The 55736-nt window shown below is 63.8% G+C and carries 60 protein-coding genes and 1 pseudogene (1 of these 61 only partly in view); 7 read left to right on the plus strand and 54 right to left on the minus strand.

The window, feature by feature from the left end; translation table 11 throughout:
* Nucleotides 1-320: 320 nt before the first annotated feature.
* A pseudogene (locus U5760_RS26685) lies at nt 321-1022 on the minus strand (transposase); the annotation flags it as partial.
* A 189-nt stretch (nt 1023-1211) separates the two neighbouring features.
* Between U5760_RS26685 and U5760_RS26690 the strand changes: the two are divergent.
* Entirely contained in the window at nt 1212-1937 is a 726-nt protein-coding gene (locus tag U5760_RS26690) for an OmpW/AlkL family protein (RefSeq protein WP_322015328.1), read from the plus strand.
* A 373-nt stretch (nt 1938-2310) separates the two neighbouring features.
* Entirely contained in the window at nt 2311-2691 is a 381-nt protein-coding gene (locus U5760_RS26695; RefSeq protein ID WP_322015329.1) for a glycine zipper domain-containing protein, read from the plus strand.
* Nucleotides 2692-2733: 42 nt separating this feature from the next.
* Here U5760_RS26695 and ugpQ read toward each other — a convergent pair whose 3' ends face one another.
* The 8 genes from ugpQ to pilM all read right to left on the minus strand — a co-directional run bounded on the left by ugpQ (nt 2734) and on the right by pilM (nt 10750).
* Entirely contained in the window at nt 2734-3480 is a 747-nt protein-coding gene (ugpQ, locus tag U5760_RS26700; protein WP_322015330.1) for a glycerophosphodiester phosphodiesterase, read from the minus strand.
* Between the two features lie 33 nt (nt 3481-3513).
* Nucleotides 3514-4692: a deoxyguanosinetriphosphate triphosphohydrolase gene (locus U5760_RS26705; protein ID WP_322015365.1), complete on the minus strand. Its 1179-nt coding sequence runs from the start codon at nt 4690-4692 to the stop codon at nt 3514-3516.
* 75 nt (nt 4693-4767) lie between these two features.
* Complete coding sequence (aroB, locus tag U5760_RS26710) at nt 4768-5850, minus strand: 3-dehydroquinate synthase (protein ID WP_322015366.1); 1083 nt, start codon at nt 5848-5850, stop codon at nt 4768-4770.
* Between the two features lie 25 nt (nt 5851-5875).
* Nucleotides 5876-6427, minus strand: coding sequence for a shikimate kinase AroK (gene aroK / locus U5760_RS26715; protein WP_322015367.1), 552 nt, complete (start codon nt 6425-6427; stop codon nt 5876-5878).
* 162 nt (nt 6428-6589) lie between these two features.
* The gene (gene pilQ / locus U5760_RS26720) at nt 6590-8236 is read right to left on the minus strand and encodes a type IV pilus secretin PilQ (protein WP_322015331.1); all 1647 of its coding nucleotides are present in this window, start codon (nt 8234-8236) and stop codon (nt 6590-6592) included.
* Nucleotides 8233-9105, minus strand: coding sequence for a hypothetical protein (locus U5760_RS26725; protein WP_322015332.1), 873 nt, complete (start codon nt 9103-9105; stop codon nt 8233-8235). Before U5760_RS26725 ends, pilQ begins: the two co-directional genes overlap by 4 nt.
* Entirely contained in the window at nt 9102-9641 is a 540-nt protein-coding gene (locus U5760_RS26730) for a PilN domain-containing protein (RefSeq protein ID WP_322015333.1), read from the minus strand. The genes U5760_RS26725 and U5760_RS26730 overlap by 4 nt, the downstream gene beginning before the upstream one ends.
* 122 nt (nt 9642-9763) lie before the next feature.
* Nucleotides 9764-10750 (minus strand): type IV pilus biogenesis protein PilM, encoded by a 987-nt coding sequence (gene pilM / locus U5760_RS26735; protein WP_322015334.1) that lies wholly within the window; start codon nt 10748-10750, stop codon nt 9764-9766.
* 250 nt (nt 10751-11000) lie between these two features.
* On the opposite strand from pilM, the gene U5760_RS26740 reads away from it, so the two are divergent.
* Entirely contained in the window at nt 11001-13445 is a 2445-nt protein-coding gene (locus U5760_RS26740) for a penicillin-binding protein 1A (protein WP_322015335.1), read from the plus strand.
* Nucleotides 13446-13562: 117 nt separating this feature from the next.
* Here the strand turns inward: U5760_RS26740 and cyaY are convergent, their stop codons facing one another.
* Nucleotides 13563-13880 carry an iron donor protein CyaY gene (cyaY, locus tag U5760_RS26745; RefSeq protein ID WP_322015336.1) on the minus strand — a complete coding sequence of 106 codons (318 nt, stop codon included), beginning with the start codon at nt 13878-13880 and terminating at the stop codon, nt 13563-13565.
* Nucleotides 13881-13969: 89 nt separating this feature from the next.
* Between cyaY and lptM the strand changes: the two genes are divergently transcribed.
* A complete protein-coding gene (lptM, locus tag U5760_RS26750) occupies nt 13970-14311 on the plus strand; it encodes an LPS translocon maturation chaperone LptM (protein ID WP_322015337.1) in 342 nt (113 codons plus the stop codon).
* A gap of 9 nt (nt 14312-14320) precedes the next feature.
* Nucleotides 14321-15592, plus strand: a complete 1272-nt coding sequence (lysA, locus tag U5760_RS26755; RefSeq protein WP_322015338.1) for a diaminopimelate decarboxylase — start codon at nt 14321-14323, stop codon at nt 15590-15592.
* 113 nt (nt 15593-15705) lie between these two features.
* On the opposite strand, the gene msrQ is transcribed toward lysA, so the two are convergent.
* The 5 genes from msrQ to U5760_RS26780 form a co-directional block, all read right to left on the minus strand.
* The gene (gene msrQ / locus U5760_RS26760) at nt 15706-16446 is read right to left on the minus strand and encodes a protein-methionine-sulfoxide reductase heme-binding subunit MsrQ (RefSeq protein ID WP_322015339.1); all 741 of its coding nucleotides are present in this window, start codon (nt 16444-16446) and stop codon (nt 15706-15708) included.
* Nucleotides 16447-16466: 20 nt separating this feature from the next.
* Nucleotides 16467-17468 (minus strand): protein-methionine-sulfoxide reductase catalytic subunit MsrP, encoded by a 1002-nt coding sequence (gene msrP / locus U5760_RS26765; RefSeq protein WP_322015340.1) that lies wholly within the window; start codon nt 17466-17468, stop codon nt 16467-16469.
* A gap of 138 nt (nt 17469-17606) precedes the next feature.
* Nucleotides 17607-18827 carry a c-type cytochrome biogenesis protein CcsB gene (gene ccsB, locus U5760_RS26770; protein ID WP_322015341.1) on the minus strand — a complete coding sequence of 407 codons (1221 nt, stop codon included), beginning with the start codon at nt 18825-18827 and terminating at the stop codon, nt 17607-17609.
* 4 nt (nt 18828-18831) lie between these two features.
* A complete protein-coding gene (locus U5760_RS26775; RefSeq protein ID WP_322015342.1) occupies nt 18832-21090 on the minus strand; it encodes a cytochrome c biogenesis protein ResB in 2259 nt (752 codons plus the stop codon).
* A 128-nt stretch (nt 21091-21218) separates the two neighbouring features.
* A complete protein-coding gene (locus U5760_RS26780) occupies nt 21219-21881 on the minus strand; it encodes a c-type cytochrome (protein WP_322015343.1) in 663 nt (220 codons plus the stop codon).
* A 235-nt stretch (nt 21882-22116) separates the two neighbouring features.
* Here U5760_RS26780 and yihA point away from each other — a divergent pair, with 235 nt between their 5' ends.
* Both yihA and hemB read left to right on the plus strand, forming a co-directional pair.
* Nucleotides 22117-22788, plus strand: a complete 672-nt coding sequence (gene yihA, locus U5760_RS26785; RefSeq protein WP_322015344.1) for a ribosome biogenesis GTP-binding protein YihA/YsxC — start codon at nt 22117-22119, stop codon at nt 22786-22788.
* Between the two features lie 320 nt (nt 22789-23108).
* On the plus strand, nt 23109-24107 hold the full coding sequence (hemB, locus tag U5760_RS26790) for a porphobilinogen synthase (protein WP_322015345.1): 999 nt from the start codon (nt 23109-23111) through the stop codon (nt 24105-24107).
* Between the two features lie 100 nt (nt 24108-24207).
* Here hemB and dsbD read toward each other — a convergent pair whose 3' ends face one another.
* From dsbD to rpoB, 39 genes are all read right to left on the minus strand, one after another.
* A complete protein-coding gene (dsbD, locus tag U5760_RS26795) occupies nt 24208-26139 on the minus strand; it encodes a protein-disulfide reductase DsbD (protein WP_322015346.1) in 1932 nt (643 codons plus the stop codon).
* The gene (gene cutA / locus U5760_RS26800; RefSeq protein ID WP_322015368.1) at nt 26132-26443 is read right to left on the minus strand and encodes a divalent-cation tolerance protein CutA; all 312 of its coding nucleotides are present in this window, start codon (nt 26441-26443) and stop codon (nt 26132-26134) included. Before cutA ends, dsbD begins: the two co-directional genes overlap by 8 nt.
* A 210-nt stretch (nt 26444-26653) precedes the next feature.
* A complete protein-coding gene (gene rplQ, locus U5760_RS26805; protein ID WP_027797304.1) occupies nt 26654-27046 on the minus strand; it encodes a 50S ribosomal protein L17 in 393 nt (130 codons plus the stop codon).
* Nucleotides 27047-27198: 152 nt separating this feature from the next.
* Nucleotides 27199-28176: a DNA-directed RNA polymerase subunit alpha gene (locus tag U5760_RS26810; RefSeq protein WP_028228142.1), complete on the minus strand. Its 978-nt coding sequence runs from the start codon at nt 28174-28176 to the stop codon at nt 27199-27201.
* Between the two features lie 124 nt (nt 28177-28300).
* A complete protein-coding gene (gene rpsD, locus U5760_RS26815) occupies nt 28301-28924 on the minus strand; it encodes a 30S ribosomal protein S4 (protein ID WP_322015347.1) in 624 nt (207 codons plus the stop codon).
* A gap of 162 nt (nt 28925-29086) precedes the next feature.
* Nucleotides 29087-29491 (minus strand): 30S ribosomal protein S11, encoded by a 405-nt coding sequence (gene rpsK / locus U5760_RS26820; protein ID WP_017777173.1) that lies wholly within the window; start codon nt 29489-29491, stop codon nt 29087-29089.
* A 28-nt stretch (nt 29492-29519) separates the two neighbouring features.
* Nucleotides 29520-29885 carry a 30S ribosomal protein S13 gene (gene rpsM / locus U5760_RS26825; RefSeq protein ID WP_028228144.1) on the minus strand — a complete coding sequence of 122 codons (366 nt, stop codon included), beginning with the start codon at nt 29883-29885 and terminating at the stop codon, nt 29520-29522.
* A 35-nt stretch (nt 29886-29920) separates the two neighbouring features.
* The gene (gene rpmJ, locus U5760_RS26830) at nt 29921-30037 is read right to left on the minus strand and encodes a 50S ribosomal protein L36 (RefSeq protein WP_027819338.1); all 117 of its coding nucleotides are present in this window, start codon (nt 30035-30037) and stop codon (nt 29921-29923) included.
* A 20-nt stretch (nt 30038-30057) separates the two neighbouring features.
* On the minus strand, nt 30058-30276 hold the full coding sequence (gene infA / locus U5760_RS26835) for a translation initiation factor IF-1 (RefSeq protein WP_004521905.1): 219 nt from the start codon (nt 30274-30276) through the stop codon (nt 30058-30060).
* Nucleotides 30277-30284: 8 nt separating this feature from the next.
* Nucleotides 30285-31631, minus strand: a complete 1347-nt coding sequence (secY, locus tag U5760_RS26840; RefSeq protein WP_322015348.1) for a preprotein translocase subunit SecY — start codon at nt 31629-31631, stop codon at nt 30285-30287.
* A 59-nt stretch (nt 31632-31690) separates the two neighbouring features.
* Nucleotides 31691-32125, minus strand: a complete 435-nt coding sequence (rplO, locus tag U5760_RS26845) for a 50S ribosomal protein L15 (protein ID WP_027797298.1) — start codon at nt 32123-32125, stop codon at nt 31691-31693.
* 33 nt (nt 32126-32158) lie between these two features.
* A complete protein-coding gene (gene rpmD / locus U5760_RS26850) occupies nt 32159-32341 on the minus strand; it encodes a 50S ribosomal protein L30 (protein WP_006400644.1) in 183 nt (60 codons plus the stop codon).
* Nucleotides 32342-32352: 11 nt separating this feature from the next.
* Complete coding sequence (rpsE, locus tag U5760_RS26855) at nt 32353-32871, minus strand: 30S ribosomal protein S5 (protein WP_293039544.1); 519 nt, start codon at nt 32869-32871, stop codon at nt 32353-32355.
* Nucleotides 32872-32885: 14 nt separating this feature from the next.
* Nucleotides 32886-33251: a 50S ribosomal protein L18 gene (rplR, locus tag U5760_RS26860; RefSeq protein ID WP_028228149.1), complete on the minus strand. Its 366-nt coding sequence runs from the start codon at nt 33249-33251 to the stop codon at nt 32886-32888.
* Nucleotides 33252-33263: 12 nt separating this feature from the next.
* Complete coding sequence (rplF, locus tag U5760_RS26865) at nt 33264-33794, minus strand: 50S ribosomal protein L6 (protein WP_028222619.1); 531 nt, start codon at nt 33792-33794, stop codon at nt 33264-33266.
* 18 nt (nt 33795-33812) lie between these two features.
* Nucleotides 33813-34208: a 30S ribosomal protein S8 gene (rpsH, locus tag U5760_RS26870; RefSeq protein WP_028228151.1), complete on the minus strand. Its 396-nt coding sequence runs from the start codon at nt 34206-34208 to the stop codon at nt 33813-33815.
* Between the two features lie 14 nt (nt 34209-34222).
* Complete coding sequence (gene rpsN / locus U5760_RS26875; RefSeq protein ID WP_028228152.1) at nt 34223-34528, minus strand: 30S ribosomal protein S14; 306 nt, start codon at nt 34526-34528, stop codon at nt 34223-34225.
* A gap of 7 nt (nt 34529-34535) precedes the next feature.
* Nucleotides 34536-35075 carry a 50S ribosomal protein L5 gene (gene rplE / locus U5760_RS26880; protein WP_028222621.1) on the minus strand — a complete coding sequence of 180 codons (540 nt, stop codon included), beginning with the start codon at nt 35073-35075 and terminating at the stop codon, nt 34536-34538.
* A gap of 16 nt (nt 35076-35091) precedes the next feature.
* On the minus strand, nt 35092-35400 hold the full coding sequence (rplX, locus tag U5760_RS26885; RefSeq protein WP_322015349.1) for a 50S ribosomal protein L24: 309 nt from the start codon (nt 35398-35400) through the stop codon (nt 35092-35094).
* Between the two features lie 9 nt (nt 35401-35409).
* Nucleotides 35410-35778, minus strand: coding sequence for a 50S ribosomal protein L14 (gene rplN / locus U5760_RS26890; RefSeq protein ID WP_028213345.1), 369 nt, complete (start codon nt 35776-35778; stop codon nt 35410-35412).
* 372 nt (nt 35779-36150) lie between these two features.
* Entirely contained in the window at nt 36151-36423 is a 273-nt protein-coding gene (gene rpsQ / locus U5760_RS26895) for a 30S ribosomal protein S17 (RefSeq protein ID WP_322015350.1), read from the minus strand.
* Nucleotides 36420-36614, minus strand: coding sequence for a 50S ribosomal protein L29 (rpmC, locus tag U5760_RS26900; RefSeq protein ID WP_028228156.1), 195 nt, complete (start codon nt 36612-36614; stop codon nt 36420-36422). The genes rpsQ and rpmC overlap by 4 nt, the downstream gene beginning before the upstream one ends.
* Before the next feature lie 10 nt (nt 36615-36624).
* Nucleotides 36625-37041, minus strand: coding sequence for a 50S ribosomal protein L16 (gene rplP, locus U5760_RS26905; protein ID WP_322015351.1), 417 nt, complete (start codon nt 37039-37041; stop codon nt 36625-36627).
* A 2-nt stretch (nt 37042-37043) separates the two neighbouring features.
* Nucleotides 37044-37838 carry a 30S ribosomal protein S3 gene (rpsC, locus tag U5760_RS26910; protein ID WP_028228157.1) on the minus strand — a complete coding sequence of 265 codons (795 nt, stop codon included), beginning with the start codon at nt 37836-37838 and terminating at the stop codon, nt 37044-37046.
* A gap of 11 nt (nt 37839-37849) precedes the next feature.
* A complete protein-coding gene (rplV, locus tag U5760_RS26915) occupies nt 37850-38179 on the minus strand; it encodes a 50S ribosomal protein L22 (RefSeq protein ID WP_004199272.1) in 330 nt (109 codons plus the stop codon).
* A gap of 12 nt (nt 38180-38191) precedes the next feature.
* The gene (gene rpsS, locus U5760_RS26920) at nt 38192-38467 is read right to left on the minus strand and encodes a 30S ribosomal protein S19 (RefSeq protein ID WP_027797286.1); all 276 of its coding nucleotides are present in this window, start codon (nt 38465-38467) and stop codon (nt 38192-38194) included.
* 10 nt (nt 38468-38477) lie between these two features.
* Nucleotides 38478-39305, minus strand: coding sequence for a 50S ribosomal protein L2 (rplB, locus tag U5760_RS26925; protein ID WP_322015352.1), 828 nt, complete (start codon nt 39303-39305; stop codon nt 38478-38480).
* Between the two features lie 2 nt (nt 39306-39307).
* On the minus strand, nt 39308-39622 hold the full coding sequence (gene rplW / locus U5760_RS26930) for a 50S ribosomal protein L23 (RefSeq protein ID WP_027797284.1): 315 nt from the start codon (nt 39620-39622) through the stop codon (nt 39308-39310).
* Complete coding sequence (gene rplD / locus U5760_RS26935; RefSeq protein ID WP_322015353.1) at nt 39619-40239, minus strand: 50S ribosomal protein L4; 621 nt, start codon at nt 40237-40239, stop codon at nt 39619-39621. Before rplD ends, rplW begins: the two co-directional genes overlap by 4 nt.
* Nucleotides 40239-40898, minus strand: coding sequence for a 50S ribosomal protein L3 (gene rplC, locus U5760_RS26940; protein WP_322015354.1), 660 nt, complete (start codon nt 40896-40898; stop codon nt 40239-40241). Before rplC ends, rplD begins: the two co-directional genes overlap by 1 nt.
* A gap of 222 nt (nt 40899-41120) precedes the next feature.
* Entirely contained in the window at nt 41121-41432 is a 312-nt protein-coding gene (gene rpsJ, locus U5760_RS26945) for a 30S ribosomal protein S10 (protein WP_017777154.1), read from the minus strand.
* 164 nt (nt 41433-41596) lie between these two features.
* The gene (tuf, locus tag U5760_RS26950; protein ID WP_322015355.1) at nt 41597-42787 is read right to left on the minus strand and encodes an elongation factor Tu; all 1191 of its coding nucleotides are present in this window, start codon (nt 42785-42787) and stop codon (nt 41597-41599) included.
* A gap of 86 nt (nt 42788-42873) precedes the next feature.
* Nucleotides 42874-44976 (minus strand): elongation factor G, encoded by a 2103-nt coding sequence (fusA, locus tag U5760_RS26955; RefSeq protein ID WP_322015356.1) that lies wholly within the window; start codon nt 44974-44976, stop codon nt 42874-42876.
* Nucleotides 44977-45112: 136 nt separating this feature from the next.
* The gene (gene rpsG, locus U5760_RS26960; RefSeq protein ID WP_006053291.1) at nt 45113-45583 is read right to left on the minus strand and encodes a 30S ribosomal protein S7; all 471 of its coding nucleotides are present in this window, start codon (nt 45581-45583) and stop codon (nt 45113-45115) included.
* Between the two features lie 207 nt (nt 45584-45790).
* Nucleotides 45791-46171 (minus strand): 30S ribosomal protein S12, encoded by a 381-nt coding sequence (gene rpsL, locus U5760_RS26965; RefSeq protein WP_027821136.1) that lies wholly within the window; start codon nt 46169-46171, stop codon nt 45791-45793.
* A gap of 322 nt (nt 46172-46493) precedes the next feature.
* A complete protein-coding gene (recQ, locus tag U5760_RS26970) occupies nt 46494-48341 on the minus strand; it encodes a DNA helicase RecQ (RefSeq protein ID WP_322015357.1) in 1848 nt (615 codons plus the stop codon).
* Nucleotides 48342-48532: 191 nt separating this feature from the next.
* Nucleotides 48533-48871 carry a hypothetical protein gene (locus tag U5760_RS26975; protein WP_322015358.1) on the minus strand — a complete coding sequence of 113 codons (339 nt, stop codon included), beginning with the start codon at nt 48869-48871 and terminating at the stop codon, nt 48533-48535.
* A 254-nt stretch (nt 48872-49125) separates the two neighbouring features.
* Complete coding sequence (gene rpoC / locus U5760_RS26980) at nt 49126-53382, minus strand: DNA-directed RNA polymerase subunit beta' (protein WP_322015359.1); 4257 nt, start codon at nt 53380-53382, stop codon at nt 49126-49128.
* Between the two features lie 21 nt (nt 53383-53403).
* Nucleotides 53404-55736: the 3' portion of a DNA-directed RNA polymerase subunit beta gene (gene rpoB / locus U5760_RS26985; RefSeq protein ID WP_322015360.1), read on the minus strand. 1774 nt of this gene lie beyond the right edge of the window; the window shows 2333 of its 4107 coding nt (coding positions 1775-4107); the start codon falls outside the window, past its right edge; the stop codon is at nt 53404-53406.

Below are 55736 nucleotides of genomic sequence, written 5' to 3' on the forward strand. Positions count from 1 at the left end.
CGTGGACGCCGCTCCTCTAGCCAACCCATTGATTCTGAAAAGAATCAGTGCGTTCCAGTGCCCGGCTTGCGTTCTTCGTGAGTCGACGGAGTGCTCGCCGGCTGGCTGCCTCCTGCCGAGGGCGAACCGGGCGCATGACCACCTGAACCGTCACTCTGCCCCCCTGAATGGGCGCCCGAATGTGTTGCAGACTGACCACCCGGCTGTCCCGCCGCCGAGCCAGGTCCGCCATGCGCCGCAGGCGCCGGGTGATTCGACCCCGATAATCCAGCCGCCGGCGGCGCGGCGCCGGCGGGCGCGGCCGGAGCCGTCTGCGGCGCCGTCGCGGGCGCCTCGCGCACCTTGCGCGGCCGGCCGCGCGGCAGCGGCGAGACACGCCGGTTCGCCGAACGCGAAGCCCAGTCGCGCCAGGTGTCGCTGCCGAGCACCCAGCCCTTGAGGGTGGCCTGCATCAGCTGATTGGTCTCGCGCTCGTCGAGCGGCTGCTCGCAGAGTTCGCGATACGCGCGCTGGCGCTCGAACGGCGTGTTCCCGAGCGCCCAATACAGCGGATGGTCGGTGATGAGGCTGTCGACGGTGAGGCCGATATGGTGCCGGTAGCTCGACCATCGGTAATCCTCGGGCGCCGCGACGAGATGGCTGCGCACCGGCGCCAGCTCGACCACCCGGCTCGCGAGCAGGAAGAACTTCTCCCCCTCGATCACCGTGGCGCGATAGCGGCCTTCCCAGAGGGTGCCGCGCCGCGCGTAGCGCCGGTTGAAGTGCGCCACGTAGCGCCGCCCGACGGCCTGCATCGCCTTCGGCAGGCTCGATTCGTCGGAGGGAGTGACGAGCAGTTGCACCGCGCCGGGCATCAACACCCACGCATGAACCGCCAGATGATGATCGCGCGCCGCCGCCTTCAGGCAATCGATGAAAAGCTCGTAATCCTGGTCGTCAACGAATGCGGGCTGCTGGTCGAGCCCGCGCAGGATCACGTGCTGCGGCTGATCGGGGACATAAAGACGTGCAAGCCGTGCCATGCTCGATTTTCCATTAGTCCGTTGGTGAATACCCGCAGACCCGCCAGACCGCGCCAGGGCTTGCTGCACCACTGATGCGGCTTAGGCGGAAACCTCGCGGCGCTTAGGGAGAAGCCTCTAACGGTCGCATATGGTCTGTTGCAAACGTTGTGTTCATAATGAGCGGGCCTTTTATGGAGGAGCACATATATGAAATTAAAACAGGCGCTGGCAGGTATCGCCGCGCTCGCCGGTTTTTCGGCAGCACACGCTCAATCAGCCAACACGTTCTACGTCACGACAGGATGGTTCCATTTCGCACCGCAGGACTCCAGTGACCCGCTCAAGATCGACAGCGTAGGCGGCAATCCCATCAACGACCAGATCGGCAACACCGGCGCCGGCGTCGGTTCCTCCGACACGCTCGGCCTGAGCTTCGGTTACTTCATCACCGACCACATCGCCGCTGAAACCGAAGTCGGCATTCCGCCGAAGTTCAACCTGGACGGCGAGGGTCAACTGAACCAGTTCGGCAAACTGGGCCAGGCACGCCTCTGGAGCCCCGCGCTCCTCCTGAAGTACTACTTCAACAAGCCTGATGCGAAGTTCCGCCCGTATGTCGGCGTGGGTGCCACCTATGTCTGGTTCACGGACGCCAAGATCACCAACGGCAACTTCACCAATAGTCCGGCTCTTGGGGGTCCGACCAGTGTTTCGACGGATCGTTCCTGGGCGCCGGTATTTAATGCGGGCTTCAACTACAACTTCACGAAGCACTGGTTCGCGGGCTTCTCGCTGTCGTACATCCCGGTCAGCGTGATCGCCACCCTCGACACCCAGAAGCAGACCCAGGTGGGCGTGCTGACGCAACGCGCGGAAGCCAAGATCCACCTGAACCCGATCGTCACGTACCTGAAGGTCGGTTACGCGTTCTAAGGCGCCGTCTGCATCGGCTGCGTTTTACCTCGCGTTTTACTCTGATTCACCCGCCCACCGCCAGCCCTTGCGGCTCCCGGCGGCGGGCGGCACCTCCCTCCCGTCCCACCGTTTTCGCCAGCCAGCTTGCAGAAGAACACGCAGGCTTTCCTTGATTCTATGCCTCTGCGAAAAACCGTGCTGTCCCCGTAATCACCTAAGCGTGCGCCCTGGCGCAGAGCCCCGCCTGGCGTGCTTTTCCGGCCGCCCATCTGCGCACCTTCGCGTGCCGGGTACTGGATTTGCGCAATACTGCTCCTGATTCCGCCCGTTTTTGAGGGTGAGGCAAACCCTGGACCTGAGTCATTACCGAGTCATCAACACGGAGCCATTCATGAGCGCATTTCCCAATACGCGAGACGCCCTGGGAGAGTCCTGGACCAAGACGGGCCGCCGCGCGCGGCGCATTGCACGCCGCGGCCGCGGTGCAGCGGCCGATATCGCCGACGAACTGCGCGACCTGCTCGCCGAACTCGAAACCACGCTCGGCGAGGGAACCCAGGCCGACGCGGCCCAACTGCGAGAAGAGGTCCGCAAGCGCCTCGACGCGGCGCGCGAACGCCTCGAAGTCGCGCGCGTGGCGGCACGCGAGCACGCCGACGAGGCGCTCGCCCAGGCCGACGACTACGTGCACGCCAATCCGTGGCAGGCCATTGCCATCGTCGGCGGCGTTGCGCTGATTGCCGGCGCGCTGCTGGCGCGCGGCCGCGGATAAGGCGGTTCACCGGCGCACGCGCCGCCGTCTTGCAGCCGGCGTTCAGCCGTCGAGCGCGTGCGGGCCGATCAGATCGATGCGGTCGGTGCAGATCGTATCGACGCCCCAGCTCACCAGCAGCCGGGCGCGTTCGAGGTCGTTCACCGTATAGACGAGCATGTGCAGTCCCGCCGATTTGATGCGATCGACCAGCGCCTCGTCGAGGTGACGGTGGCTCGCGTGCAACGATACGCACGCCAGATCGGCGGTCTGCTCGCGCCAGTCCGCGGGCACGCGCTCGAACAGCAGCCCGCGTGGCAACTCGGGCGCGGCCTCGCTGGCCGCGGCAAGCGCATCGAATGAAAACGACGACAGGAGCGGCGGCGGCGTCGCCCCACTCCACAGCCTTGCAGCCTCGAGCCCGACGAGCCGCCCCGTCTCCCGGTCCCTGCCCGGACACGGCTTGATCTCCACGTTCGCCGCGAGTCCTTCTTCGCGGCAGCATGCGGCCGCCTGAGCGAGCGTGGGCATGACCTCGCCCGCGAAGCGCGCATCGCGCCAGCTGCCGGCGTCGAGCGCGGCGATTTCGTCATAGCGCAGTTGCGCCACGGCGCCCTGGCCGTTCGAGGTACGCGCCACCGTATCGTCGTGCAGCAGGAAAACGACGTCGTCGGCCGAGAGCTTGGCGTCGAACTCCACCAGCTTGTGCCCGAAACGAGAGCCCGTGCGCAGGCCCGCCAGCGTGTTCTCGGGTGCGAGCGTGCCGCCGCCCCGGTGCGCGCAGACGCGCGGATACGGCCAGGATTTCATCCGTTTTACTCCGGAAAGATAGAAGCGCCGTAATCAGACGTCGTCCGAGACGACGAAGAGACGCCGGTATTCCTTCAATGCGTACCGGTCGGTCATGCCGGCGATGTAATGCGCGATCAGACGCGGCTGCGCCGAAGCGTCGGGCGACTGGTAGGCCGGCGGCAGGAGGCGCGGGTCGTCCGAGAAGGCTTCGAAGAGCCCCTTCACCACCCGCTGCGCCTTGTTCGCCATGCGCATCACGCGATAGTGCCGGTACAGGTTGCGGTAGAGGAAGCGCTTGAGCGCCGACGCCTGCGCGGCCACGCCCGCGCTATGGGCCACGAGCGGCGGCGCCGCGCGCACCTCGTCGAGCGAGCGCGGTGCATGCTCGGCCAGCTTGCGGCTCGTCTCGTCGATCAGATCGACGATCAGCGTATTGATGATGCGCCGCACCGTCTCGTGAACCAGACGGCGTCCCTCGATCTGCGGAAAATCGGCGCGCGCCGCCTCGTAGTGCCCCTGCCAGAGTTCCACTTCGGCCAGTTGCTCGATGGCGAGCAGGCCGGAACGCAGGCCGTCGTCGACGTCGTGGTTGTTGTAGGCGATCTCGTCCGCGATATTGGCGATCTGCGCCTCGATCGACGGCTGGTGCCCCAGCAGGAAGCGCTCGCCCAGGTCGCCAAGCCGCCGCGCGTTCTCGCGCGAGCAGTGCTTGAGTATGCCCTCGCGCGTCTCGAAGCAAAGATTCAGGCCGTTGAAGGCGCCGTAATGCTCTTCGAGCTCGTCCACCACGGCGAGGCTCTGCAGGTTGTGCTCGAAGCCGCCGTGCTCGCGCATGCAGTCGTTGAGCGCGTCCTGCCCGGCATGGCCGAACGGCGTATGGCCGAGATCGTGAGCCAGCGAAATCGCTTCGACGAGATCCTCGTTCACGCGCAGGTTGCGCGCGACCGAGCGCGCGATCTGCGCGACTTCGAGGCTGTGCGTGAGCCGCGTGCGAAAGAGATCGCCTTCGTGGTTCACGAACACCTGGGTCTTGTATTCGAGCCGGCGAAACGCGGTGGAGTGGACGATGCGGTCGCGGTCGCGCTGGAATTCGCTGCGCGCGGCAGGCGGCGGCTCGGGATGGCGCCGCCCGCGCGTCTGGGACGCATGGGCCGCGTAGGGTGCGAGCCCTCCTTCGAGCGTCGCGGCCAGCGCCGACGCGGCGGTGCGCTGACCGCTCGCGCCGCCCATCGGGCTCTGGCCGGCTGAATGTTCGCTGCGACTGTCGCTCACCGGTTCCTCCGCAAGCTGTGTGGGGCGGCGCACTCAGTCCTTCGTCGTGGCGGCGAGCGTAGCGTCGACCGCTTCGTCGGGCGCGCGCGTGATGAGCGTGTCGCCGAAGCGTTTCAGCAGGATGAACTTGATCGCCCCGCCTTCGGCTTTCTTGTCCACCTGCATCAGGTCGACATAGCGGTCGGCGCCGAGTGCGGGCGCGCGCACCGGCAGTTTCGCGGCTGCCACCACGCGCACGAGCCGCTCGCGCGAGGCCTCGTCCAGATGGCCGAGCCGCACCGAAAGATCGGCCGCCATCACCATGCCGCAGCCCACCGCCTCGCCATGCAGCCATTCGCCGTAACCGAGGCCCGCCTCGATCGCGTGGCCAAACGTGTGACCGAAGTTCAGGATCGCGCGCAGGCCGCCTTCGCGCTCGTCGGCGGCCACCACAGAAGCCTTGATCTCGCACGAGCGCTTCACCGCGAGCGCGAGCGCCTGGGGATCGCAGCGGTTCAGCGCCTCGACGTTCGCCTCGATCCAGTCGAAGAATTCCGCGTCGGCAATGGCGCCCGTCTTGATCACTTCGGCGATGCCGGCCGCCAGCTCGCGCGGCGGCAGCGTGGAGAGCACGCCGATATCGGCGATCACGGCCTGCGGCTGATAGAACGCGCCGATCATGTTCTTGCCGAGCGGGTGATTGATCCCCGTCTTGCCGCCCACCGACGAATCGACCTGCGAAAGCAGCGTGGTCGGCACCTGGATGAACGGCACCCCGCGCATGTAGCAGGCCGCGGCGAAACCGGTCATGTCGCCCGTCACGCCGCCGCCGAGCGCGATCAGCGTGGTCTTGCGGTCCGCGCGCGCGGTGAGGAGCGCGTCGAAGATCTCGTTGAGCGTTTCCCAGTTCTTGTGCGCCTCGCCGTCCGGCAGCACGACGGTATTGACGTCCTTGCCGAGCGGCGCGAGCGCGGCGCGCAGGGTCTCGCCGTACAGCGGATCGACGACGGTATTCGTGACGATCGTCACCGACTTGCCCGCGATATGCGGCGCAAAAAGCGCCGTCTGACCGATGAGGCCGGTGCCGATATGGATGGGATAGGCGCGATCGCCCAGTTCGACGTTGACGGTAATCATGCTGGTCATTATGACTGACGCGCCTTCAGCGCGCCGGGGTTCGCGCGACGCCGACCATGTCGAGCTGCATCAGCACCATGTTGACGAGCCCGTTCACCGACGGCCGGCCCGTTTCGATCACGAAGTCGGCAACTTCGCGGTAGAGCGGGTCGCGGACCTCGTAGAGCGCTTCCAGCCGCGCCTTCGGGTCTTCGGTCTGCAGGAGCGGCCGGTTCTTGTCGCGCCGGGTGCGCAGCCACAGGTCGTGCGGCGTCGCGCGCAGATAGACGACGAAGCCGCGCTCCTTGAGCGCCGCGCGGTTTTCGGGCCGCAGCACGGCGCCGCCGCCGGTCGCGAGCACGATGCCCCCGCGGTTCGTCAGCTCGTCGATCACGTGGGCCTCGCGCTCGCGAAAGCCCGACTCGCCTTCCAGCTCGAAGATCACAGGGATGCGTGCGCCCGTGCGGGCCTCGATCTCGTGGTCGGAGTCGAAAAACTCACGCTCCAGCCGGCGCGCGACCGCCCGGCCCACGGTTGTCTTGCCGGCGCCCATGAGCCCTACGAAAAAAACATTGGCGTTTGCGTCCCGCACTTGCAGCGTTTCCAGGTTGAGGTTGGTGCCGCAGCTTACTGGCAAAGCAGCGGGGTTGTCGAGCCTGCGGGCCGCGGCGGGCACGCCCGCTGCCGGCCTTGCGTCGGCGCTCGGCCGGCCGGGGCGAGCCGCCGCAAGCCAGTGCCGCAGGCTCGGGTCAATTGGGGGTCAATTCGCCCCGACGACGCGCGGCGTAATGAACACCACCAGTTCGCTGCGCTGGTCGCGGTGCGACCGATGCGAAAAAAGCGCGCCCAAAATGGGTATTTTGCCCAGGAGCGGCACACGCGTCACATCGTCGCGGTCGTCGGATGCGTCGATACCGCCTATCGTCACGGTGCCGCCGTCCTCGATCTCGACGCGCGTCTGCACGTGTTTCGTATTGATAGCGGGCCCTGCGGCGGTCTGCTCGCCGACGCTGTCCTTGGCCACGTCGAGGTCCAGAATCACGTGTCCATCGGGCGTGATCTGCGGCTCGACTTCCAGCTTGAGGCTCGCGCGGCGGAACTGCACACCGGACACGCCCTGCCCGACCTTCGCCTGGTAAGGCACCTCGGTGCCCTGCTCGACGATGGCGCGCGTGCGGTCGGCCGTAACGACGCGCGGGCTCGACACCACATGCCCGCGTCCCTCGGCCTCGAGCGCGCTCAACTGGAGGTCGAGCAGGCGCGTAGCGCCCGCGGCCAGCAGCGAGATCCCGGCCTGCGCGGGACCGAAGCCCGAGAGCGCACCGGCGGTGAGGTCGTAGACCGTGCCGTCCGAAGCGCCGTGCAGGCCACGCACCGAACCGTCGGTATTTGTCGAGGCCAGACCCAGCCGCACGCCCAACTCGCGCGATAGCCCCTGGTCCCCCTCGACGATGCGCGCCTCGATCAGCACCTGCCGGGCAGGCGTATCGAGCTGCCCGATCAGGTCGGCCATCTGGTCGAGACGTGCAGGCAAATCGGTCACGAAGAGCAGGTTCGTGCGCGCGTCGGCCACCGCGGCGCCGCGCTTCGATAAGGCACGCTGCGTGCCCGAGCCGTTCAGGAGGCGCCGGACATCCTCGGCACGCGCGTAGTGCAGCTCGAACGCGCGGCTCGCCAGCGGCTCGAGTTCGGCGGCCCGCGCGTGCGCTTCGAAGCGTTGCCGCTCGCGTGCGGCCAGATCGGCGACCGGGGCGACCCAGATGACGTTGCCGTTGCGCTCCATCGCGAGGCCATTCACCTCCAGCAGCAGATCGAACGCGACACGCCACGGCACGCGATTCAGCCGCAGCGTCACCGGGCCGCGCACGCGTTCGCTGACGACGATATTCAGCCTGGTGAAGGCCGCGAACGCCTGTAGAACGGCCGAAATCTCCGCTCGCTGGAAATTGAGCGTGATGGGGCGGTCGGGCGGCAAGCCATCGGACTTCGATGCGGGGTCACTCAGCCGCGGCTGGGCGCGCAACGGAACGGGCGGCCCTTCGAGCGGCTCGCCGGCTGTTGCTGCGGCGCTCGTGTTCGCGCCTGCGCTTGCTCCGACGCTTGTTCCCGCACTCGCGCCGGAGCTGGTGCCCGGGGCTTCGTCGGGATTTGCCACCGTGCCATCCGAACCGGCGCCCGGGCGGTCGGCCCTCTCGTCCGCTCCGCCCACATCGCTCGCGAACGGATTGGGCGCCCACCCCGTGGCGCCGTCTCCATCGACACCTTGGGGCAAAGGCGGCACCAAATAGCGCGCAATAGCTCGCGCTCCGGTTTCCAGTGTGGGCAGAGGCGGCGGCACAGCGGATTCGGCATCGGCCACGACACCGAGGCAAGCCAGCGTCAAGAACGCAGCGGGCAGGCGCCTCATTTCGGCTCCTCCGCCCAGGCCAGCCGCTGGTTCGCGCCGCCGGACGAAAGCAGCACGTGCGTCGGGGTAATCTGCTCGATACGGCCTGATCCGAACGGCTGTCCGGATTTCACGGCCTCGGTACGCGTCGGCGTTTCGAGGAGCGCGACGATACCCGCGTCGTCCTGCAGGGTGCCTGCCAGTCGCAGCGAACCGGTGCCCGCCGCGAGTGCCTCACCCTCCGCAAACGGATCGATTTGCGAGACCTCGTTTCCATCCGGCTGGCGACGCAAATGAATGGCGGGAAGCCGTTCGAAAACCTGCATGGCAGCGGTAATCGAAAGGCCACTGCCAGCATTGCGCTTGATTGAAATCTCGACAGGAACGATCAAGCCCGGCGCCGCGGTCAGCCCGACAAGCAGGCTTTGCATCTGCGCAAAACCGCCCTGCGCGGTCAGCTTGAACGTGCGGAAGACTTCTACGCCCGAGCCGCCCGCCGCTGCCGGCTCAAGCGATAACAAGGACAACCCCGATCTCGCCGCAAGTTCGGACACCCCGCGCAGATCGCCAGCCGCCGAGTCCGGATGCAGGCGCGGCATCGTCGCCCGTGAAGCTGCCGCGGCCCGAAGCGCGGGCAGACTGGCCACGGTTTGCTGCGCCTTCGGGAGCGCGCGCTCGGCATCGGCCAAAGCTGCCTCGGCTGTATGCAGCCCGGTGAAATCGCATGCGACGCATGCAATAACCGCGAGACCCGCAGTGAGCACCGCCAGCGCCACGAATACGCCGAGCCGCTGGCGCCCATTCCACGCGTGCAGCGATGTCCACCGGTGCAGCGCACCGACGTCACCATTCGCGATCGAACCCAGACGTCCGCCGAACACACTACTCATTTCGCATTCCTCTCTTTTCTGGCGCTGCTGGCCGCTACCGGCTTCGCCGCTGCCGCGGCATCTCGCCAGACGAGCCTCGCCATCACGCGGATCGGCTGCGCCGGTACAGTCTGATGTTTCGCACCGCTCGCAGCAGAAGCGCGCTTCAGTTCGCGCACGTTCACGGCGCCGGCCTCGGGCAAGGTCCGCAGTCGTTCGAGCCACGCGGCGGCCGCGGTCTCGTCGGCGGCCGTCGCCTGAAGCTCCGTCTCGTTGCCGTGCTGCTCGACCTGCTGCAACACGACGCCTACCGTTGCCTCACTCGCCAGCGCATCGAACAGCGTCACCAGATGAGTGAGCGGCTTCGCATGCTGCTGCGCCTGCTGGGCGGCAGTTCGTTGCGCCGTTGCCTCGCTCTCCAGCCGCGTGGCTTCGGCCAGCGGCGAACTGAGTCGCGCCGCCGCCTGTTCGACTGTCTCGCGCTTCGCGTCGGCCTGGGCGCGCAGCCGCAGTTGCCATCCCGCAAGTGGCGCCGCACACAAGCACCCCAGCAGCACTGCGGCACACCACTCGAATAGCCTGTGCCGACGCCGCCGGCGCATCTCTCGATGCCGCCACGGCAGCAGGTTGAATCCCACGTTCGACGCCAGGCGATTCGCCGCGTTGCGGCCCCCGCGCCTCACTCGCTCACTCCGCGCAACGCGAGGCCGAATGCCACCGCACAGGCCGGGTTGTGCAACAGGTCCGCCGCCAATGGCCGCTCGGGGTCGGCCAGCGTTGCGCATTCGAACGGCAGGATCGGGCAGCCCAGCACGTCCCCCATGTCCCGGAGCGTGAAGTGCACGCCGCGAAGCAGGCCGATGTCGCCCGCCACCACCGCACAGCCCGCCTGTTCGTCCCGCACGAGATCGCGCAGCGCCTCGACGAGGTCCGCATATTCGAGCGCGGGAAAGCGCATCTCGCGCGCGATCGCGTCGTCGGCCATCATCCAGCCGCGTATGCCCTCGGCTCCGATCCACAGCGCCACGTAGGGCTCGTGGGGCGAGAGCTCGTACGCGGCCGCGTGGCGCATCGCACGCAGCGCCGCATGTGCCTCGTCGTCCACCGCGCACAAGGTGACGCCCGCCATGGCGGCGCACTCGATGCGCGCCTCCAGATGCGCCCGCGCCGTCGCGGCGATTGTGACCTGCGTGCCGCCCGGCAGCGCACCGGCCCACGGCGCCACGCGCCAGTCCACGGCGAGCTCGTGACGCTCGATGCCGGCCACGCGCTCCGCCTCTGCCAGCACGAGCGGTTCGAGTTCGGCGTAGATTCGCGATTCGTCCGCCGCACAACCCATTGGCGCGAGTTGCGCCAGCGGCACGGTCGCGACGAGCGTGGCGCTCGCGGGCAGCGCCATCGCACAGCGCATCGAAGCGCCGAGACACTCGCGCGGCACCTGCCCGAACACACCGCGCAATGCCTCCACCACCGCGTCCCGGTCGACGATATCCGCGCCCGCCATGGCCTCCCGGGCCAGCGGCAGGCTCGCCAGCCACTCGAGGCGCAACGGCGCCGAGCCGAGCAAACGCCGGCTCAGCACCGCCAGCGTGACGCCGCGCGCCGCCACGTCGACACCCGCGGCAAAACGGCGCGCGCCCAGCAACATCGGTTTCCCGAAGTCCATCGCAATCCCCCACTCGCTACGCCCGCCACGAACCATTCGCGGCGTTTGCGGTAGGGCCATTGTGCGAATCCGCAGGGTCCGCGAATACTCGGCCGAACGGCCAAACCTCACCGCCGCCGCTGGTCACGCGCGAGGGCCGCGTCTAGAGTGCGGATATGCCTCTGGCGGTTCTCGCCTCGCCCATGTAAGCATCCCGAAAGCGACACAGGTGGGGCGGCTATAATCGCGGGACTGTTTTTCCGGTGTCCGTATGCAAGAAACTTCGTCCCCGTCGTCCGTTCCGCCGCCCCCGCCGCCTGCCCCCCGGCGGCGCCGGCGCCCGTGGTGGGCCACGCTGCTGATCGGCTTCGCGGGCCTGATCGTGGCGGGCATCGCCTGCGTGGCGCTGGTGCTCGGCTACGCGCTGATCGTCGCGACGCCCAACCTGCCGTCGCTCGATGCGCTCACCGACTACCGGCCCAAGGTGCCGCTGCGCATCTACACGCGCGACCACGTGCTGATCGGCGAATTCGGCGAAGAACGGCGTGACATCGTGCACATCCAGGACGTGCCGGACAACCTCAAGAAGGCCGTGCTCGCAATCGAGGACGCGCGTTTCTACGACCACGGCGGCGTGGATCTCACGGGCATTGCGCGCGCGGGCGTCGTCGCGCTCACCAACGGGCATGCCACGCAAGGCGCGAGCACGATCACCATGCAGGTCGCGCGCAACTTCTTTCTCTCGAGCGAAAAGACCTACACACGCAAGATCTACGAGATGCTGCTCGCCTACAAGATCGAGTCTAAGCTCTCGAAGGACCAGATCCTCGAGGTCTACATGAACCAGATCTACCTCGGGCAGCGCGCGTACGGCTTCGCCAGCGCGGCGCGCGTGTATTTCGGCAAGGATCTGAAGAACCTCACGCTCGCCGAGTGCGCGATGCTCGCGGGCCTGCCCAAGGCGCCGTCCGCCTATAACCCTGTCGTCAATCCGAAGCGGGCCAAGGTTCGTCAGGAGTACATCCTCGAGCGCATGCTGGAGCTGCGCTACATCACGCAGGAACAATACGACGAGGCGGTGAAGCAGCCGCTCATCGTCAAGAGCGCGGGCAAGGAGTACAGCGTTCACGCGGAATACGTGGCCGAAATGGTGCGCCAGATGATGTACGCGCAGTACCACGAAGAGGCCTACACGCGTGGCCTGAACGTCGTCACGACCATCGATTCCGCCGACCAGGACGTGGCGTACCGCGCGCTGCGCAAGGGCCTCATGGACTACGAACGGCGCCACGGCTACCGCGGCCCCGAAGCGTTCATCGACCTGCCCGCCGATGCCGACGACCGCGAGCAGGCCATCGACGACGCGCTGCTCGAACACCCCGACAACGGCGAACTCGTCGCGGCAGTCGTGACCGCCGCCAGCCCGAAGGCCGTGCAGGCCACGTTCATCGATGGCAATACCGCCACGCTCCAGGGCGACGGCCTGCGCTTCGCGCAGTTCGCGCTCGGCCCGCGCGCGCAGCCCAGCCAGCGCATCCGCCCGGGCGCGATCATCCGGCTCGTGCGCAACGACGCAGGCGACTGGTCGATCACCCAGCTGCCGCAGATCGAAGGCGCCTTCGTTTCGGTCGTGCCGCAGGACGGTGCGGTGCGCGCGCTCGTGGGCGGCTTCGACTTCAACAAGAACAAGTTCAACCACGTGACGCAGGCCTGGCGGCAACCGGGGTCGAGCTTCAAGCCGTTCATCTATTCGGCTTCGCTCGACAAGGGGCTCGGGCCGGCCACGATCATCAACGACGCGCCGCTCTTCTTCAGCGCCGCCGAAACGGGCGGCCAGGCGTGGGAGCCGAAGAATTACGGCGGCGGCTTCGATGGCCCGATGACGATGCGCACGGCGCTCATGAAGTCGAAGAACCTCGTGTCGATCCGCATCCTCAACCATATCGGCACGAAGTACGCGCAGCAGTACATCACGCGCTTCGGCTTCGACGCCGACCGCCATCCGGCCTATCTGCCCATGGCGCTCGGCGCGGGTCTCGTCACGCCGTTGCAGATGGCGGCGGGCTACTCGGTGTTCGCCAACGGCGGCTATCGCGTGAATCCGTATCTGATCGCCGAAGTGACCGACCAGCGCGGCATGGTGGTGACGCAAGCGCAGCCGCTCGTCGCGCAGCAGAATGCGCCGCGCGCGATCGATCCGCGCAACGCGTACATCATGAACAGCCTCTTGCAGAGCGTCGCGCAGCGCGGCACGGGCGCGAAGTCCAACGCACTCAGGCGCACCGACCTCGGCGGCAAGACCGGCACCACCAACGACTCGCGCGATGCCTGGTTCGCGGGCTATCAGCACACGCTCACGGCCATCGCGTGGATGGGCTACGACAACCCGCGCAGCCTCGGCGACAAGGAAACGGGCGGCGGCCTCGCGCTACCGGTGTGGATCGATTACATGGCGAAGGCGCTCAACGGCGTGCCGGAATACCGGATGCCGATGCCCGACGGCGTGGTGACGCTAGGCGACGAGCTGTACTACGCCGACATGACGCCGGGCAACGGCTTCGTCTCCACGGTCGGCATCAGCCAGGCCGCACTCGACGCCGCGGCGAGCGGCGCTTCGGATGTCACAGGGGCCGGCGACACGACACAGGCGCCCGCGCCGGAGCAGGTGAATGCGAAGGAAAAGGAAGACATCATGAACCTGTTCCGCGGGCACTGAACAGGCGGGTGACCGAGCGGGCGGCGCCTCGCATGCCGCCGCGTCCTCACGCGCGCTGCGCGAAAAACGCAGTCGCGGGCGCGGGCGTCGTGGTCGTCGCGAGCCCGCGCGCAACAATCAAGGCTCGAAGCTGACCGGCTCGCCGGCCTGCTCGGTCGCATAGGCCGACAGCGCCGAGTAGAACTCCGTGCCCGAGCGCGTATCGCGCCACTCGCCATCGATGTAGCGGTAGTGAAAACCGCCCGCCTTGGCCGCGATCCAGATCTCGCTCATCGGCGGCTGCAGGTTCACGATGATCTTGGTCCGGTTCTCGAATTCGAGCGTCAGGACATTGCCGCTGCGTTCGAGTTCGATATCGGCATCGGCCTCGTCGACGGCGCGCTCCACCGCTGCCAGCACGGCTTCCGCCCGGCTCAGGTAGTCACTGTCGGTCATGCTAAACTCCATCGGTTATTCATTCAGGGACAATTATGCGTGCCATTTCGAGGATGCGCGCTGCGACGCGCGGAGTGGCAGCGTCCAGCATGGCGAAGCGCGTTGTACCGGCGCGCGGCGCCATTCTAGCGATTTCGGCAGTCTTTGCAGCCGCGGCACTTGCCGGCTGCGGGCAACGCGGGCCGCTCTACATGCCCACGGTGCCACCGCTCCCCGCCAAGCCCAACTTCGAAACGCAGGACACCGGAACAGCCGCCGCCGATGCGGCTTCCGCGGCCTCGGGCGTTTCGTCGGCCTCGGGCGCCGAGGCAGGCTCGATTCCCGACACGTCCGGCACGCCGCTCACGCTGTCCCCCGACACCGGACTCAGCACGACCCCGACGGCGCCGGCGAACCCGCAACCGGCCTCCAGCGCCACGCCAACCGAATAAGACGCTCGCATGACCCAGCCCGCTTTCCACCGCATCGACGGCACACTTTACGTCGAAGGCGTTTGCGCCAACGATCTCGCCGCGCAGTTCGGCACGCCGCTCTACGTGTATTCGCGCGCGGCCCTCACCGCCGCATGGCACGCCTATGCCGACGCCTGCGCCGGCCGCCGCGCATCGATCCACGTCGCGGTCAAGGCCAACAGCAACCTCGCGGTGCTCAACGTGTTCGCGCGCCTCGGCGCCGGCTTCGACATCGTTTCGGGCGGCGAACTCGCCCGCGTGCTGGCCGCGGGCGGCAAGGCGGAGAACGTAGTGTTCTCCGGCGTCGGCAAGACGGCCGACGACATGCGCACGGCACTCGAAGCGGGCGTGAAGTGCTTCAACGTCGAGTCGATTCCCGAACTCGACCGTCTGAACGCCGTTGCGGGCGCGCTCGGCAAGAAGGCGCCGGTCTCGCTGCGCGTGAATCCCGATGTCGATCCCAAGACGCACCCCTACATCTCGACGGGCCTGAAGGCGAACAAGTTCGGCGTGGCGTTCGACGACGCACGCGCCACCTATCGCGCAGCCGCCGCCATGCCGCATCTCGAGGTGGTGGGTATCGACTGCCATATCGGTTCGCAGATCACCGAAATCGCACCGTACCTCGACGCCATCGACAAGCTGCTCGAACTCGTGGACCAGATCGAGGCCGACGGCCTGGCGATCCATCACATCGACGTGGGCGGCGGTCTCGGCATTCGCTACGACGACGAAACGCCGCCCGACATCGGCACGTTCGTGCGCACGGTGCTCGATCGCATCGAAGCGCATGGCGCGAAGACGGGCCGCGCGCGCGAGGTGTTTTTCGAGCCGGGCCGCTCGCTGGTCGGCAATGCCGGCGTGCTGCTCACGCGCGTCGAGTTCCTGAAGCCAGGCGCGGAGAAGAACTTCGCCATCGTCGATGCCGCGATGAACGACCTCGCGCGTCCCGCGATGTACGACGCGTACCACGCGATCGAACCCGTGGCCGAGCGCAATGCGGCCGCAGAGACCTACGACGTGGTCGGCCCCGTGTGCGAGAGCGGCGACTGGCTGGGCCGCGCCCGTACGCTCGCGATCGAGCCCGGCGACCTGCTCGCGATCCGCTCGGCGGGCGCCTACGGCTTCGTGATGAGCTCGAACTACAACTCGCGTCCGCGCGCCGCCGAAGTGCTGGTCGACGGCACGCAGGTGCACGTCGCCCGCGCACGTGAGACCGTGGCGCAACTGCTCGCCGGCGAGCAGATCCTGCCGGACTGAACCCGGCACGCTCAAGCGCCGGAAGCAAAAAAGCGACGCCTCGTAGAACGAGACGTCGCTTTTTTTACGTGCATGCGTTGCACCCGAAGCGCGGTGCTGCCCGAAGTTCTTCCCTATCCCGCCCGCGTCCCGACGGCCGCATTCGCCCGATGTCGCGCGAGAAGCCACGTCACCACCCGCCAGCCCAGCAGCACGATCACGATCGCCGCATAGAGTTTCGGCTGGGCGAGATCGTGTTTGCCCGCCTTCATCCACCAGAAGTGCAGGATCGCCAGCACGCCGATCGGATAGATCAGGCGATGCAGCGTCTGCCAGCGGCGTCCGAGCCGGCGCGCCATGCCGCGCGTCGAGGTCACGGCGAGCGGAATCAGCAGCACGAATGCCGCGAAACCCACGGTGATGAAGGGCCGCTTGCCGACGTCCTTGAGCATGGCGGCCACGTCGAACCACTTGTCGAACCAGATATAGGTCGTGAAGTGGAGCGCCGCGTAGAAAAACGCATAGAGGCCGAGCATGCGGCGAAAGCGGATCAGCGTGTTCCAGCCGGTGAGCTTGCGCAGCGGCGTGACCGCCAGCGTGATGCAGAGAAACACGAGCGTCCAGAGGCCGGTCGAGCGGGTGATGAACTCGATCGGATTCGCGCCGATCTGCCCGGTCACGCCAAAGAGGATGATGCGCGCGAGCGGATACCATGCCGCCACGAACACGGCCACCTTCGCCCACGGCAGCCAGCGCGGCCCGGCGGGTGCCCTGGCCTGGACTTTCGCGGCCGGACGCTTCGCCGCCGCGCGCGATGTTCCGGCGGCGGCGGGCGCGGTGCCGGATGTCGTTGTCGATTCCATCGGTTGCTCCATGGCTGCCTCGGGTTTGCGCGTCAGAAGTTCTTGCGCAGATCCATGCCTTGATACATCGACGCCACCAGATCGCTGTAGCCGTTGAACATCAGCGTCTTGCGCTTGGGCGTGAAAAAGCCGTCCTCGCCGATGCGCCGCTCCGTGGCCTGGCTCCAGCGCGGGTGATCGACGTTCGGGTTCACGTTCGAGTAAAAGCCGTACTCGTTCGACGCATAGGTGTTCCAGCTCGTGGGCGGCTGCGCCTCCACGAAGCGGATCTTCACGATCGACTTGGCGCTCTTGAAGCCGTACTTCCACGGCACGACGATGCGCACAGGCGCGCCGTTCTGGTTCGGCAGCACCTGGCCGTAGAGGCCCACCGTGAGCAGCGTCAGCGGATTCATGGCTTCATCCATGCGCAGGCCTTCGGAATACGGCCAGTCGAGAATCGGCTGCGCGAGACCCGGCATCTGCGAAGGGTCCGCCAGCGTGATGAACTGCACGTAGCGCGCGTTGCCGGTCGGCTGTGCACGGCGGATCAGCTCGGAAAGCGGCACGCCGATCCACGGAATCACCATCGACCAGCCTTCTACGCAGCGGTGGCGGTACACGCGCTCCTCGAGCGGCGCCAGCTTGAGAATCTCGTCGATGTCGTACACCTTCGGGTTCTTCACCTCGCCCTCCACGCTCACGCGCCACGGGCGCGGCCGCAGCGTGTGGGCGTTCTCGGCCGGATCGCTCTTGTCGGTGCCGAACTCGTAGAAGTTGTTGTAGGTGGTGACGTCCTTGTACGGCGTCGCCTTGTCGAGCGCAACGAACTTCGCGTCGGTCTTCGCCGCGAGCTTCTGCGCCTTGGGGTCGGGCGACGAAAACGCGGCGAACGCACGCGTGGCGCCGAACGACCCCGCAATGCCGCCGAGCGCGAGCGCACCCGCAGCCTGCAGCAGCCGTCTGCGCTGCTCGAATACCTTTTGAGGCGTGATCTCGCTCGCGGCGATGTCGTCGCCGTTGAGGAGGATCCTGCTGCTGCGCCTGGTCCACATATTGCCACTCCTTGTCGCTCGGGCCGCTACGGTCCACATCGGGACTAACACGCGAGACATCCGAACCTTCCCTGGAAACGAAAAAAAACCGCCGGTGCGAAGCATCCGACGGTTAGTTCGTCCTGCGGGCGGAGAAAGTTACAGCTTGCCGTAACTATGGAGGCCCGAAAGGAACATGTTCACGCCCAGGAAGGCGAACGTGGTCACGAGCAGGCCGGTAAGCGCCCACCAGGCGGCGACGCCGCCCCGCAGGCCCTTCATGAGCCGCATATGCAACCAGGCCGCGTAGTTGAGCCAGACGATCAGCGCCCAGGTTTCCTTGGGGTCCCAGCTCCAGTAGCCGCCCCACGCCTGTGCGGCCCAGAGCGCGCCGAGGATCGTCGCAATCGTGAAGAACGCGAAGCCGACGGCGATCGACTTGTACATGACGTCGTCGAGCACGTCGAGCTCGGGCAGGCGGTCCGCCAGCACGCCGCGCTCCTTCATCAGGTAAGCCACGCCGACCATGGCCGAAAGCGCGAAACTGCCGTAGCCGATGAAGTTCGCCGGCACGTGGATCTTCATCCACCAGCTTTGCAGTGCGGGCACGAGCGGCTGGATCTGCTGGGCGTCGCGCGAGATCGAGTACCACATCAGGAAGCCAACGGCCGCGCTGATCACGAGCAGCACGAACGCGCCGAGCGCGCGCGTGTTGTAGTGCCTTTCGTAATACAGATAAAAGAGCGCCGTAATGAGGCTGAACAGCACGAACACTTCATAGAGGTTCGAGATGGGGATATGGCCCACATCCGCGCCGATCAGGTAGGACTCGTACCAGCGCACCATCAGGCCGACGAAGCCCATCAGCACCGCCGCCCACGTGAGCCGCGAGCCGATCGCGCCGCCCGTTTCCGAGCGCGACACGAGGCCGATCCAGTAGAACAGCGTGGCAAGCACGAAGAGCGCGCTCATCCACAGGATGGCCGACTGGCTCGAAAGGAAGTACTTGAGGAAGAACGCCGAATCCGCGCGCGCAAGGTCGCCCTGATAGATCTGGATCGCGCCGATCGAGAACACTGCGATCGCGGCCATCAGGAGGCGCGACGGCTTCCAGCGCCAGCCCAGCACGACGAGCGCCGGCACCGTGCCGCACAGCACCAGCTTGTCGTAGTAGTTCATGTGCGCGTGGTAGCGCGAGAGCGCGAACCCCGCGCCGGCTACCAGCGCGAGCGCGAACAGCCAGTCCACGACCGACAGCCGGCGCAGAAAGGGGCGTTCGTCGAAGAGCGCGTCGTGAAGGGCGTCGCGCGTACTGCCCGTAGCCGCCGGGCGGTTCGTGCGCCGGGCGTTTGCGGAAGAGGAAACCTGGGTCAAGTCCATGGGCTTACCGGTGTTGATCGTCAGAATCCGTGGATCGAAGCGCACGGTCCGGCCCGCTTTCATCGCCCCCGCCATCCTTGCCGCCGGACTCAGCCTGGGGCGCCACGCCCAGCGCGCGGCCTACCGCGTCGCGGGTGCGGGCAAACTCCTTTTCGAAGTCGAGGGTCCGGCGTGCGGTCGACATGGCCATGATGACTTCCACGCCGTGACCATTCTTGTCCCTGCCTGCATCCTTGAGCCAGAACCACAGCCGCCGCTCGCGCACGTAGAACATCGAAAAGATGCCCAGCACGAGGAGCAGGCTGCCAAGATACACGACTTTCTTGCCCGGCGCGCGCGTCAACTGAAATACCGAAGCTTGCACCTGCTTGAATGAATCGAGCTGTAGATAGACAGGTGCGCCGTACAGGAAGCTGTCCGAAATCGCATTGATCGAATCCTGCACGAAGCGCGCGGAGTCGGCATCGGGCTTGAGATCGGGTTCGCCGGCCTGCTCGCGCGCCAGTTGCCAGAGATCCCAGGTCGCGCCTTCCAGCATGCGCAGCAGCAGGCCCGCGGCCTTCTCCTGCTGGTCCTTCGGCACCGACTTGTCGATGAAGGCCGCCACCGCCTGGAAGCCGCCCGCGTCCTGCGGGTCCGCGGGCTTCGCCCCCGGCTGGCCCGTGCCCGCAAAGAGGGTCAGCACGCGCAGGGCACTGTCCTCGAGATGCTGCTGGAGTTCCTTGTTCGAATCGGGGACGGAGCGCGCCGCAAAGCGCTGCGCCGCCTCGGCGCGCAGCTTCGGGTCTTCGAACGCCGCGCGCAGCAGCATCCACTCCTTCGGCGTGCCGCCCGTGTCGGCGGGAATGCGCAGATAGCGGAACGGATCGTCGGGGTTCTCGCGCATGCCCGCGAGGAACATGCGCGCGCCGCTCACATCGACGGGCAGCATGTAGTTGTTGTACTCGCGCGCCTGGCCGTCCTTGTCGCGGATCTTGTACTGCACCGAAGGCCCGACGTTATGCAGGTCGAGCGGCTTCGAGGACTTCGCGCCCGAGCCGAGGCGCTCGTCGAACGCCTCCTTGAGCGACTGGTGCGCGACGCCGCGCACGTCGTTCGCGCCGCTGCCGTTCGAGATGTTCTCCACGTTGATGGCGCGAAAATCGGCGAATTCGATGGTCTGGCCGTCGACGCCCGGCACCGACCCGGGCGCCGGCAGCTTCAGCGGCGAGGTGTTGCCGATCGTGCCGCCCACCGGGAAGCTCTGCGCGCTCGCGCCGGCCATCGGCCAGGCCGTCATCGACATCTGCGAGCCGCCGTCCTGGAAGCTCGACTGGTAGATCGACACGCCGTCGTACTCGAACGGCTCGTTCACCTCGATGCGCGCCGGGATGCGCTGGCCGGTCTTGTGGTCGATCACGACGATGTCGCTCGCGAAAAGCTTCGGCATGCCGGTCGAGTAGTAATCGACGATGAACTTGTTCAGCTGGATCGAGAACGGCAGGTCCTGGATCAGCGAGCCGTCGGGCTGGTTCAGGATCGCCGTGGAGACGTACTGGCCCTCGGGCACCCACGCGTAGCCGCGGAAGGTGGGATTCGAGGCGGAGAGCCGGTGCTCGGGCGCAATGTCGTTGATGACGGCGTTGCTGCGGATGGGCGTCTTGTCGAAGAGCCACATCTGGAATTTGATGGGCAGATTGCTGTCGAGCAGGCCGCCGAGACAGATCACCACGATCGCGAGGTGGGCGAAGATGTAGCCGATCCTCGTGAGCGCGCCGCGCTTGGCGGCGATGAGCGTGGCGCCTTCGGATTCGCGCACGACGAACCGGTAGCCGAGCCGCCCGACAAGCTTGCCGAGCGTCGCGACGGTTTGTTCGCGCGAGGCCTCGGGAAGGGCGAACTCGCCCTTGTGATGGAACGCGCGCAGGCTGCCTTCGCGGACCTTGTCCTTCCAGCTCTTCATGTCGGCGACCATCTTCGGCGCGTTGCGGATCACGCAAAGCGAGATCGAGGCGACGAGAAAGCCGAGGATCGTCATGAACCACCAGGCGCTATAGACCGTGTAGAGGCTCAGCGACCGGAAGATGTCGGCCCAGAATGGACCGAACTGGTTGACGTAATTGGGGTACGGGTCGTCCTGCGTCAGCACCGTGCCGATGATGCTCGCGATGGCCAGCACCACCAGCAGCGAGATCGCGAAACGCATCGAGCTGAGCAGCTCGACCGCGCTTCGCACCGCCTTCTGGCGTACGTTCAACTCCAAACCCGAGGTGGTGACGCTCATTCAAACTCCGCTTCTAACAGCGATCCGATCTTCGCCAGACAGCAAAAAGGGTGAAGGACCACCGCTCGCACACGGCGCCTTCACCCTTTTCTTGTTCTTCGACCCGCCGGCGTGATGCGTGCCGGCCGTTAATGCAGGCCGGCCGCGTAGTCGGCAACCGCCTTGATTTCGTCATCCGAAAGCCGATGCGCAATCGTGTGCATCGCCTCGTTGTTGTTGCGCGTGCCCTGCTGGAAGGCATCGAGCTGCGCGACGATGTACTCCGACCACTGACCCGAAAGGCGCGGATACTGGATCGGTATGCCCTGCCCGGTCGGCCCGTGGCAAGCCGCGCACGCGGGCACGCCCTTGTCCGCGATCCCCGCGCGCCAGATCGTCTGGCCGAGCGGCACGGTTTTCGCGTCGCGCGCGTAGCCGGGTTTCGGCGTCTGCGAGGCGAACCAGGCTGCGACGTTGATCATATCCTGATCCGACAGCGCGGAGGCGAAGCCCGCCATAATCGCGTTATTACGCGCGGGGGGCTTGCCACCCTGCGATTTGAAGTCCTTGAGTTCTTTGACGAGATATTCGGCGTGCTGGCCGGCGAGCTTGGGATAGGCGCCGCCGGTGCTGTTGCCGTCCGCGCCGTGGCAGGCTGCGCACACCTGGGAGGCGATGGCCTGGCCGCGGGCAATATCCGGTTTGGCCGGATCGGCTGCCGCCGTTTGTGCCGCCACCATCGTAAGACCTGCAGTAAGACCCGCCGCTATCGCAAATTCAAGCACCTTCAAGGACTTGCCCAGTCGATTCATTCGCGCACCTTGTTTCGTCTTGTGGGAATCAGGTTCTGCAAAGTACGACAGCGACCGATCTACCTCGAAAGGCCCGCGCTGGCCTCACGGGTATTCAGTAAACCATCGCATTGTACAATAGCGCGGTGGGCGCAACCGCGCCAGTCGGGCGCTGCCCCGATATCCCCGATTCCCTCCCGGCCGCCTCCGGGCCCGCGGCTACGCCGCGACGTTGTCTCCTATTGTGGTTTCCCAGATGGCATTCCTGCTGCATCAAGCCCGCTTTTTCACGACGGTGAACCACCTGCGCGACCTGCCCGCCACGGCGCGGCCGGAAATCGCGTTCGCCGGCCGCTCGAATGCCGGCAAATCCACGGCGATCAACCTGCTGTGCAACCAGAAGCGCCTCGCCTTCGCCTCGAAGACGCCGGGCCGCACCCAGCACATCAACTATTTCGCGGTGGGCCCGGCGGACGATCCCGCGGGCTATCTGGTGGACCTGCCGGGCTACGGCTACGCCGAGGTGCCGGAGGCGTCGAAGACGCACTGGGAGATACTGCTGTCCCAATATCTGGCCACGCGCGCCCAGTTGCGCGGCCTGATCCTGATGATGGATGCGCGCCGCCCGCTCACCGAACTCGACCGCCGCATGATCGAGTGGTTCGCCCCCACGGGCAAACCGATCCACGCGCTTCTGACCAAATGTGACAAATTGACGCGTCAGGAATGCACGCTCTCGCTGCGCACGACGAAAAAAGCCTTCGAGGAATATCGCCAGCAGGGCTATGAGGGCGAGTTGAGCGCGCAGCTCTTCTCGGCGCTCAAGCGCGTGGGTCTCGAGGAGGCGCACGCGCTGATCGAAAGCTGGCTCGTGCCGGCCGCGGGCGACGAGGCCGCCGGCGAAGCCACCCAAGGTCCCGCCGCTTAAGGATATTTCTTCGTACGAGTGTGCGGCAGCGCACAAGAAACGCCCCGCCTCTCCCCTTTTTCGAGGACCCGATGGCGCCCGCCACGGGTTCGGCTGCGTCCGTTTTGCCCGGGCCCTGCACGTTTCGGCCGCACATAAAAAAACCCGCCGCAAGTGCCGGCGGGCTAAACAGCCTTATCGAAAAACGACAGGCACCCGCTCAGGGAGGAGAAGCGGGGAGTCCGGCGCAGAGCGCCTCGCTCGATCGGTATGATATACCATTGTCCTGGAAAGTTTCCGGAGCCCCGGGAACGCAGTTCGATCCAGGTCTATCCGCCGACATGAGCTTCTATCCGCATCATCGTCCGCGCCGCATGCGCCGTGACGACTTCTCGCGCCGCCTGATGCGCGAGAACCTTCTCACCACGAACGATCTGATCTACCCCGTGTTCGTCGTCGCGGGCAACAACGTGCGCGAAGCCGTGCCGTCCATGCCCGGTGTCGATCGCGTGTCGATCGACCTCCTGATGGGGGTCGCCGAACAATGCGTCGAGCTCGGCGTGCCGGTGCTCTCGCTTTTCCCCGCCGTGGACGCCGCGCTGAAGACGCCGGACGGCATCGAAGCGACGAACCCCGACGGCACGATCCCGCGCGCCGTGCGCGAACTGAAGAAGCATTTCCCGGATCTGGGCGTGCTGTGCGACGTCGCGCTCGACCCGTACACGAGTCACGGCCAGGACGGCGTGCTCGACGAAAACGGCTACGTGATCAACGACGAAACCATCGAGATCCTCGTCGCGCAGGCGCGCACGCAGGCCGAGGCGGGGGTCGATATCGTGGCGCCTTCCGACATGATGGACGGCCGTATCGGCGCCATTCGCGAGATGCTGGAAAGCGAGAACCACGTCCATACGAAGATCATGGCCTATTCGGCCAAATATGCTTCGGCGTTCTATGGACCGTTCCGCGACGCGGTGGGCTCGGCCCCAAATCTGGGCAAGAGCAACAAGATGACCTACCAGATGGACCCGGCCAATTCCGACGAGGCACTGCGCGAAGTGCGCCTCGATATCGAGGAAGGCGCGGACATGGTGATGGTCAAGCCCGGCATGCCGTATCTCGACATCCTGCGCCGCGTGAAGGACGAGTTCCGCTACCCGACCTACGTGTACCAGGTGAGCGGCGAATACGCGATGCTCAAGGCCGCTGCGCAAAACGGCTGGCTCGACCACGACAAGGTGATGATGGAGTCGCTGCTCGCATTCAAGCGCGCAGGCGCGGACGGCATTCTCACGTACTTCGCGCTCGACGCTGCGCGGCTGCTGCGCGCGCAGACGTAAGGGTCGCTGTTCAGGGTTCCGAAGCGATCCGGATTCCTGCAAAGCAAAAGGGCACGTCGATCACGGCGTGCCCTTTTCTCTTTGTGCGCCCCGTTTTTGATCAGGACTGCGGCACAGGCGACGCCGCCGGCGCCGAGAGTTGATCGAGGCGCGCGAGGAAGCGGTCCGCGGCCTCGTAGCCGACCACGCGCAGCACTTCGTGGCCCTTGTCGTCGAAGAAGATGATGCCGGGCGGCCCGAACAGGCCAAAGCGCTTGAGCAAGGCCTGATCTCCGGCATTGTTCGCGGTAACGTCGGCGCGCAGCAGGTCCAGTTGCTTGAGCCGTGCCACGACGCGCGGATCGCTGAACGTGAACTTCTCCATCTCCTTGCAGCTCACGCACCAGTCGGCGTAGAAGTCGAGCATCGAGGCTTTGCCCGAGGTCCCCAAGGCGGCGTCGAGTTGGGCCGGTGAGGCCACCGGGGCGAAGGTCAGTTCGCTGGCAGCCGGTCCGCTCGACGAGGCCACTGCGCTGGTCGCCGCTCCCGCGCCGTCCATGCGCGCAGCCAGCACGCCGAGTGGATGCAGCGGATCGGTAGAGCCCGCCGCCAGCCCGACCAGCAGCGTCGCCGCCCAGATCGCGAACGCGGCCCCCACCCCGCGGCCCAGACGCCGCCAGACGCCCTGCCCACCCGCGTGGGGCGAGAAAAGTCCGAGGGCGGCGGCGGCCAGCAGCAGCCACAGCGCGGCGAGCAGCATCTGCGCCGTGGCGCCAAGCACCGGCCAGACGATCCACAGCGCGGCCGCAAGCAGCACGACGCCGAAGAACACCTTCACGCCCTCCATCCAGGTGCCCGCGCGCGGCAACACCGTGCCCGCGCCGAGCCCGATGATCATGAGCGGCACGCCCAAGCCGATCCCCATCGCGAAGAGCGCGGCACCGCCGAGCACGGCATTGCCCGTGTGCGCGATGAACGCAAGCACCGCGAAAAGCGGCGCGGTCATGCATGCGCCGACGACGAGCGCGGAAAGCGCGCCCATGGCCGCGACGGCGGCAAACTTGCCACCCGAGCGCCCCTGCGAGGCACGCGAGGCGCCGTCCTGCCAGCGTTGCGGCAGGGCGATGTCATAGCCGGCGATGAGCGTGACGGCGAACGCCGTGAGCAACAGCGCGAACGCGCCCAGCACCCAGGGGTTCTGCAGCCACGCGCCAAGACTCTGGCCGACGAGCGCCGCCGCGATGCCCAGCACCGTATAGACGAGCGCCATGCCGAGCACGTAGACGAACGAGAGCGTAAAACCGCGTGCACGCGTCACGCGCGCGCCCTCGCCGACGATGATCGCCGAGAGAATCGGGATCATCGGGTACGAACACGGCAAGAGGCTCAGCACGATGCCCGCGACGAAATACAGGCCGACCACGGCGAAAAAGCCGCCGCCCTGGAGCAGCGACTGCGCGTAGTCCGCGCTAGTCGCGCGCTCGTACCAAGGTTCGCTCGCGGCGGCACCGGGGGCCGCTGCCACGGCCGGCGCCGCGATGCTCTGTCCGGCGCTCTCGCTCTGCGCTGCGCCTGCGGCAGCCGCCTGCAGCGCGGCACCGCTCACGCGATAACCGTGCTCGGCGGGCGGATAGCAGACGCCCGCGTCGGCGCAGCCTTGCGATGTCACGGCCAGATCGAACGGGCCGCTCGCACTCTTCACCGGCACGCGGATCGTGAGCTCGTTGCGGTAGGTCTCGACGTTCTTCTGGAAGGTCGGGTCGAACTTGACATGCCCCGGCGGGATATCCGGCGTGCCGAGCGTGGCCGTCCCGTTACGCGTCGCGAAAGCGAAGCGTTCGCGGTACATGTAGTAGCCGTCGGCGATCTTGAAGTGCACGTCCACTTCGCCCGGCTGCTCAGTCGCACTGAAGCTGAATGCCTGATCGGGCGGCAGGAAATCGTCATCGGCATGAGCAGGCGGCGCCGCGGCGAGCAACGAAAGCGTGCAGCAAACAAGCGCCAGCAGGAGCGGCAAGCCGGCGCGCAGGCGCCGTTCGAAACGGTTAAACATGAATGGGACGCTGGGTTTCGGCATTGACCCATTGTCCATACGCGTTCGACGCTGTCACCTGCCACGAGAGGATCTCAGGCGTGTCGTAGGGATGCTGGGTCTGGATGAACTGTTCGAGGTCGGCCGCGCGGGCCACGCTCGTCTTGAAAAGCAGCTGGATCTCGTCGGTGGATTCGAGCTTGCCCTGCCAGTGATACTGCGAGTGCACCGCACCCAGCCGCGTCACGCAGGCCGCAAGCCGCTGCGCCAGCGCGTCGGCGGCCAGGCGGTCGGCCGTCGCAGCGTCGGGCACCGTGGTCAGCATCAAGGTCACATTGAGGGTCACGTCGAACTCCGGCGCGAAACTTCAGGCAGGACGTTATCGTACCACCGGCTGCCATCGCCTTCCGACCGCGCCGGCAACAGGGGACGACGCAGCGCAAACACCGGCGACGCCCCTTTATTCCGCGCCCAAAACAAAAAAGCCAGGCAAGGCCTGGCTTTTCTGCATAACGGCTCGAACGCCGCAGGAAGCTTATTCCGCTTCTTGCACGTTCTCTTCCGCCACTTCCGGACGGTCGAGCAGCTCGACGAGCGCCATCGGTGCGTTGTCGCCGACGCGGAAGCCGAACTTCAGGATGCGCAGGTAGCCGCCCGGACGGTTCGCGAAACGCGGACCGAGCACGTCGAACAGCTTCGTGACCGAGTCACGATCGCGCAGGCGGTTGAACGCCAGACGGCGGTTCGCGAGCGACGGCTTCTTGCCGAGCGTGATGAGGGGCTCGACAACCTTACGGAGTTCCTTCGCCTTCGGCAGCGTCGTCTTGATGACTTCGTGCTCGATCAGCGAGTTGGACATGTTACGGAGCATTGCCAGACGGTGGCTGCTCGTGCGGTTCAGTTTCCGCAGACCATGACGGTGACGCATTTCAGTTTCCTTGAAACAAAGTTTTGGTCCAGCTCTTCTATCGCCCTGCAACTACCAGGGCACGGGCCGGTACATAAAAAAGGCAAGACGCGGATTCTACAGGAAAAATGCTGGAAAATCCGCGCCCATGCCGGACTTGCTTACTTGTCGACTTATTTGTCGAGACCGGCCGGCGGCCAGTTTTCGAGCTTCATGCCGAGCGTGAGACCGCGCGAAGCGAGCACTTCCTTGATCTCGTTGAGCGACTTGCGACCCAGGTTCGGGGTCTTGAGCAGCTCGTTCTCGGTGCGCTGGATCAGGTCGCCGATGTAGTAGATGTTCTCGGCCTTCAGGCAGTTCGCTGAGCGAACCGTGAGTTCGAGGTCATCCACCGGACGCAGCAGGATCGGGTCGATCTGCGGTGCGCGCGACGGGGCTTCCGCCGCCGTTTCCGTGCCTTCCAGAGCAGCGAACACCGACAGCTGATCCACGAGGATGCGCGCCGACTGGCGGATCGCTTCCTCAGGCGAGATCACGCCGTTGGTTTCGATGTTCATCACGAGCTTGTCGAGGTCGGTACGCTGTTCGACACGCGCGCTTTCCACGGCGTAGCTCACGCGGCGAACCGGCGAGAACGACGCGTCCAGCACGATGCGACCGATGATCTTGGCCGACTCCTCGCCGTAGCGGCGCACGTTGCCGGGCACATAGCCGCGGCCCTTTTCGACCTTGATCTGAACGTCGAGCTTGCCGCCCTTCGTCAGGCGCGCGATCACGTGGTCCGGGTTGATGACTTCGCAGTCGTGCGACAGTTCGATGTCGCCCGCCGTCACGACGCCTTCGGTTTCCTTGCGCAGCGTAACCGTCACTTCGTCACGGTTATGCAGCTTGAACACCACACCCTTCAGGTTCAACAGCAGGTTGACCACGTCCTCTTGCACACCGTCGAGCGTCGAATACTCATGCACGACGCCTGCGATCGTCACTTCGGTCGGCGCGTAGCCCACCATCGACGACAGCAGCACGCGCCGAAGCGCGTTACCCAAGGTGTGGCCATAACCGCGTTCGAACGGCTCCATGACCACTTTCGCGTGGTTGTCGCCGAGCGATTCCACAGCGATGATCTTGGGTTTCAACAAACTGGTTTGCATAGGTTTTCCTTTTCAATACCCTCGGCTCGTTACACCGATAAGGCTGAGATGGCAACAACCTGAAAAAAACAGCCGAGGCTCCCTCCTGCGCGAAGCACAGAGGTGACCCCGGCCGTCAATCCGATTAACGCGAATACAATTCGACGATCAGGCTTTCGTTGATGTCGCCAGCGATGTCGCTGCGCTCCGGCACGCTCTTGAACGTACCTTCGAACTTCTTCGCATCGACAGCGACCCAGCCCGGCATACCGCCTTGCTCGGCCAGCGACAGGGCTTCGAGGATACGAGCCTGCTTCTTGGCCTTTTCGCGGATGGCGACGACGTCGCCTGCCTTGACCTGCATCGACGGGATGTTCGCGACGACGCCGTTCAGCGTGAGAGCCTTGTGGCCCACGAGCTGACGCGCTTCAGCGCGGGTCGAGGCGAAGCCCATGCGGTACACGACGTTGTCGAGACGCGACTCGAGCAGTTGCAGCAGGTTTTCGCCGGTGTTGCCCTTGCGGCGGTCCGCTTCCGCGAAGTAGCGGCGGAACTGACGCTCGAGCACGCCGTAGATGCGCTTGACCTTCTGCTTTTCGCGCAGCTGCGTGCCGTAGTCGGACGTGCGGGCGCCCGAGGTGCGGCCGTGCTGACCCGGCTTGCTGTCGAGCTTGCACTTGTCGGCGAGCGAGCGGCGTGCGCTCTTCAGGAAGAGGTCGGTGCCTTCACGGCGGGACAGCTTGGCCTTCGGGCCGATATAACGTGCCACGTTGCTTTCCTTCGATAATGAATCACGCAAGAGCGGGGGGGGAAACCCGGCTTTCGCGCTAGTCCGGCTCTTTGAACCGAACGGTGGGCTTAGTCAATTCAATAATGCCGAGAGCCTGCACACGCCAGAGCGGCGGTACAGGCAAACGGCTAGAGCGACGCCTTAGATACGACGGCGCTTCGGCGGACGGCAGCCGTTGTGCGGAACCGGCGTCACGTCGGAGATCGCGGTGATCTTGATGCCAAGACCATGCAGCGCGCGCACCGCCGATTCGCGACCCGGGCCCGGGCCCTTGATTCGCACTTCGAGGTTCTTCACGCCGTATTCCATCGCCACGCGGCCAGCCGACTCGGCCGCGACCTGAGCTGCGAACGGAGTCGACTTGCGCGAACCCTTGAAGCCCTGGCCACCCGAGGTCGCCCAGGCAAGCGCGTTGCCTTGACGATCGGTGATCGTGATGATGGTGTTGTTGAACGACGCGTGAACGTGAACCACGCCCTCGGCGACGTTCTTCTTAACCTTCTTGCGAACGCGTTGCGCCGCGGTGTTGTTCGAAGCCTTAGCCATTACGTTTTCCTGTAACTGTCAGTTCCGCTTACTTCTTCAGCGACTGCGCTGCGCGGCGCGGACCCTTGCGCGTACGCGCGTTGGTACGCGTACGCTGGCCACGCAGGGGCAGGCCCTTGCGATGGCGCACGCCGCGGTAGCAGCCGAGGTCCATCAGGCGCTTGATGTTCATCGTCACTTCACGGCGCAGATCGCCTTCGACGACAAACTTGCCCACTTCCTCACGCAGCTTTTCCAGATCCGCGTCGTTCAGGTCCTTGACCTTCTTGTCAAACGGGACACCAGCGGACACGCAGATGTTGCGCGAACGCGTGCGGCCGATACCGAAAATTGCCGTCAGGCCGATTTCCGTGTGCTGGTGGTTCGGGATGTTAACCCCTGCGATACGAGCCATTGTTTTTCCTCAAACAAAAAGCGCAAGCGCGCTAATCAGCCTTGACGCTGCTTGTGGCGCGGGTCCGAGCTGCAGATCACGCGAACGACGCCGTTGCGCTTGATGATTTTGCAGTTACGGCAAATGCGCTTTACCGATGCCATCACTTTCATGATATTACCCTTTTTCTAAATCACTTCGCCCGGAACACGATCCGCGCACGCGACAGATCGTAAGGCGTCAATTCAACCGTCACCTTGTCGCCCGGGAGAATGCGGATGTAGTGCATCCGCATCTTTCCGGAAATATGTCCCAGAACGACATGGCCGTTTTCCAGCTTCACCCGGAAGGTTGCATTGGGGAGGTTTTCGATCACCTCACCCTGCATCTGGATTACATCGTCTTTGGCCATAGGTCCTTTTAACGCATCGGGACGCCGCCGCCCTTGAAGTTGGCCTTCTTGAGCAGCGATTCATATTGTTGCGACATCACGTACGACTGCACCTGCGCCATGAAGTCCATTGTGACGACGACAATGATCAGCAGCGACGTTCCGCCGAAATAAAACGGCACGTTCCAGCGCAGCACCAGAAATTCCGGCAGCAGGCAAACGAACACGATATAGATCGCACCGGCCAGCGTGAGACGCGTGAGGATGCGGTCAATATAACGGGCCGTTTGATCGCCCGGACGGATACCCGGTACGAACGCGCCACTCTTTTTCAGGTTGTCGGCCGTTTCCCTGCTGTTGAACACCAGTGCGGTGTAAAAGAAGCAGAAGAACACGATCGCCAACGCGTACAGCAACACGTACACGGGCTGGCCAGGCTTGAGGGCTTCGGCCACGTTGTGCAGCGTGTCCGCGAACCAGCTGCTTCGCGAACCCGAACTGAACCAGTTCAGGATGGTTGCCGGGAACAGGATGATCGACGACGCGAAGATCGGCGGAATCACACCCGACATGTTCAACTTCAGCGGCAGGTGGGACGACTGCCCGCCGTAAATCTTGTTGCCGACCTGACGCTTCGCATAGTTCACGAGGATCTTGCGCTGGCCGCGTTCGATGAACACCACCAGATAAGTCACCGCCGCGATCAGCACGACCACCAGGATGGCGGAGAACGGACCCATCGAGCCGGTCTGCACCAGCGAGAACAGGCCGCTGACCGCATTCGGGAAGCCCGCTGCGATCCCGCCGAAGATGATGATCGAGATGCCGTTGCCGAGGCCGCGTTCCGTGATCTGCTCACCAAGCCACATCAAGAACATCGTGCCGGTCACGAGCGTCACGACCGTCGTCAGGCGGAACACCATCCCCGGATCGATCACGAGAGCCGGCTGGTTTTCCAGCGCGACCGCGATGCCGAACGCCTGGAACGTCGCCAGCACCACCGTGAAGATCCGCGTGTACTGCGTGATCTTGCGTTGTCCTGCCTGCCCTTCCTTCTTCAGCGCTTCCAGCTGCGGCGAGACGATCGCCATCAGCTGCAGGATGATCGACGCCGAGATATACGGCATCACACCCAGCGCGAAGATCGTGAACCGCGACAGAGCGCCACCCGAGAACATGTTGAACATGCCAAGAATGCCGCCCGACTGGCTCTGGAAGAGCTTCGCCAGCTGGTCCGGGTCGATGCCCGGCACCGGAATATGCGCACCGATGCGATAAACGACCAGCGCCAGCAGCAGGAACACTGCACGCCGGCGCAGGTCGCCGAACTTCGGAGCGCTGCGACCGGTTTTTGCGAGACTCGGGCTAGTAGCCAAGTAGCTTCTCCGATGCAGATGCTAGTGACGGCGGGCGAACCCGCGCGCACCACTCACAATCACTCGGCAAAAGAACCGCCTGCTGCTTCAATCGCAGCACGCGCATTCTTCGTCGCACCCAGACCCTTAACCACGACCTTGCGCTTGATTTCGCCGGTGGCGATGATCTTCGCGCTCTTGGTCAGTTCGCCAACGAGGCCTGCCTGCTTCAGCGCCAGCAGATCGATTTCGTCGACCGGCAGCTTTTCGATGTCGGCGAGGCGCACTTCACCCACGAATTCCTTCGTGAGCGAGGTGAAGCCGCGCTTCGGCAGACGACGCTGCAGAGGCATCTGGCCGCCTTCGAAGCCGACCTTGTGGAAGCCGCCCGAACGCGATTTCTGACCCTTGTGACCACGGCCGGCGGTCTTGCCGAGGCCGGAGCCGATGCCGCGACCGACGCGACGCTTTGCGTGCTTCGCGCCTTCTGCCGGCTTCAGGTTATTCAATTCCATTTTCAACTCCTGGAGTCTTTGGTCCGCGTGCGCTTAAGCGATGACCTTAACGAGGTACGAGACCTTGTTGATCATGCCACGCACAGCCGGCGTGTCCTGCAGCTCGGAAACCGAGTTCAGGCGGCGCAGGCCGAGACCGCGCACGGTGGCACGGTGCGATTCGCGGGTCCCAATCAGGCTCTTGACGAGCTGAACCTTGACAGTTTTTTCAGACATGGTGCCCACCCTTAGCCCAGAATTTCTTCGACGGACTTGCCGCGCTTCGCCGCGATGTCAGCCGGAGTGGACTGCTTGCGCAGGCCGTCCAGCGTCGCACGAACGAGGTTGTACGGGTTCGTCGAACCGTGGCTCTTGGCCACGACGTTCTGCACGCCCATCACGTCGAACACCGCGCGCATCGGGCCGCCGGCGATCACGCCGGTACCGCCCTTCGCCGGGGCGAGGAGGACCACCGAGGCGCCGTGCTTGCCGTGCACTTCATGTTGCAGGGTGCCGTTCTTCAGGGGCACCTTGAACATGTTGCGGCGAGCTTGTTCCATCGCCTTCTGGACAGCGACCGGCACTTCCTTCGCCTTGCCCTTGCCCATACCGACGCGGCCATCACCGTCGCCAACCACGGTCAGTGCGGCGAAGCCGAGAATACGGCCACCCTTCACGACCTTGGTCACGCGATTGACCGAAATCATTTTTTCGCGAAGGCCGTCGTCGCGTTCGTCAGCCTGAACTTTCGCTTGCATCTTTGCCATGACGAATTCCTTCCTTAGAACTTGAGCCCGGCTTCGCGCGCAGCCTCAGCCAGCGCCTTCACGCGGCCGTGGTAGCGGAAACCCGAGCGGTCGAAGGCGACGGATTCGATGCCGGCAGCCTTGGCCTTTTCTGCGATACGCTTGCCGATCAGCGTGGCAGCGGCGACGTTGCCGCCCTTGCCCGACTGGTCAGCCAGTTGCGCACGCACTTCGGCTTCGAGCGTCGACGCGCTGGCGAGCACCTTGGTGCCGCAGGGCGAGAACACTTGCGCGTAGATGTGCGTGTTCGTGCGATGCACGGCCAGGCGCGCGACCTGCAGCTCAGCGATCTTGAGACGCGTCTGACGAGCGCGGCGCAGGCGAGATTGAGTCTTATCCATGATTGCGCACCCTTACTTCTTCTTCGTTTCTTTGAGGATCACAACCTCGTCGGCGTAACGCACACCCTTGCCCTTGTAGGGCTCAGGCGGGCGATAACCGCGCACTTCTGCAGCGGTTTGGCCGACTTTCTGCTTGTCGATCCCCTTGATCACGATTTCCGTTTGCGACGGGGTTTCAGCCTTGACGCCTTCCGGCATCTGGTGCACCACGGGGTGCGAGAAACCCAGCGACAGGTTCAGCTTGTCGCCTTGCGCCTGAGCACGGTAACCAACGCCAACCAGCGTCAGCTTGCGCTCGAAGCCCTTCGTCACGCCTTGCACCATGTTCGCGACGATCGCGCGCATCGTGCCCGACATCGCATTCGCTTCGCGGCTTTCGTCCGTCGGCTCGAACTTCAACGTGCCGTTGTCGTTCACCACCTTCACGAGGCGGTTCGCTGCCTGCGAAATCGTACCCAGCGGGCCCTTGACGGTAATCTTCTCGTCGCTGAGCGTCGCTTCCGCGCCTTGCAGCGCGATCGGGCTCTTACCTACTCGAGACATGTGTCTTCTCCTTCGGCGTTAGGCGACGTAGCAGATGACTTCGCCGCCCACGCCATTGGCGCGAGCCTTGCGGTCCGTCATCACACCCTTCGGCGTCGACACGATCGCAACGCCGAGGCCATTCATGACCTGCGGGATGTCGTTGCGGCCGCGGTACACGCGCAGACCCGGCTTCGAGACGCGCTCGAGGCGTTCGATAACGGGACGGCCAGCGTAGTACTTCAACGCGATGTTCAATTCCGACTTCGCACCTTCGGTCTTCACCGCGAAGTCGTCGATATAACCTTCGTCCTTCAGGACCTGCGCGATTGCGATCTTGACCTTCGACGAGGGCATTTGCACCGAAACCTTCTCGACCATCTGCGCATTGCGGATGCGAGTCAGCATATCGGCGATAGGATCACTCATGCTCATTTATGTTTCTCCTATTACCAGCTCGCCTTGGTGACGCCAGGGATCTCACCACGGAACGCGATTTCACGAATCTTGTTACGTGCGAGACCGAACTTACGGAACGTGCCACGCGGACGACCCGTGATCGCGCAGCGGTTACGCTTGCGGGTCGGGTTCGAGTTGCGGGGCAGCTGTTGCAGTTCGAGACGAGCTGCGTAGCGTTCTTCTTCCGACTTGCTTTGGTCGTCGATGATCGCCTTCAGCGCTGCGCGCTTCGGCGCAAATTTCGCTGCCAGACGAGCGCGCTTCTTTTCACGTTCGATCAGTGCCAGTTTAGCCACGGTAACCTCAGTTTCTGAACGGGAACTTGAAGCCGGCGAGCAGTGCCTTTGCTTCTTCGTCGGTCTTCGCGGTCGTCGTGATGCTGATGTTCAGCCCACGCAGCGTGTCAACCTTGTCGTAGTCGATTTCGGGGAAAATAATCTGCTCTTTCACACCGATGTTGTAGTTACCACGGCCGTCGAACGCCTTGCCCGACACACCGCGGAAGTCGCGCACGCGGGGGAGCGCAACCGTCACGAAACGATCGAGGAATTCGTACATTGCCTGGCCACGCAGCGTGACCATCGTGCCGATCGGATAACCTTCGCGGATCTTGAAGCCGGCGATTGCCTTGCGCGACTTCGTGATGACCGGCTTCTGGCCGGCGATCTTCGTGAGGTCGCCAACGGCGTGCTCGAGGACCTTCTTGTCAGCGACGGCTTCACCGACACCCATGTTCAGGGTGATCTTGGTGAGGCGCGGCACTTCCATGATCGACTTGTAACCGAACTTCTCGATCAGGCCGGGAACGACCTTCTCTTTATAAAATTCTTGCAAACGTGCCATTTTTTACTCCGCAGCGTCAGGCGCTCAGAACAGCACCGGTCGTCTTCAGGAAACGGACCTTCTTGTCCCCTTCGACCTTGATGCCCACGCGCGACGGCTTGCCGTTCGCGTCGACCAGCGCGACGTTCGAAATGTTCAGCGGCATGACCTTGGCTTCCACGCCGCCCGTCGTACCCTTCATGGGGTTCGGCTTCACATGCTTCTTGGCGATGTTGACGCCTTCGACGGTGACGCGCTCTTCGCCCACGGCCAGCACGACGCCGCGCTTGCCCTTGTCTTTGCCGGTGATGACGATGACTTCGTCACCCTTGCGAATCTTGTTCATCGCGACTCCTTACAGCACTTCCGGCGCGAGCGAAACGATCTTCATGAATCGTTCGCTACGCAGCTCACGCGTGACCGGCCCGAAGATGCGGGTGCCGATCGGCTCAAGCTTGGTATTCAAAAGCACGGCGGCGTTGCCATCGAACTTGATCAGCGAGCCGTCTTGACGGCGCACGCCCTTCGCGGTGCGAACCACAACAGCGTTGTAGATTTCGCCCTTCTTCACGCGCCCACGCGGCGTTGCTTCCTTGACGCTCACCTTGATGATGTCGCCAATGCTGGCATAACGACGCTTCGAGCCGCCGAGCACCTTGATGCACATGACTTCACGTGCACCCGTGTTGTCGGCCACTTCAAGCCGAGTTTCGGTCTGGATCATGGTTTATCTTTCCCAACTTAATCCGGTCGCGCCACCATGGCACATCCGGTCAGTCTTGGTCCCGTCAGCCGCGCCGCCACTAGAACGACCGCTCAGCTGCTTGGGTTAGAACAGCAGCGACGGCAAACGAAACCGGCCATCGCATTCCGGTAAATCTTGCAGATCCGGACTGGCGCCTGAATCCGCTTTTTGCAGACTTCCCCGCTTAACTTTGCCTGCTGCTTTGCCAACAGCAAGCCTCATAAAGAGGGAAGACCAAGACTATAACTCGATAGTCTTGGTCTAGCAAGCGAAATCTTTAGCGATTTCAATAACTTCTCCACCCCGGGAGGTTTTGCAACCTGCGGCCCCGGGGCGGTGTTGCGTCACTGTTTAGATGACGCGTGCTGCTTCGATCAGCTTCGACACGGTCCAGGCCTTCGTCCGCGAAATCGGACGGGTTTCCTGGATTTCAACGAGGTCGCCCTCGTTGTACGTGTTCGCTTCGTCGTGCGCGTGGTACTTCTTCGACTGCACAACGTACTTGCCGTAGATCGGGTGCTTGACGCGGCGCTCGACCAGGACGGTGACCGTCTTGTCCATCTTGTTGCTGACGACCTTGCCGACCAGCGTCCGCTTAAGCGAGGTTTTCACGCTTTCGTTCATTTCTGGTTCGCCTTCTCAGTCAGGACGGTCCGCACACGTGCGATGTCGCGACGAACCTTCTTCAGCTGGCTCGTGTTCGTGAGCTGCTGGGTCGCGAGTTGCATGCGCAGGCCGAATTGCGCCTTCAGAAGGTCCGACAGCTCTTGATTGAGCGCGGCCTTGTCTTTCTGGTGAAGTTCGGATGCCTTCATCATTCACTCCTTAGGCGCCGAGCTGGCGAATCATGAAGACCGTCTTCAGCGGCAGCTTGGCTGCAGCCAGACGGAAAGCTTCACGGGCCAGTTCTTCGGACACACCATCCATTTCGTACAGCATCTTGCCCGGCTGGATCTCGGCGACGTAGTACTCCGGGTTACCCTTACCGTTACCCATACGCACTTCTGCCGGCTTTTGCGAGATCGGCTTGTCCGGGAAAATGCGGATCCAGATGCGGCCGCCACGCTTGATGTGACGCGTCATTGCACGACGCGCCGCTTCAATCTGACGCGCGGTCAGGCGACCACGACCGATAGCCTTCAGACCGTATTCACCGAACGACACTGCGTTACCACGCGTGGCGACGCCGGTGTTACGACCCTTCTGCTCTTTGCGATACTTCCTGCGTTTCGGTTGCAGCATCGTTATTCTCCAGTCTTGCCGTCACCGCCGGCAGCGCCACGGCGCGGTGCGCCACGACGGGCACCCGGTGCGCCTTCGCCATCACGGCGCGGACGACGATCGCCCGGGCGCGCGTTGCGGCGCGGACGCTTTTCTTCGGCGACTTCTTCCACCACCGGTGCGTCGTTGCGGCCGAGCGTGTCGCCCTTGTAGACCCAAACCTTCACGCCGATGATGCCGTACGTCGTCTTCGCTTCCGAGGTCGCGTAGTCGATGTCGGCACGCAGCGTGTGAAGCGGCACGCGACCTTCGCGGTACCACTCGGTACGCGCGATTTCGATACCGTTCAGACGGCCGGCGCTCATGATCTTGATGCCCTGGGCACCCAGACGCATCGCGTTCTGCATCGCGCGCTTCATCGCGCGGCGGAACATGATCCGGCGCTCGAGCTGCTGCGTGATCGAATCGGCGATCAGTTGAGCATCGGTTTCCGGCTTGCGGATTTCCTCGATGTTCACGTGAACCGGAACGCCCATGCGCTTCTGGAGTTCGGCCTTGAGGAGTTCGATGTCCTCGCCCTTCTTGCCGATCACCACACCCGGGCGCGAGCTGTAAATCGTGATGCGAGCGTTCTTTGCCGGACGCTCGATCACAACACGGCCCACCGAAGCGTTCTTCAGCTTCTTCTTCAGGTATTCACGAACACCGATGTCTTCCTTCAACATCGCCGCGAAATTGTTGTTGTTCGCGTACCAACGCGAAGCCCAATTGCGGCTGACGGCCAAACGGAAGCCAGTCGGATGAATTTTCTGTCCCATCGTATGGCTCCTTAATTCCCGACCGTCACAGTGATGTGACAGGATTGCTTCTCGATGCGGTTGCCGCGGCCCTTGGCGCGCGCGGTGAAACGCTTCAGCGAAGCCGCCTTGTCGACGTAGATGCTCTTGATCTTGAGCTCGTCGATGTCGGCGCCTTCGTTGTGTTCCGCGTTTGCGATCGCCGAGAGCACAACCTTTTTCACGATGCCGGCCGCTTTCTTCGGCGAGAACGTCAGAACGTTCAGTGCCTTGTCAACCGGCAGACCGCGGATCTGGTCAGCCACAAGGCGCGTCTTCTGCGCCGAGATGCGGGCACCGCGATGAATTGCCTTCACTTCCATCTTGATTGCCCCTTATTTCTTGGCCTTCTTGTCGGCCGCGTGACCCTTGAACGTACGGGTCAAGGCGAACTCGCCAAGCTTGTGGCCGACCATGTTTTCCGTGACATACACCGGAACGTGTTGACGGCCGTTGTGAACGGCGATCGTCAGGCCGATGAAGTCCGGCAGGATCGTCGAACGACGCGACCAGGTCTTGATCGGTTTCTTGTCGCGCGTCGCTGCAGCCGCCTCAACCTTCTTCAGCAAATGGGCGTCGCAGAACGGACCTTTCTTGATAGAACGTGCCATTGCCTACTCCTTAACGCTTGTGACGGCGCTGGACGATCATGCTCGTCGTGCGCTTGTTGCTGCGGGTACGATAGCCCTTCGTCGGCGTGCCCCACGGGCTCACCGGATCGCGACCAGCCGCAGTCTTGCCTTCGCCACCACCGTGCGGGTGGTCGACCGGGTTCATTGCAACGCCACGGACCGTCGGGCGGATACCGCGCCAGCGGTTCGCGCCGGCCTTACCGATCTGACGGAGGCTGTGCTCTTCGTTGCCGACTTCACCGATCGTCGCGCGGCACTCGACGTGCACGCGGCGGATTTCGCCCGAACGCAGACGAACCTGCGCGTAGACGCCTTCACGGGCCAGCAGCATTGCCGACGTACCCGCCGAACGCGCGATTTGCGCGCCCTTGCCAGGCAGCATTTCGATGCAGTGGATCGTCGTACCGACCGGGATGTTGCGGATCGGCAGGGCATTGCCCGCGCGGATCGGCGCTTCCGAACCCGACATCAGCTGTTGACCCACCGTCGCACCCTTCGGAGCGATGATGTAGCGGCGCTCGCCGTCTGCGTACAGAACCAGCGCGATGTTCGCGCTACGGTTCGGGTCGTACTCGAGACGCTCGATCTTTGCCGGAATGCCGTCCTTGTTGCGACGGAAATCGACCACACGGTAGTGCTGCTTGTGACCGCCACCCTGGTGACGCGTCGTGATGTGGCCGTTGTTGTTACGGCCCGCCTTCGAGGATTGCTTTTCGAGCAGCGGCGCGTACGGCGTGCCCTTGTGCAGTTCCTTGTTGACGATCTTCACCATCGCGCGGCGACCGGGCGAAGTCGGCTTAACTTTCACGATTGCCATGATTACTTGGCCTCCGCTTCAAAGTTGATTTCCTGGCCGGGCTTCAGGCAGACGTAGGCCTTTTTCACGTCTTTACGCTTGCCGACGAAACGGCCAAAGCGCTTGTTCTTGCCCTTCTGGACCAGAACGTTGACGGAATCGACTTCCACCTTGAACAGCAGCTCGACAGCAGCCTTGACTTCCTGCTTGGTCGCGTCCGGCGCGACTTCGAACACAACTTGTTCGTTCTTGTCCGCCACCAGCGTCGCCTTTTCGGAGATCACCGGTGCGAGCAGGACCTGCATCAAACGATGATCGTTCTTGCGAATCTCGCTCATGACAGCAACTCCTCGATCTGGGCGACCGCAGCCTTCGTGATCAGAATCTTCTTGAAGTAGATCAGCGAGAGCGGGTCGGCGAAACGCGGCTCAACGACTGCCACGTGGGGCAGGTTGCGCGACGCGAGATACAGGTTCTCGTCAACCGTGTCGGTGATGACCAGCACGGACTCGAGACCCATGGCCTTGAACTTTTCGGCCAGCAGCTTCGTCTTCGGCGCTTCGAGGGAAAGATCCTCGACGACCGAGATGCGGCCTTCGCGGGCCAGCTGCGAGAAGATCGAGCAGAGACCTGCGCGATGCATCTTCTTGTTGACCTTGTGCGAGAAGTTTTCTTCCGGCGAGTTCGGGAAGATACGACCACCGCCGCGCCACAGCGGGCTCGACGACATACCGGCACGAGCACGGCCCGTACCCTTCTGGCGCCACGGCTTCTTGGTGGTGTGCTTGACCTGCTCGCGATCCTTCTGCGCGCGGTTGCCGCTACGTGCGTTCGCCTGATAGGCGACGACGATCTGGTGAATCAGGGCTTCGTTGTACTCACGACCGAACACGACGTCCGATGCGTTCACCGCAGCACCTTCCTGACCATTAGCGTTCAGGAGCTTCAGTTCCATTATTGCGCTCCTTTCTTCACGCGAGCCTTGACCGCCGGCGTCACGAAAACCTTGCCGCCCTTGGCGCCCGGAACAGCACCCTTCACGAGCAGGAGCTTGCGCTCTGCGTCGATACGTGCGATTTCGAGGTTTTGCACCGTCACGGTTTCGTCACCCATGTGACCGGTCATGCGCTTGCCCGGGAACACGCGGCCCGGATCCTGCGCCATACCGATCGAACCCGGCACGTTGTGCGAGCGCGAGTTACCGTGCGAAGCACGGCCGGAGCTGAAGTTGTAACGCTTGATGGTACCGGCGTAGCCCTTACCGATCGAGGTGCCTTGCACGTCGACTTTCTGGCCTTCCGAGAAGAGATCCACACCGATCACAGCGCCAGCGGACAGTTCGGCAGCCTTGGCGGCGTCGATCTGGAATTCCTTGAGGATTTCACCGGCTTGAACGCCAGCTTTGGCGAGATGACCTGCGAGCGGCTTCGTCACGCGCGATGCACGGCGCGTACCGAACGCAACCTGAACGGCCGTGTAGCCGTCGGTTTCAACAGTCTTGATCTGCGTCACGCGGTTGTCGGACACGTCCAGCACGGTAACGGGAATCGAGTCCCCATCGGCCGTGAAGATACGGGTCATGCCAACCTTGCGACCTACGAGTCCAAGGCTCATCGTTTTCTCCATTCCCGACTGCGATTGGTCGGGGCTAATTTACAAAGTACCGGCGCTTTTTCCAGCCCGCCCAAGGTAAAGGCCTGGGTCAAAGTCCCGGAAAGAACACACCGATTTTTTGCGCAGATGCGCGAAAAGACGTCAAGTATAACGTCCTTTCTCGTTTTCCGCAAGCAATCAAAGACTTAGCACCGCCAGACAACGCTGACAGCGCCCGGAGTCTTACTGCAGCTTGATTTCGACGTCCACACCAGCCGGCAGATCGAGCTTCATCAGCGCGTCGACGGTCTTGTCCGTCGGGTCGACGATGTCCATCAGGCGCAGGTGGGTACGGATTTCGAGCTGATCGCGCGACGTCTTGTTGACGTGCGGCGAACGCAGGATGTCGAAACGCTGGATGCGCGTCGGCAGCGGCACCGGGCCACGGACGATTGCACCCGTCCGCTTCGCCGTGTCGACGATCTCGGCTGCCGACTGGTCGATCAGGCGATAGTCGAAAGCCTTCAGGCGAATACGGATTTTTTGGTTCTGCATGACGATTCCTTGAAAAGAGCGAGGCGGACTTGCGCCGCCAGACTAGATAAAGAGCGTAGGCCTGACCCGCGGCGGAGAGCCGCAGGTCAGACCTGGGTAAAACAACTTCTAAAACCGCAACTTCAAAGCCACAACTTCTACAGCAAGCCGGCTATTCTACTCGATTACTCGATGACCTTGGCAACGACACCGGCGCCGACGGTACGGCCACCTTCGCGGATTGCGAAGCGCAGACCTTCTTCCATCGCGATCGGGGCGATCAGCTTCACCGTGATCGACACGTTGTCGCCCGGCATCACCATTTCCTTGTCCTTCGGCAGCTCGATCGAGCCCGTCACGTCCGTCGTACGGAAGTAGAACTGCGGACGGTAGTTGTTGAAGAACGGCGTGTGACGGCCGCCTTCGTCCTTGCTCAGCACGTACACTTCTGCCGTGAAGTGCGTGTGCGGCGTGATCGAACCCGGCTTGGCCAGCACCTGGCCACGCTCCACGTCTTCACGCTTCGTGCCGCGCAGCAGGATACCCACGTTGTCGCCCGCCTGACCCTGGTCGAGCAGCTTGCGGAACATTTCCACGCCCGTGCAGGTCGTCTTCACCGTCGGCTTGATACCGACAATTTCGATTTCCTCGCCGACCTTCACCACGCCGCGCTCGATACGGCCCGTCACCACCGTGCCGCGACCCGAGATCGAGAACACGTCTTCCACCGGCATCAGGAACGCACCGTCAACCGCGCGCTCCGGCGTCGGGATGTACGTGTCCAGCGCGTCGGCCAGGTTCAGGATCGCCACTTCGCCCAGCTCGCCCTTGTCGCCTTCCAGCGCCAGCTTGGCCGAACCCTTGATGATCGGCGTGTCGTCGCCCGGGAAGTCGTACTTCGAGAGGAGCTCGCGCACTTCCATTTCCACCAGCTCGAGCAGCTCGGCGTCGTCCACCATGTCGCACTTGTTCAGGAACACGATGATGTACGGAACGCCAACCTGACGCGCCAGCAGGATGTGCTCACGCGTTTGCGGCATCGGGCCGTCAGCGGCCGAGCACACCAGGATCGCGCCGTCCATCTGCGCGGCGCCCGTGATCATGTTCTTCACGTAGTCGGCGTGGCCCGGGCAGTCAACGTGGGCGTAGTGGCGGTTCGCCGTTTCGTACTCGATGTGCGCCGTGTTGATCGTGATACCACGTGCCTTTTCTTCCGGCGCCGCGTCGATTTCGTCGTACTTCTTCGCTTCGCCGCCGAACTTCGCCGACAGAACCGTTGCGATCGCTGCCGTCAGCGTGGTCTTGCCGTGGTCAACGTGACCGATCGTGCCCACGTTCACGTGCGGCTTGGTCCGTTCGAATTTACCTTTTGCCATGTTTCTCTTCTTTCAAAAAAGTGATGAACCGGTGACTGTGCGATGCGAGCCAGGCAGAAATGCCTGGCTCACCTTTGCGCCGATGCTTACTTCGCCTTCGCGCTGATGATCGCGTCGGCCACGTTACGCGGCGCTTCTGCGTAGTGCTTGAATTCCATCGTGTACGTGGCGCGACCTTGCGTGAGCGAGCGCAGCGAGGTCGAGTAGCCGAACATTTCCGACAGCGGTACTTCGGCGCGAACGATCTTGCCGCCGCCCACCATGTCTTCCATGCCCTGGACGATACCGCGACGGCCCGACAAGTCGCCCATCACGTTGCCCATGTAGTCTTCCGGTGTTTCGACTTCGACGGCCATCATCGGTTCGAGGATGACCGGCTGCGCACGGCGCATCGCTTCCTTGAACGCCATCGAACCGGCCATGCGGAACGCGTTTTCGTTCGAGTCAACGTCGTGGTACGAACCGAACGTCAGGTGAACCTTCACGTCGACGACCGGGAAGCCCGCCAGCACGCCCGACTTCAGCGTATCGACAATACCCTTGTCCACCGCCGGGATGTATTCGCGCGGAATCACGCCGCCCTTGATCTCGTCCAGGAACTCGTAGCCCTTGCCCTGCTCGTTCGGCTCGAGCGTGATGACCGCGTGACCGTACTGGCCGCGACCACCCGACTGCTTGACGAACTTGCCTTCGACGTCCTTCGCCGTGGCACGGATCGTTTCGCGGTATGCAACCTGCGGCTTGCCGACGGTCGCTTCCACGCCGAATTCGCGCTTCATGCGATCGACCAGAATTTCGAGGTGGAGCTCGCCCATGCCCGAAATGATGGTCTGGCCCGACTCTTCGTCCGTTTGAACGCGGAACGACGGGTCTTCCTGCGCCAGGCGGTTCAGGGCGATGCCCATCTTTTCCTGGTCCGGCTTGGTCTTCGGCTCGACGGCCTGCGAAATCACCGGCTCCGGGAACACCATGCGTTCCAGCACGATCGGGTTCGCCGGGTCGCACAGCGTGTCGCCCGTGGTCGCTTCCTTCAGGCCGACCGCAGCGGCGATGTCGCCGGCGCGAACTTCCTTGATTTCCTCACGGTTGTTCGCGTGCATCTGCAGAATACGGCCGAGGCGCTCTTTCTTGCCCTTGGTCGAGTTCAGCACCGTGTCGCCCGAGTTGACGACGCCCGAGTACGCACGGAAGAAGATCAGCTGGCCGACGAACGGGTCGGTCATGATCTTGAACGCGAGTGCCGAGAACTTCTCGTCGTCCGACGCACGGCGCTCTGCCATTTCGCCGTTTTCGAGCTCGCCCTTGACCGGGGGGATATCCACCGGCGACGGCAGGAAGTCGATCACGGCGTCGAGCATGCGCTGCACGCCCTTGTTCTTGAACGCGGTGCCGCACAGCATCGGCTGGATTTCGCAGGCGATCGTACGGTCGCGCAGCGCCTTGACGATTTCGGCTTCCGAAAGCTCGTCGCCGCCGAGGTACTTTTCCATCAGCTCTTCGCTGGCTTCAGCCGCCGACTCGATCATCTTCTCGCGCCATTCGTTGCACGAGTCAACGAGTTCGGCCGGGATGTCGACGTAGTCGAACTTCGTGCCTTGCGAGGCCTCGTCCCAAATGATCGCCTTCATCTTCAGGAGGTCGACCACGCCCTTGAAGGTTTCTTCCGAACCGATCGGCACCACGACCGGAACCGGATTCGCCTTCAGGCGCGTCTTCAGCTGGTCGTAGACCTTGAAGAAGTTCGCGCCGGTGCGGTCCATCTTGTTGACGAACGCGAGACGGGGAACCTTGTACTTGTTCGCCTGGCGCCACACCGTTTCCGACTGCGGCTGCACGCCGCCCACGGCGCAGTAGACCATGCACGCACCGTCGAGCACGCGCATCGAGCGCTCGACTTCGATCGTGAAGTCGACGTGGCCCGGGGTGTCGATGATGTTGATGCGGTGTTCGGGATAGTTGCCGCCCATGCCCTTCCAGAAGGCGGTCGTAGCAGCGGAGGTAATCGTGATGCCACGCTCCTGCTCCTGCTCCATCCAGTCCATGGTGGCGGCGCCGTCGTGAACTTCACCAATCTTGTGGTTCACGCCGGTGTAGAACAGAATGCGCTCGGTCGTCGTCGTCTTGCCGGCGTCGATGTGAGCGCTAATACCGATATTGCGGTAGCGCTCGATAGGAGTCTTGCGAGCCACTTTGATCCTCTATGGGGAGGGGCGCGCCGGATTGGAGAACCCGACGCGCCTGAACACAAACGGGCGAGGCGCTGGATAAGCGCACCCGCCCGGATTTTTTTCCGCTTTAGGGCTAACCCGTAGTTGGGTTTTGCTCTTAGAAGCGGAAGTGCGAGAACGCCTTGTTCGCTTCTGCCATCCGGTGAACTTCGTCGCGCTTCTTCATTGCGCCACCGCGGCCTTCGGCCGCTTCGGAGAGTTCACCTGCCAGGCGCAGGGCCATCGACTTCTCGCTGCGCTTCTTCGCGGCTTCACGCAGCCAACGCATCGCCAATGCCATACGACGCGAGGGGCGCACTTCGACCGGAACCTGATAGTTCGCACCACCAACGCGGCGGCTCTTCACTTCCACCACCGGCTTCACGTTGTTGAGCGCGACAGTGAACACTTCCAGCGGGTCCTTGCCACCCTTGGTCTGGATCTGTTCGAAAGCGCCGTACACGATACGCTCGGCAACCGACTTCTTGCCGGAGAGCATCAGCACGTTCATGAACTTGGCTACATCAACGTTGCCGAACTTCGGATCCGGCAACACTTCCCGCTTGGGGACTTCGCGACGACGCGGCATGTTTCTTCCTTTAACTTTTCAGTTGAAGCGCGGGTTCGAACCCTTGCGCTCCGCGGCCACCAACTAACCCGATTCATCCCGGGTTTTACATCCCCGGACTTACCAGCCTGGTCGGGTGACCACTTACTCGACAGCACCGGCCAATCCGGCACCACCGCCTGTATCGCCTCGCACTTTCGACAAGCGCGGACGACCCTTCTGCAATGCTTACTTCGCAGCCTTCGCGCGCTTCGCGCCGTACTTCGAACGAGCCTGCTTACGATCCTTGACGCCCTGGGTATCCAGCGAGCCACGAACCATGTGGTAACGCACACCCGGCAAGTCCTTCACACGGCCGCCGCGAATCAGCACGACCGAGTGTTCCTGCAGGTTGTGGCCTTCACCACCGATGTACGAAATGACTTCGAAGCCGTTCGTCAGACGAACCTTGGCGACCTTACGGAGCGCCGAGTTCGGCTTCTTCGGCGTCGTCGTGTACACACGGGTGCACACGCCGCGACGCTGGGGGCAGTCCTGCAGGGCCGGCGACTTGCTCTTCGTAACTTCCGAAGTGCGGCCTTTGCGAACCAGTTGATTGATGGTTGGCATTGTTTATTCCTGAAATTGAACAAAATCGACGCGTTTATTTCCGGGCAAAGCGGAAAACCACGCGCTTTCGATCCGGATCTTGCGTTTTTGACGTGAGTTTTCGCCGCGCTTTTCCCGCTGTTTCCGCTTGTTCGACAAACTGTTCGATAAACGGACCGACGAGCGCACACATCCCAAGAACCGGAACCCAGCATAATATTCCGAAAATACCAAGTGAGTCAATGGCTTGCGATGTTCGGAGAACAGAGCAAATGACGCTGGCGTGACAGCGGACGGCGCGAGGGGTTTCTTCCGCGCGCTTTATTGACGCTGCCTTCGCGCCCTATTCGTCGCCGACGACCTCGATCAATTCCTCGCCGAAGCGTTCGAGCTTGCGCGCGCCCATTCCGGGGATGTCGCGCAGTTCGTCGATGGATTCGGGGCCATTACGGGCAATCTCCGCCAGCGTGGCGTCGTGGAAGATGACATAGGCCGGCACGCCGTCGCTCTTCGCCGTTTCGGTACGCCAAAGGCGCAGCCGCTCCCAGCGCGAACGCTGGCGCGGACTCATGCCGAGGGTCGGATCGGCACGCTCGCTCGTGCGACCCGACGACTGGCGCGTGCGCTGCGGCTTTACGTAGCGGCGCATCGTGACCATCTGCTCGCCCTTGAGGACAGGCTTGCTCGCCTCGGTCAACACGAGCGAACCGAAGCCGTCGTGATCCACTGCGAGATAGCCGAAGGCGACGAGCTGCCGGAAGATCGCGCGCCATTCGGCCTCGCCGAGCGCGGCGCCGATGCCGAACGTCGACAGCTTCTCGTGCCCGCGCTGCAGGATCTTTTCGTTACGGTTGCCGCGCAGGATATCGATCAGATGACCCGCGCCGAAGTTGAAACCGCTCGCGCGCTGCGCACGGAACACGCACGAGAGCGCCATCTGCGCCTCGCGCGTGGCATCCCACGTGGCGGGCGGCTCGAGACAGCTATCGCAGTTTCCGCAGGGCTGGCTCTCTTCGCCGAAATACGCCAGCAACCGCACGCGGCGGCAGGTGGCCGCTTCGCACAGGCCGAGCAGCGCGTCGAGCTTGCCGGTCTGCACGCGCTTGTGCGCGTCGTCCGCGTCGGACTCCTCGATCATCTTGCGCTGCTGGACGACGTCGCCGAGACCATAGGCCATCCATGCGTTCGCCGCCAGCCCGTCGCGGCCGGCACGCCCCGTTTCCTGGTAGTAGCCTTCCACGCTCTTGGGCAAATCCAGGTGCGCGACGAAACGCACGTCGGGCTTGTCGATACCCATGCCGAACGCGATCGTCGCGCACATCACCACGCCTTCCTCGCGCTGGAAGAGCTCCTGGTGGTGCTGACGCACCTCGAACTCCATGCCGGCGTGATACGGCAGCGCACGGATGCCCTGCCCCTTGAGCCATTCGGCCGTCTCTTCGACCTTGCGGCGCGAGAGGCAATAAACCACGCCGGCGTCGGTCGTGCCGTCGGCGCGCGTATGTTCGGCGCGAATGAAATCGAGCAACTGCGTGCGCGCATTGTCCTTTTCGACGATGCGATAGCGGATGTTCGGCCGGTCGAAGCTCGACACGAAAATGCGCGCGTCGTCGAGCGCGAGCCGGTGCACGATCTCGTCGCGCGTGATCGCATCTGCGGTCGCCGTGAGCGCGATGCGCGGCACGTTCGGAAAACGCTCGTGCAGCACCGAGAGCTGAATGTATTCGGGGCGGAAATCGTGCCCCCATTGCGACACGCAATGCGCCTCGTCGATCGCGAAGAGGCCGATGCGCGCGCGCTCGAGCAGGTCGAGAAAGCGCGACGTCATGAGACGCTCGGGCGCGACGTAGAGCAGGTCGATGTCGCCTTCGCGCAGCGCGCGTTCGGTGGCGGCGGCTTCGGCGCCCGTGAGCGTGGAATTGAGATACGCGGCCCGCACGCCCACTTCGGTGAGCGCCGCGACCTGGTCCTGCATCAGCGCAATAAGCGGCGACACGACGATGCCGGCTCCCTGGCCGGCTTCGTGGCGCACGAGGGCGGGAATCTGATAGCAGAGCGACTTGCCGCCGCCGGTGGGCATGAGCACCAGCGAATCGCCGCCCGCTGCGACGTGCTCGACGATCTCGGCCTGCTGCCCTCTAAAGGCGGGATAACCGAAGACTTCGTTGAGGATTTCGAGGGAGCGGGACATGAAAGCGGCGACGGGTCGGTAGAGAAGCGCGAAGCAAAGGCGGTGGACCGGATTCTACCAATCCGGATGCACCTTGACCGCCATGGCCGCGAAGATTGGCCATCGGGCCAGGGGGGAAAAGTGAGAGGAGAGTCTGCGCAAGCGTGTGCTGAACGCACACGCCTGGAAACAGCGGACAGCGCGCGGCGCGCTCAGGAGACGACGCGCGCGCCACCGCGCGATACCCGCCGCAGCGCGCCGACAATGGTCACGATACCGGCGAGCGCCGCGAGGAAAACGAGCGGGCCGATGGGCAAAAAGGTGAAGCTGCCCACCACGAGCACGATCGATCCGATCGTGAGCAACGCGGCCCCCATTTTCACCTTGCCCGCCAGCTGCATGATGAAACCGATGATGAAAAATGCCCACATGACGAGGAAGGTCGCGAAGAACATCGCGGCCGGCTGGTTCCCGACGTGATGCAGCAAATGCGAAAAGACGGCGACGCACGCCACCAGATTCAGGATGAGACCGACCCCAACGACCCACATGATTACCGCCTCCGGATTCAGATAAACGCCGCCTGCTTCGTGCGAAAACGCGCAAGCAGGCAGATATGGCGCGCTACGGTAGCACGCTGCGACACGCCGTGCAGCGGCCATGACGGCCCTGCGGCGCGAGGTCGCACACGCGGCCGCGCTCGGGCGCAACGCGCGCGTGCCCAAAAAGAAAAAAGCCGTCCGGTCGAAACCAGACGGCTTTGCGAGGTTTTTTCGGCAAGGAGCGGTTGGCACCGCCCCATTGCTTACTCGTCCGTCGTATGCGACTGCGGCTGTTGCGGCTCTTCCACAGCCGGGGTTTCCGGCGTGCCGAAGTCGAACGCTTCTTCCGCTGCGATCTGGTCGAAACGCTCGCGATCCGACGATTCCTTCGCACGGCGCGCCTTGTGGAACGCGAGACCCGTACCGGCCGGAATCAGACGGCCGACGATCACGTTTTCCTTCAGGCCACGCAGATCGTCGCGCTTGCCCATGATCGCCGCTTCGGTCAGCACGCGGGTCGTTTCCTGGAACGATGCCGCCGAGATGAACGAGTCGGTCGAGAGCGATGCCTTCGTGATACCGAGCAGCACGTTCTCGTACGTTGCCGGGCGCTTGTCCTCGGCGTTCATCTTGTCGTTTTCGTCCAGCATGTCCGAACGCTCGACCTGCTCGCCCGGAATGAAGCGCGTATCACCGTTGTCGGTGATCTGCACACGACGCAGCATCTGACGCACGATCACTTCGATGTGCTTGTCGTTGATCTTCACGCCCTGCAGACGGTACACGTCCTGCACTTCGTCCACGATGTAGCGCGACAGCGCCTCGATACCCTGCAGACGCAGGATGTCGTGCGGATCGGCCGGGCCGTCCACGATCATTTCGCCCTTGTTGACGACCTGACCGTCGTGGACCAGCACCTGCTTTTCCTTCGCGATCAGGAACTCGTGCTGATTGCCTTCGAGATCCGTGATAACGAGACGCTGCTTGCCCTTCGTGTCCTTACCGAACGACACCGTACCCGTGACTTCCGCCAGGATGCCGGCGTCCTTCGGCGAACGTGCTTCGAACAGTTCCGCCACACGCGGCAGACCACCGGTAATGTCACGCGTCTTCTGCGATTCGGTCGGGATACGTGCGAGCACTTCACCCACCTGAACCTGCTGACCGTCCTTCACGGTGATCAGTGCGCCGACCTGGAAGCCGATCTGCACCGAGTGCTCCGTGCCCGGGATCTTCACTTCGTCGCCGTTCGCGTCGAGCAGCTTGACCTGCGGACGCACGCTCTTCGAAGCCTGCGAACCGCGGCGCTTCACGTCGATCACGACGAGCGTCGAAAGCCCCGTCACGTCGTCGATCTGCTTGGCCACGGTCACGCCTTCCTCGACGTTCTCGAACTTCACCGTACCGCCGTACTCGGTGATGATCGGACGCGTGAGCGGATCCCACGTCGCGAGCTGCGTGCCGGCCTTGATCTGCGCACCGTCGAGCTGCAGCAGCGTCGCGCCGTACGGCACCTTGTGACGCTCGCGCTCGCGGCCGTGATCGTCGGTGATGATGGCTTCGCCCGAACGCGAGATGACGATCTGCTCGCCCTTCGCGTTCGTGACGTAACGCATCGTCACCGTGAAGCGCACGGTACCGTTCGACTTGGCTTCCACCGACGAAGCGACTGCCGCACGCGATGCCGCACCACCGATGTGGAACGTACGCATCGTGAGCTGCGTGCCCGGTTCGCCGATCGACTGTGCCGCGATCACACCCACGGCTTCGCCGACGTTCACGCGCGAGCCACGGCCGAGGTCGCGGCCGTAGCAGGCAGCGCACAGGCCGTAACGCGTTTCGCAGGTGAGCGGCGTGCGCACGCGCACTTCGTCGATGCCGAGGCTTTCGATCGTTTCGACTGCGTCTTCGTCGAGCAGGTCGCCCGCTGCGTAGATCGTCTCCTGCGTTTCCGGATTGACGACGTCCGCCACCGCAACGCGGCCGAGAATCCGGTCGCGCAGCGCTTCGACGACTTCACCGCCTTCCACGAGGGCCTTCATTGCCACGCCGTTCGACGTGCCGCAATCGTCCTCGACGACCACGAGATCCTGCGTGACGTCCACGAGACGACGCGTCAGGTAACCCGAGTTCGCGGTCTTCAGTGCCGTATCAGCCAGACCCTTACGTGCACCGTGGGTCGAGATGAAGTACTGCAACACGTTCAGACCTTCGCGGAAGTTTGCGGTAATCGGCGTTTCGATAATCGAGCCGTCCGGCTTCGCCATCAGGCCGCGCATCCCCGCCAGCTGGCGAATCTGCGTCGCGGAACCCCGCGCGCCCGAGTCGGCCATCATGTAGATCGAGTTGAACGATTCCTGACGCGTTTCGTTGCCGTCGCGGTCGATGACCGGTTCCGTCGCGAGCTGCTCCATCATCGCCTTGCCGACCGCTTCCGACGTATTCGACCAGATGTCGACCACGTTGTTGTAGCGTTCCTGCGCGGTGACGAGACCCGACATGTACTGGCGGTCGTACTCCTTCACCTTCTTCGCCGCTTCGCCGACGATCGTTTCCTTCTGCGGCGGCACGAGCATGTCGTCCACGCAGATCGAAATGCCGGCGCGCGTTGCGAGGCGGAAGCCCGACTGCATCAGCTGGTCGGCGAAGATCACCGTTTCGCGCAGACCGCACTTGCGGAATGCCGTGTTGATCAGACGCGAAATTTCCTTCTTCTTCAGCGGCTTGTTCAGCACCGAGAACGGCAGGCCCGGCGGCAGGATTTCCGAGAGGATCGAGCGGCCGACCGTAGTCGCGTACAGCGTGATCTTCGGCACGAATGCCGGTGCGCCTTCCGACTTGTCCTCGTTGTGGACCATTTCGGTAATACGCACGTTCACGCGCGAAGCCAGCTCGACTTCCTTGTTCTCGTAGGCGCGCAGCACTTCCGACACGCCCGTGAACGTCATGCCTTCGCCCTTGCCGTTGACCGCTTCACGCGTGGCGTAATACAGGCCCAGCACGATATCCTGCGACGGCACGATCGACGGATCGCCGTTGGCCGGGAACAGGACGTTGTTCGACGCGAGCATGAGCGTGCGCGCTTCCATCTGCGCTTCGAGCGACAGCGGAACGTGAACGGCCATCTGGTCGCCGTCGAAGTCGGCGTTGAACGCCGCGCAAACGAGCGGGTGCAGCTGGATGGCCTTGCCTTCGATCAGCACCGGCTCGAAAGCCTGGATGCCGAGACGGTGCAGCGTCGGCGCACGGTTGAGCATGACCGGATGTTCGCGGATCACCTCTTCGAGGATGTCCCACACCACCGGCGTCTGGTTCTCGACTTCCTTCTTCGCCGCCTTGATGGTCGTCGCGACGCCCATCGTTTCCAGCTTGTTGAAGATGAACGGCTTGAAGAGTTCGAGCGCCATCAGCTTCGGCAGACCGCACTGGTGCAGCTTGAGCGTCGGACCCACCACGATGACCGAACGGCCCGAGTAGTCCACGCGCTTGCCCAGCAGGTTCTGACGGAAGCGGCCGCCCTTACCCTTGATCATGTCGGCGAGCGACTTCAGCGGACGCTTGTTCGCACCCGTCATCGCCTTGCCGCGACGGCCGTTGTCGAGCAGCGAGTCAACCGCTTCCTGGAGCATCCGCTTTTCGTTGCGGACGATGATCTCCGGCGCCTTCAGCTCGAGCAGACGCTTCAGACGGTTGTTACGGTTGATGACGCGGCGATACAGGTCGTTCAGGTCCGAGGTCGCGAAACGGCCGCCGTCGAGCGGCACGAGCGGACGCAGTTCCGGCGGCAGCACCGGCAGCACTTCGAGCACCATCCATTCGGGCTTGATGCCCGAACGCTGGAAGGCCTCGAGCACCTTCAGGCGCTTGGCGTACTTCTTGATCTTCGCTTCCGAACCGGTGTTCTTCAGCTCCGTGCGGAGCTGTTCGACCTGCTCGTCGATGTTGATCGCGCGCAGCAGTTCACGCACGCCTTCCGCGCCCATCTCGGCACGGAATTCGTCACCGTATTCCTCGACCTTGTTGTAGTAATCCTCTTCGGTCATGATCTGACGCGCCTTCAGCGGCGTCATGCCCGGATCGATCACCACGTAGGCTTCGAAGTACAGCACGCGCTCGATGTCGCGCAGCGTCATGTCGAGCACCATGCCCAGACGCGACGGGAGCGACTTCAGGAACCAGATGTGCGCGACCGGCGAGGCCAGCTCGATGTGGCCCATGCGCTCGCGGCGCACCTTCGCCAGCGTCACTTCCACGCCGCACTTCTCGCAGATCACGCCACGGTGCTTCAGGCGCTTGTACTTGCCGCACAGGCACTCGTAGTCCTTGATCGGCCCGAAGATCTTCGCGCAAAAGAGACCATCGCGCTCCGGCTTGAAGGTCCGGTAGTTGATGGTTTCCGGCTTCTTCACTTCGCCGAACGACCACGAGCGGATCTTGTCCGGCGAAGCCAGACCGATCTTGATCGCGTCGAAAACTTCTTCTTGTTGGACTTGCTTGAATAGATCGAGCAGAGCTTTCATTGCCTTCTCTCCGTAGTCCGATTAGTTGCGGTCGAGGTCGATGTCGATACCGAGCGAGCGGATTTCCTTCACCAGCACATTGAAGGATTCCGGCATGCCCGCATCGATCACGTGGTCGCCCTTGACGAGGTTCTCGTACACCTTCGTCCGGCCCGTCACGTCATCGGACTTCACCGTCAACATTTCCTGCAGTACATACGAAGCGCCATACGCTTCGAGCGCCCACACTTCCATTTCACCGAAACGCTGGCCACCGAACTGCGCCTTACCACCCAGCGGCTGCTGCGTGACGAGCGAGTACGGACCCGTCGAACGCGCGTGCATCTTGTCGTCGACAAGGTGGTGCAGCTTCAGGTAGTGCATGTAGCCCACGGTCACCGTACGTTCGAACATCTCGCCCGTGCGGCCGTCGTACAGACGCACCTGGTTCTTCGACGGCGTCATGCCGAGGTTCTGTGCAATGTCGTCCGGGAATGCCAGATCGAGCATCTTGCCCATTTCCTCTTCGGTCGCACCGTCGAACACCGGCGTTGCGAACGGCACGCCTTCGCGCAGGTTCTTCGCCAGCTCGAGGATCTCGTCGTCGCTGAAGCTGTCGATGTCTTCCTTGTGGCCCGACTCGTTGTAGATCTTCGTGAGGAATTCACGCAGCTCTGCAATCTTCGTCTGACGCGCAAGCATCTCGCCGATACGCCAGCCGAGACCCTTCGCGGCCCAGCCGAGGTGCACTTCGAGAACCTGACCCACGTTCATCCGCGACGGCACGCCGAGCGGGTTCAGCACGACGTCTGCCGGACGGCCGTCGGCCATGTACGGCATGTCTTCGATCGGCACGATCTTCGACACGACACCCTTGTTACCGTGACGGCCTGCCATCTTGTCGCCAGGCTGCAGACGGCGCTTCACCGCGAGGTACACCTTGACCATCTTCAGCACGCCCGGCGGCAGTTCGTCGCCTTGCGTGAGCTTCTTGCGCTTCTCTTCGAACGCGAGGTCGAACTGGTGGCGCTTCTCTTCGATCGAGTTCTTGATCGCTTCGAGCTGGGCCGCGGCTTCCTCGTCCGCGAGGCGGATGTCGAACCAGTGGTAGTGGTCCAGATCTTCGAGGTAAGCGCGTTCGATCTTCGTGCCCTTCGCGAGCTTCTTCGGACCGCCGTTCGCAACCTTGCCTTCGAGCATGCGCGCGAGACGCTGGAATGCGTCGCCTTCCACGATACGCAGCTGGTCGTTCAGGTCGAGGCGATAGCGCTTCAGTTCATCGTCGATGATCTGTTGCGCGCGCTTGTCGCGCTGAATGCCTTCACGCGTGAACACCTGCACGTCGATGACCGTGCCGCTCATGCCCGAGGGCACGCGCAGCGACGTGTCCTTCACGTCCGAAGCCTTCTCGCCGAAGATCGCGCGCAGCAGCTTTTCTTCCGGCGTGAGCTGGGTTTCGCCCTTCGGCGTGACCTTGCCCACGAGCACGTCGCCCGCTTCGACTTCCGCGCCGATGTACACGATGCCCGACTCGTCGAGACGGCCAAGCTGCACTTCCGCGAGGTTCGAAATGTCGCGCGTGATTTCTTCCGGCCCGAGCTTCGTGTCGCGAGCTACGACATTCAGTTCTTCGATGTGGATCGACGTGTAACGGTCGTCGGCCACCACCTTCTCCGAGATCAGGATCGAGTCTTCGAAGTTGTAGCCGTTCCACGGCATGAACGCGATCAGCATGTTCTGGCCGAGCGCGAGCTCGCCCAGATCGGTCGATGCGCCGTCGGCCAGCACGTCGCCGCGCTCAACCTTGTCGCCCATCTTCACGATCGGACGCTGGTTGATGTTCGTGTTCTGGTTCGAACGCGTGTACTTGATGAGGTTGTAAATGTCCACGCCGACTTCACCGGCGACGGCTTCATCGTCGTTCACGCGAATCACGATACGGCCTGCATCGACGTAGTCGACCACACCGCCGCGCAGTGCCTGAACCGTCGTGCCCGAGTCGACCGCAACGGTGCGCTCGATACCCGTGCCGACGACCGGCTTTTCCGGACGCAGGCAAGGCACGGCCTGACGCTGCATGTTCGAGCCCATCAGTGCACGGTTCGCGTCGTCGTGCTCGAGGAACGGAATCAGCGAAGCTGCCACCGAAACGATCTGCGACGGCGCCACGTCCATGTACTGGATGCGGTCCGGCGTGACCATCAGCGTTTCGCCCGCTTCACGCGACGACACGAGTTCGTCGGTCAGCGTGCCGTCGTCGGCCACTGCCGCGTTCGCCTGAGCGATCACGTAACGGCCTTCTTCGATCGCCGAGAGGTAGTCGATCTGGTCGGTCACCTTGCCGTCGGCCACCTTGCGATACGGCGTTTCGAGGA

The sequence above is a fragment of the Paraburkholderia sp. J12 genome (assembly GCF_905220215.1).
Classification (GTDB): domain Bacteria; phylum Pseudomonadota; class Gammaproteobacteria; order Burkholderiales; family Burkholderiaceae; genus Paraburkholderia.

Excerpts from the sequence above, each read along its gene's own strand:
- U5760_RS26690 (WP_322015328.1), top strand. The coding sequence starts at position 1,212 with ATGAAATTAAAACAGGCGCTGGCAGGTATCGCCGCGCTCGCCGGTTTT.
- U5760_RS26695 (WP_322015329.1), top strand. The coding sequence starts at position 2,311 with ATGAGCGCATTTCCCAATACGCGAGACGCCCTGGGAGAGTCCTGGACC.
- ugpQ (WP_322015330.1), bottom strand. The coding sequence starts at position 3,480 with ATGAAATCCTGGCCGTATCCGCGCGTCTGCGCGCACCGGGGCGGCGGC.
- U5760_RS26705 (WP_322015365.1), bottom strand. The coding sequence starts at position 4,692 with ATGGGCGGCGCGAGCGGTCAGCGCACCGCCGCGTCGGCGCTGGCCGCG.
- aroB (WP_322015366.1), bottom strand. The coding sequence starts at position 5,850 with ATGATTACCGTCAACGTCGAACTGGGCGATCGCGCCTATCCCATCCAT.
- pilQ (WP_322015331.1), bottom strand. The coding sequence starts at position 8,236 with ATGAGGCGCCTGCCCGCTGCGTTCTTGACGCTGGCTTGCCTCGGTGTC.
- U5760_RS26725 (WP_322015332.1), bottom strand. The coding sequence starts at position 9,105 with ATGAGTAGTGTGTTCGGCGGACGTCTGGGTTCGATCGCGAATGGTGAC.
- pilM (WP_322015334.1), bottom strand. The coding sequence starts at position 10,750 with ATGGACTTCGGGAAACCGATGTTGCTGGGCGCGCGCCGTTTTGCCGCG.
- U5760_RS26740 (WP_322015335.1), top strand. The coding sequence starts at position 11,001 with ATGCAAGAAACTTCGTCCCCGTCGTCCGTTCCGCCGCCCCCGCCGCCT.
- cyaY (WP_322015336.1), bottom strand. The coding sequence starts at position 13,880 with ATGACCGACAGTGACTACCTGAGCCGGGCGGAAGCCGTGCTGGCAGCG.
- lptM (WP_322015337.1), top strand. The coding sequence starts at position 13,970 with ATGGCGAAGCGCGTTGTACCGGCGCGCGGCGCCATTCTAGCGATTTCG.
- lysA (WP_322015338.1), top strand. The coding sequence starts at position 14,321 with ATGACCCAGCCCGCTTTCCACCGCATCGACGGCACACTTTACGTCGAA.
- msrQ (WP_322015339.1), bottom strand. The coding sequence starts at position 16,446 with ATGGAGCAACCGATGGAATCGACAACGACATCCGGCACCGCGCCCGCC.
- msrP (WP_322015340.1), bottom strand. The coding sequence starts at position 17,468 with ATGTGGACCAGGCGCAGCAGCAGGATCCTCCTCAACGGCGACGACATC.
- ccsB (WP_322015341.1), bottom strand. The coding sequence starts at position 18,827 with ATGGACTTGACCCAGGTTTCCTCTTCCGCAAACGCCCGGCGCACGAAC.
- U5760_RS26775 (WP_322015342.1), bottom strand. The coding sequence starts at position 21,090 with ATGAGCGTCACCACCTCGGGTTTGGAGTTGAACGTACGCCAGAAGGCG.
- U5760_RS26780 (WP_322015343.1), bottom strand. The coding sequence starts at position 21,881 with ATGAATCGACTGGGCAAGTCCTTGAAGGTGCTTGAATTTGCGATAGCG.
- yihA (WP_322015344.1), top strand. The coding sequence starts at position 22,117 with ATGGCATTCCTGCTGCATCAAGCCCGCTTTTTCACGACGGTGAACCAC.
- hemB (WP_322015345.1), top strand. The coding sequence starts at position 23,109 with ATGAGCTTCTATCCGCATCATCGTCCGCGCCGCATGCGCCGTGACGAC.
- dsbD (WP_322015346.1), bottom strand. The coding sequence starts at position 26,139 with ATGTTTAACCGTTTCGAACGGCGCCTGCGCGCCGGCTTGCCGCTCCTG.
- cutA (WP_322015368.1), bottom strand. The coding sequence starts at position 26,443 with ATGCTGACCACGGTGCCCGACGCTGCGACGGCCGACCGCCTGGCCGCC.
- rplQ (WP_027797304.1), bottom strand. The coding sequence starts at position 27,046 with ATGCGTCACCGTCATGGTCTGCGGAAACTGAACCGCACGAGCAGCCAC.
- U5760_RS26810 (WP_028228142.1), bottom strand. The coding sequence starts at position 28,176 with ATGCAAACCAGTTTGTTGAAACCCAAGATCATCGCTGTGGAATCGCTC.
- rpsK (WP_017777173.1), bottom strand. The coding sequence starts at position 29,491 with ATGGCTAAGGCTTCGAACAACACCGCGGCGCAACGCGTTCGCAAGAAG.
- rpsM (WP_028228144.1), bottom strand. The coding sequence starts at position 29,885 with ATGGCTCGTATCGCAGGGGTTAACATCCCGAACCACCAGCACACGGAA.
- rpmJ (WP_027819338.1), bottom strand. The coding sequence starts at position 30,037 with ATGAAAGTGATGGCATCGGTAAAGCGCATTTGCCGTAACTGCAAAATC.
- infA (WP_004521905.1), bottom strand. The coding sequence starts at position 30,276 with ATGGCCAAAGACGATGTAATCCAGATGCAGGGTGAGGTGATCGAAAAC.
- rplO (WP_027797298.1), bottom strand. The coding sequence starts at position 32,125 with ATGGAATTGAATAACCTGAAGCCGGCAGAAGGCGCGAAGCACGCAAAG.
- rpmD (WP_006400644.1), bottom strand. The coding sequence starts at position 32,341 with ATGTCTGAAAAAACTGTCAAGGTTCAGCTCGTCAAGAGCCTGATTGGG.
- rpsE (WP_293039544.1), bottom strand. The coding sequence starts at position 32,871 with ATGGCAAAGATGCAAGCGAAAGTTCAGGCTGACGAACGCGACGACGGC.
- rplR (WP_028228149.1), bottom strand. The coding sequence starts at position 33,251 with ATGGATAAGACTCAATCTCGCCTGCGCCGCGCTCGTCAGACGCGTCTC.
- rplF (WP_028222619.1), bottom strand. The coding sequence starts at position 33,794 with ATGTCTCGAGTAGGTAAGAGCCCGATCGCGCTGCAAGGCGCGGAAGCG.
- rpsH (WP_028228151.1), bottom strand. The coding sequence starts at position 34,208 with ATGAGCATGAGTGATCCTATCGCCGATATGCTGACTCGCATCCGCAAT.
- rplE (WP_028222621.1), bottom strand. The coding sequence starts at position 35,075 with ATGGCACGTTTGCAAGAATTTTATAAAGAGAAGGTCGTTCCCGGCCTG.
- rplX (WP_322015349.1), bottom strand. The coding sequence starts at position 35,400 with ATGAACAAGATTCGCAAGGGTGACGAAGTCATCGTCATCACCGGCAAA.
- rplN (WP_028213345.1), bottom strand. The coding sequence starts at position 35,778 with ATGATCCAGACCGAAACTCGGCTTGAAGTGGCCGACAACACGGGTGCA.
- rpsQ (WP_322015350.1), bottom strand. The coding sequence starts at position 36,423 with ATGAACGAAAGCGTGAAAACCTCGCTTAAGCGGACGCTGGTCGGCAAG.
- rpmC (WP_028228156.1), bottom strand. The coding sequence starts at position 36,614 with ATGAAGGCATCCGAACTTCACCAGAAAGACAAGGCCGCGCTCAATCAA.
- rplP (WP_322015351.1), bottom strand. The coding sequence starts at position 37,041 with ATGCTGCAACCGAAACGCAGGAAGTATCGCAAAGAGCAGAAGGGTCGT.
- rpsC (WP_028228157.1), bottom strand. The coding sequence starts at position 37,838 with ATGGGACAGAAAATTCATCCGACTGGCTTCCGTTTGGCCGTCAGCCGC.
- rplV (WP_004199272.1), bottom strand. The coding sequence starts at position 38,179 with ATGGAAGTGAAGGCAATTCATCGCGGTGCCCGCATCTCGGCGCAGAAG.
- rpsS (WP_027797286.1), bottom strand. The coding sequence starts at position 38,467 with ATGGCACGTTCTATCAAGAAAGGTCCGTTCTGCGACGCCCATTTGCTG.
- rplB (WP_322015352.1), bottom strand. The coding sequence starts at position 39,305 with ATGGCAATCGTGAAAGTTAAGCCGACTTCGCCCGGTCGCCGCGCGATG.
- rplW (WP_027797284.1), bottom strand. The coding sequence starts at position 39,622 with ATGAGCGAGATTCGCAAGAACGATCATCGTTTGATGCAGGTCCTGCTC.
- rplD (WP_322015353.1), bottom strand. The coding sequence starts at position 40,239 with ATGGAACTGAAGCTCCTGAACGCTAATGGTCAGGAAGGTGCTGCGGTG.
- rplC (WP_322015354.1), bottom strand. The coding sequence starts at position 40,898 with ATGAGCCTTGGACTCGTAGGTCGCAAGGTTGGCATGACCCGTATCTTC.
- rpsJ (WP_017777154.1), bottom strand. The coding sequence starts at position 41,432 with ATGCAGAACCAAAAAATCCGTATTCGCCTGAAGGCTTTCGACTATCGC.
- tuf (WP_322015355.1), bottom strand. The coding sequence starts at position 42,787 with ATGGCAAAAGGTAAATTCGAACGGACCAAGCCGCACGTGAACGTGGGC.
- rpsG (WP_006053291.1), bottom strand. The coding sequence starts at position 45,583 with ATGCCGCGTCGTCGCGAAGTCCCCAAGCGGGAAGTGTTGCCGGATCCG.
- rpsL (WP_027821136.1), bottom strand. The coding sequence starts at position 46,171 with ATGCCAACCATCAATCAACTGGTTCGCAAAGGCCGCACTTCGGAAGTT.
- recQ (WP_322015357.1), bottom strand. The coding sequence starts at position 48,341 with ATGTCCCGCTCCCTCGAAATCCTCAACGAAGTCTTCGGTTATCCCGCC.
- U5760_RS26975 (WP_322015358.1), bottom strand. The coding sequence starts at position 48,871 with ATGTGGGTCGTTGGGGTCGGTCTCATCCTGAATCTGGTGGCGTGCGTC.
- rpoC (WP_322015359.1), bottom strand. The coding sequence starts at position 53,382 with ATGAAAGCTCTGCTCGATCTATTCAAGCAAGTCCAACAAGAAGAAGTT.